This window comes from Litorivivens sp. (assembly GCF_041624475.1).
Classification (GTDB): Bacteria; Pseudomonadota; Gammaproteobacteria; order Pseudomonadales; family Spongiibacteraceae; genus Litorivivens.
Window position 1 is genome coordinate 56,173 of the sequence record NZ_JBFJUX010000006.1, and the last position, 57,671, is coordinate 113,843.

Below are 57,671 nucleotides of genomic sequence, written 5' to 3' on the forward strand. Positions count from 1 at the left end.
CGGCTGGAAAGCATGGTCAATCAACCGAACCGGACACCGCCGGGGCAGCGCCAGGCCGCTGCCATTCTCAAGTCGGTTACTGCAGACTGGTCGGAAGTGCTGTTGCAGGAGGTCTACCAGCGTGATCACCGGCTGGCTGCCCTCCTTCAGGAGCAGATGTTTACCATGGACGATCTGCTCGGTCTGACCAGTAGCGACTGGCAGAAAGTTGAACAACAACTGCCGGATGAATTGCTGGCGCGCGCCTTGCTCAGCTGTCGGCCCGATACCCGCGAGGGGTTTCTGCAGCGGCTGCCGCGTGGTCGCGCCCGCTCGCTTCGCCCGCTGCTTAAGCAATACGCGGGGCTGGGCGCGGAGTTGATTCAGCAGTCGGCCAATGACGTGCTGCTCATGGTGAGGCGTATGGCCGCCTCGGGCGACATCGTACTCAGTGGCGAATTGCGCCTGGCCAGTCCGGCAACGGCAGGTGAAGTATGAGCGATATGATGTCGCAGGAAGAAATTGACGCCCTGCTGGAGCAGGTGGCTTCGGAGGACGCCGAGGTAAAACCGATGGCGGCGGTCCCTGGCGTGCGCAGCTACGACCTGAGCGCCCAGCAGCACATTGTGCGCGGTCGTCTCAGCGGGCTGGATGCCCTGAATCAGCGTCTGGCAGCGCGTTTGCGCACCGCCATGACGCCGGTTGTGCGCCAGGATGTGGATGTGGAGCCGATGCCGGTGGCAGTGCGTAAGTACAGCGACTATGTGCACGGCCTTTATCTGCCGAGCAGCCTGAATCTGATAGAAATGAAACCGCTGGCCGGGACCGCGCTGGTGATGCTGGACGCGAGGCTGGTCTTTCGCGTGGTGGATTTCTTTTTTGGCGGCTCCGGGCGCCACACCAAGGTAGAAGGGCGAGAGTTTACCGACACCGAGCGGCAGGTTATCGACACGGTGCTACAGCGCTTTTACCGGGATATAGGCGATGTCTGGCGCAGTGTGGTCGACCTACAGTGCGAGCCGAGGGGCGTGGAATATAACCCCGCCTCGGCGGCTATAGCAGGTTTGAACGATAATGTGGTGATCTGCGGTTTTCGCGTGCAGATTGCCGGTGGCGGCGGGGAAGTGCATCTGGTCTTGCCTGAAGCGATGCTGGAGCCGGTGCGCGACAGCCTCGAGGCCGGTTCACGTCACCGCTCCCCCGAAGCTGAACGACAGTGGCGAGAATCGATAGAGCAACAGCTGAGCCGGGTGCTGGTCAGCGCCCGCTGCCGGGTTGCCGAGCTGGAGCTTAGCCTGCAGGAACTGGATGCCTTGCAGGTCGGTGATTTTCTGCCGCTGAATCTGCGGCGCGGATCGGAATTGACTGTGGGCGGGGTGCCCATCCACCGGGTACAGGCAGGCAGTTATGGCGCACACTGGGCGGTGAAGGTTATAAACCCGGAAACGGGAAAGTCAGGAGTCGACAATGAGTGAATTCAAAACCCTGGACGAGCAGCGTTCGGGTGCCGCAATACCGCGAGACACGGGCAATGAGGCTGAGCGCGCTCGCGATGTTCCGGTGGCCAGCAGTCGCGCCAGCCTTGATATGGTGATGGATATCCCCGTGCGAATCAGCATGGAGGTGGGCAGTGCTGAAATTTCCGTGCGCGACCTGCTGGATTTGCGCCAGGGCGCGGTGGTCGAGCTGGAGCGTCAGGCCGGCGAGCCGCTTGATGTTCTGGTCAATGGCTCGCTCGTGGCCCGGGGTGAAGTGGTTGTCGTCAACGATCAGCTCGGTATCAGGCTCACAGAGCTGGTGTCGCCGGCAGATCGTGCTCGCGCCCTGCGCAAGGACGAGTAATCGTATAAGTACCTTTTTTTTATGCTTAAACAATCTAGTGGCTGGTAATCCTCACACGGTCTTGCTGCCTGTCTGATCTATACTCATTGTATTACAGCGATCTACGATGCATTGCCGTCGGTGCTGCCTTCTGTATAAAAATCATGTTGGGGGAGGCACCTCATGAAGCGCTTGTTCTATCTGACTGAGTCAGCGGAATTTGCCGGTCAGGTAAACAAACAACTACTGCGTATACAGCATTTTGTCCGGCATTTTCATGTGCTGGGGCTAAATGAGGCCTCGGTACGCAAGCTGTTACCACATTTAACGATACAGCCCGTGAGTGAAACCCGCTCGCGAGTCCCGGTTTTTAACTGATTTAGTGAAGTAGTGGCCGCAGCTCTGCTGTTGTTGAGCAGGCGCTCCGTCCAGGTTGACGCCATTTGGCGTAGATGCACCAGCTGGACCGCTCCTTGTGAGCGGTCTTTTTTTCTCGATAAATCGAGCTGGCTAAGCACTCCATTTTATGGAAAAGTTACGCTTTCCCCGCTGTATTTGGGTAAGTAATGAAAATACTGGTTGTAGATGATTTTTCGACCATGCGCAGAATCATAAAAAACCTGCTGCGCAAGTTGGGTTATGAGCAGGTAGACGAAGCTGAAGACGGTGCCAAGGCGCTGCCCATGCTGCACGGCGGGGCTTACGACTTTCTGATTACGGACCTGAATATGCCCGGCATGTCGGGGCTGGAGTTGTTGCGTGCCGTACGCGACGACGCCAGTCTGAGCAAACTGCCGGTGCTGGTCGTTACCGCAGACGCCAATCGCGAACAGATTGTTGAAGCAGCTCAGGCCGGTGTGAACGGCTATGTGGTAAAACCTTTTACCGCTGCCGTATTGCAGGAAAAAATCGAGCAGATATTTGCCAACAGAACCAAACCGGCTCCGCGGGAGAGCGGTGGCTTGTGAGTCAGTCGTTTTTATCGGAAGAAGACGCGGAGCTTCGAGAGTTTTTCATCGAAGATGCAAGCGAGTTGCTGGCGGAGGTTCGCCAGGTCTTGGCCAACCTGCTGCGTGGCGAGGTGGCCGATGGCGGAATGCAGAGCGTGCGCCGTGCCTTTCATAACCTCAAAGGGGCATCGATGAGCCTGCCCGGCTGTGACAGTCTGGAGGGTTTTATCCGCCTTGCCGAATCGCTGGCGACCGCACTGGAGCAAGGGGTGATTGCCGCCAACCCCGAAGTTTTGACCCTCCTGGACGAAGCTGCATCGGCGATTCAAAGCATGCTCGCCGAGCATGGCAATGAGCCGCGTCTGCCCTTGCTGCCCAACCATCTGCTGAGGGCGCTGATGTACTGTCAGGATCGATTGGTTGGGATCGACGCCAGCCTGGACAGTGTCCAGACTCCCGTATCGCTGGATGAGCCCCTGCGCCAGTTTCGCGCTGCCAAGTGATCTCGGCGGCTTAAGTCGTTTATAATTCTCCGCTTTATCTTCAGCACACTTTCATACTGGCGAGGAGCAAGGCCCCTTGGTGCCACTGCTTGACATACAGGGCTTGAGCTTCGCCCGCGACCACCGCGCCCTGGCGAGCGATCTCGCGTTCAGTCTTTCGCCGGGCGACATCCTGCGGGTAGAAGGCCCGAATGGCTCGGGTAAAACCACTTTGCTGCGAATCCTGGCGGGGCTTTTCACGGATTACGAAGGCGAACTGTGCTATCGAGGACAGCCACTGCGCGGCAGCGGCCGTCACACAATGCGCAGTGAAAGTCACTTTCTCGGCCATCAGTCTGCGCTGAAGCTGAGCCTGACAGCGCTGGAAAACCTGCAATGGCTGGCCGCACTGAACGCCGTGCGGGTCTCTGCGAAGGAGATTGAGACAGCTCTAAATCGGGTCGGGCTGCGGGGCTATGAAGAGGTGCCCTGTCGGCAGTTGTCCGCCGGCCAGCAGCGCCGAGTGGCACTGGCCCGGCTGTTTTTGGTGCCGGCGAGCCTCTGGCTTCTGGATGAACCCTTTACCGCCTTGGATCGGCAGGCAGTTTCCGAACTGGAGGGCTGGATTGCAGCTTTTGCCGCCGAGGGCGGGGTGGTGGTGCTGACCACGCATCACGCCTTGCGCGATATGGATGGGCTGCGCTCGCTGAGTCTGGGGGCGCTATGAATCTGGGGCTGTGCTGGTTGCTGTTGCGCCGCGAATTGCTGGTCAGCCTCCGCAGGCGCAGTGACCTTGCCAACCCGCTGTTTTTTTTCCTGATCGTCTGCGCCCTGTTTCCATTGGGCTTAGGCCCTTCTCCTGTGCTGCTGGCGGGAATGGCTCCAGGGATTTTGTGGATCGTTGCGCTGCTGTCGGTGCTTATGGCCAGTGATGGGCTGTTTCGCGCGGACTTTGACGACGGCACGCTGGAACAAGTGCTGCTTAGCCCGGTGTCGCTTTATTTGACCAGTCTGCTGAAAGTGCTCGCCCACTGGTTGCTCAGCGGACTGCCACTGACCCTGTTGTCACCGGTATTGGCCTTGATGTTGCATATGCCATCTGCGGGTATACCGGCACTGTTGGCGAGTCTGGGCCTGGGGACCCTTGTGTTGAGCTTTATTGCCGCGATTGGTGCGGCTTTGACCGTAGGGCTCAAGCGCGGCGGTGTGTTGCTGTCATTGCTGGTGCTGCCCCTGTTTGTGCCGGTGTTGATTTTTGGCAGCGCGGCTGTGCAGCGCGCGGTACAGGGTATGGACAGCTCAGCGCCACTGGCCCTGTTGGGCGCCATGGCGGCGCTGTTTCTGGTGGTGGCACCCTTGGCCATCGCCGGGGCGATGCGGGTAAGCCACGATCAGTAACTAGAGCCAGTATGAACAGGTTTGGGTTCGGGTTTGCGGTGGCATTGCGGTTTGCAATGAATCTGCCGGAGCATGCGGTATACTAGCGCGCCATTTCGGGGCGTGAATGTGATGAGTAATTATGTGGGCCTGGTTTCATAAATGGAGTTCGCCGCGCTGGTTTTACCAGTTGAGCGGCAGTGTGTTGCCTTGGTTGGCCGCGCTGAGTTTGATAACACTAATCGTGGGTGTTATCTGGGGCCTGGCCTTTGTGCCGCCGGACTACAAGCAGGGCAACAGCTTCCGGATTATCTATATTCACGTGCCGGCGGCGGCGGTGGCTATGGCCGGTTATCTGATGATGGCGACCGCAGGGGGCATCAGCCTGATCTGGCGTATCAAACTGGCGGATATGGTTGTGAAATGCGCGGCGCCCATTGGTGCGGCCCTGACCTTTCTGGCTCTGGTGACCGGGGCTATCTGGGGAAAACCCACTTGGGGAACCTGGTGGGTGTGGGACGCACGAATCACCTCGGTGCTGGTTCTGTTTTTTCTGTATATAGGCATCATTGCCCTCTACGAAGCCTTCGATAACAAAGAGGCGGCCGGTCGCGCCAGTGCCATCCTCGCACTGGTGGGGGCGGTGAACATTCCCATTATTTACTGGTCAGTAGAGTGGTGGTACAGCCTGCACCAGCCTGCCAGTATCAGCTTTACCGGGGAATCGTCCATACATCCTGAGATGCTGCGGCCATTAATGCTGACTATCGCCGGGTTTTACTGTTTTTTCGGTTGGGTTCTGCTGCTGCAGGTGCGCAACGAAATTCTGCACCGCGAGCGCAATACGCGCTGGGTGCGCGATCTGATTCTACCGAGGTAGCATGTTTTTTGAGAGCTTTGCAGAGCTGATGGTGATGGATGGGCACGGACCCTATGTCTGGTCGGCATACGCTATCACCCTGGCGACATTGATTGTGCTGGTGGTGCAACCCCTGGCGGCGAAGCGGCGGCAGCTGCGTGAACTGCGCGGCTTCCTGCGTCGCACGGAGGAGCAGTAATGCATCCTGTGCGGCGACAGCGTCTGGCCATCGTGCTGTTAATTGTTGCAGGTACCGCAGTGGCGGCAGCGCTGCTGGGTTATGCCCTGCGCGAGAATATCAATCTGTTCTACCCACCCTCTGATATCGCGGCAGGCAAGGCGCCGGTTGGGCGCGATATCCGTGCCGGCGGAATGGTGCTGGAAGGCAGTATAAAGCGCGCTACAGACAGCCTGCAGGTCAGTTTCATCGTCACCGATTACCAGGCCAATGTACCGGTCACCTACACCGGCATCCTGCCTGACCTGTTCAGCGAAGGGGAAGGGGTGGTGGTCTCGGGCCAGCTGGATGAAGCCGGCCTGTTTCATGCGGATCAGGTGTTGGCCAAACACGACGAGAACTACATGCCACCCGAAGTCAGCGATGCGCTGGAAAAAGCCAAAGCGCAAGCGCCGGCTCAATCCGGCGTCCAATCCAAGTCACAATACTGATGTTAGGGGCTAGATCCCGAGAGGTATGCATTGATTCCTGAGATAGGTCACTTCGCGCTGGTGCTTGCGTTATGTGCGTCACTGCTGCTGGCGGGCGTGCCGGCGTTGGGCTACGCCCTCGGTCACCAGACACTGCTGGCCAGCGCCAATCGCCTGGCGCTGATCCAGATGGCTCTGGTAAGCGTCTCCTTTGCCTGTCTGGCGGCGGCTTTTTTGGGGGATGATTTCAGTGTTGCTATCGTGGCCCTGCAATCCAACACCCAATTGCCCACACACTATAAATTTACTGCCCTGTGGGGCGGCCACGAAGGGTCGCTGCTGCTCTGGGTACTGATTCTGGCGGGCTGGACTGCGGCGGTTGCACTGACCGGAAAGCATATACCCCTGTCAGTCAAGGCAGTTGTGCTGGCGACCATGGGCGCGATTGCCGTTGGCTTTATCAGCTTCATGCTGTTTACCTCCAACCCCTTTGATCGCGAGCTGATTGCGACCCCGGCAGATGGCCAGGACCTGAACCCTCTGCTGCAGGATCCGGGTATGGTGATTCACCCGCCCATGCTGTATTTCGGCTATGTGGGTTTTTCCGTCGCTTTTGCCTTTGCCATCGCCGCGCTGGTACGTGGGCGGCTGGACGCGAGCTGGGCGCGCTGGGCGCGGCCCTGGACCAATATCGCCTGGGCTTTCCTCACCGCCGGTATCACCCTGGGCAGCTGGTGGGCCTATTACGAACTTGGCTGGGGCGGCTGGTGGTTCTGGGATCCGGTGGAGAATGCCTCGTTCATGCCCTGGTTGGTGGGCACAGCCCTGGTACATTCGCTGGCGGTGACGGAGAAGCGGGGCGCCTTTAAAAACTGGACCCTGTTGCTGGCAATCTTTGCCTTTTCCCTGAGTCTGCTCGGCACCTTTCTGGTGCGCTCGGGTGTGCTGACCTCGGTGCATTCCTTTGCCTCGGACCCGACGCGCGGGCTGTATATCCTAGGCTTCTTGTTGGTGGTGGTCGGCGGTTCGCTGACACTCTATGCCCTGCGGGCGCCGGAGTCAGAGTTTCGACCGACCTTTGCCAAGATCTCCCGGGAATCGCTGCTGTTGGCTAACAATATCCTGCTGGTCTGCGCGGCACTGGTGGTCTTGCTCGGGACCCTTTTTCCCTTGGTGATGGATTACCTTGGGCTGGGCAAGTACTCGGTGGGGCCGCCGTATTTCAATGCCATGTTTGTGCCGCTCGCCTGCGCTCTGGCACTACTGACCGGCTTTGGCATGTTCAGTCAGTGGAAGCGAACACGAGGTCTTAAAGCGCTGGTACGCGAGCCCTTGGTGCTTGCTCTGCTGGTCGCGCTGTTGCTGCCCTTCGCTTGGGGTGAGTGGCAGTGGCTGGCGGCCTTCGGTCTGTTCTTTGGTTTGTGGCTGGTGTTTGCCAGTGTGCGCAGTGTGATCCAACAGACGCGCACCGCAGCAAGCTGGAGCAAAGGCTTCAAGCGATTAAAACGCTCTTATCTCGGGATGATTCTGGCCCACGTGGGTTTTGGCGTGGCGGTGATGGGCGTTACGGTGGTGAGCCTGTATTCCTCTGAGCGTGACCTGCGCATGGCCGCGGGGGATTCTCTGGAGGTGGGAAGCTACCGGGTGGAGTTTCGCGGCACCTCGCCGGTCACCGGGCCGAACTACGCGGGTACCCAGGGTGATATCCGGCTCTGGTCGGAGGGCCGCGAAATTGCGCGTCTGCTGCCGGAAAAGCGTCGCTACCATGCGCGCGGAGAGCAGGTGATGACCGAGGCCGGCATCGATGCAGGCCTGTTGCGGGATGTGTATGTGGCGCTGGGTGAGCCCCTGGGTGACGCGGCGTGGGCGGTGCGGGTGCACTACAAACCGCTGGTTCGCTGGATCTGGCTCGGCGGCGCCCTGGTTGCCCTGGGCGGGCTGCTGGCGGTGACCGACAAACGCTACCGTCTGCAGCGCTTGCGAGAGGAGGTTTGATGTGGGGCGTTTGAAACTGTTTATTCCGCTGCTGGTATTTCTGCTGCTGGCAGCCCTGTTTTTTGCCGTCGAAACCGAAGTCAGTGAAGGGGAGTACGATCCAAAGGCATTGCCCTCGGCCCTGATCGGTCAGCCCTTTCCAACATTTCGCTTGCCTGCCTTGCTCGGCGAGCGTGAGGTGGATGAAAGTCTGCTCAAGGGCAAAGTCAGCATCGTCAATGTCTGGGCGACCTGGTGCCCAACCTGCCTCTATGAACACCCTTTCCTGGTTGCGCTGGCAGAGCGCGGCGAGGTGGCGGTCTACGGCATAAATTACAAGGATGATGCCGACAAGGCCCGGCAATGGCTTGCCTCCAAAGGCAACCCCTTCGCGGTCAATATTGTGGACGCCAGCGGTAAACTGGGCCTGGACCTCGGTGTGACCGGCGCGCCGGAAACCTTTGTTGTGGATAGCGCAGGCAGGGTACGCATGCGCTATCAGGGCGGGCTTGATGAAAAAATCTGGCAGCGCCACTTTGTGCCCCTGTTGGAGCAGATTGCGGCAGAGGAGGCGCTCTGATGCCCCGTCTGTTACTGGTGCTCTGCTTTGGTCTGCTACCGCTGGTTGCTCTGGCGGTGGTTGAGGCCTATCCCTTTGAGTCCGATGCCGAGCGCCGCCGCTACAATGCCCTGATTGACGAGCTGCGCTGTCCCAAGTGTCAGAATCAGAATCTGGCGGGCTCTGATGCGCCCATAGCAAAAGATTTGCGCGCGGAGGTTTACCGTTTGATCCGAGATGGCAAAAGCGATCAGGAGATTCTGACCTTTATGCACAGCCGCTATGGGGATTTCGTGCTCTATCGGCCGCGCCTGACACTGGAAACCGTTGCCCTGTGGTTGGGACCGCTGCTGCTGGTGCTGATTGGTGCTTTAGTCTGGTGGCGACTGTCGCGCGGCGTGGCAAAGCCCAGTGATGACAATGAAAGCCTGAGTGAAGCCGAACAGGCCAGGCTCAAGGCGGTGCTGGAGAAGCGGGATGACTGAATTATACGTCCTTGTTGCCGTCTTTGGCGCCGGTTTTGTCGCTGCGATCTGGTGGGCCTTGTCTGTAAGCCCCTCACCTTCGGCGCAGGCGGTTGCCGGCAGTGATGTATTTCGCCAGCGCCTGCAGGAGCTGGATGCCGAGCGCGAGCGCGGGGCCCTTGATGAAGCCCTGTTTCAGCAGCTGAAGACCGACCTCGAGCGGCAATTGTTGGAGGAGAGCACGGCAGCGGAACAGGCGCCGCGTCGGGAAGGTTTGGGCTTGCCGACCGTGGCGGGGCTGGCGTTGTTGTCTCTGCTTGTCGGTCTCGGGGTTTACCGACAACTGGGCGCCTGGCCTGAGCTGGAAGTGCGGCAGTTGCAGCAGTCGCTGGAAGGAAAGCGCCGTTTCTCTCCTGAAGATATCACCGAACTGTCTGAGGCCATTGCAACCAGCCTCCATTTTCGCCCGGATAACCCCGAGTTGCGCTACTGGTATGCCCAGCTGGCGATTGAGCAGGGCGACTACAACACGGCGGTTGACAGTTATCGCGAGCTTTTGGCGCAGGCGCCGGACAACCCGGCCATCATGGCACAGCTGGCCCAGGCCCTGTTTCTGCAGGCAGAGCGCCGCCTCAGCCCCGAGGCGCGAGAGCTGATGGAGCGGGCGGTTGCGCTGCAGCCGAATCAGACCACCGCCCTCGGCATGCTGGGCATGGACGCCTTTGAGCGGGAGGATTACGCGGCGGCGGTTGGTTACTGGTCCACTTTGCTCAGTAATCTGCATCCTCAGGCGCCACAGGCCGAGATTATTCGTCAGGCCCAGACCCGGGCCAAGCAGCTCGCGCTGGCCAGCGGCGATCTGTCCGGTATCGAAGTGGTGGTTGAAGCACCGGCAAACATTCCTCAGCAGGGGGTGCTCTATGTCTTTGCGAAAGCGGCAGATGGGGGCGCACTGCCTCTGGCGGTTGTGCGCAGCAGTCCGGCGGGCGAATGGCCCAAGCGCGTGGTACTGACCCCGGCCGACGCCATGCGTGCGGATATTTCCCTGAGCCAACACGAGCAAATTCAACTCACCGCCCGTTTGTCACTCTCTGGTGCGGTCACCCCGGCTAGCGGCGATCTGCAGGGTGAATCTGGAGCGCTGCGCTGGCGCGAGCACGAAGGACCGGTGCGACTGGTTCTGGATACGCGCATTCCCTGACAGCGTCCACTTCACAGCGGGCCGAGCTGCGGGGGCGGGAAAAAAAACCGTCCCCGGCGTAGAGCCTCCCGACAATACTCGTTAAACTAGCGCAAACTTTGCACAGGGCCGCTCCGGGTTCCTGCCCTGTGACAGTTTCAAGCTATTTAAAGAATAAAATCAATTAGATACTCTAATTACTGGTAGTCAATTCTATGCGTTTGAAATGCATCAAGCTGGCGGGCTTCAAGTCCTTTGTCGATCCGACCACGGTCTCTTTTCCCAGTAATCTGGCGGCCGTTGTCGGGCCGAATGGCTGTGGCAAGTCCAATATCATCGACGCGGTGCGCTGGGTGATGGGGGAGAGCTCGGCCAAGAACCTGCGCGGCGAGTCGATGACGGACGTAATTTTTAACGGCTCCGTCAATCGCAAAGAGGTGGGGCAAGCTTCCATCGAGCTGGTTTTTGATAACAGCGAAGGCAAGCTCGGCGGCGAGTACGCGAGCTTCAGCGAAATAGCTATCAAGCGCAAGGTTACGCGGGAAGGCACCTCCGAGTATTTCCTCAATGGCACCAAATGCCGTCGTCGCGACATCACCGATATCTTTCTCGGCACCGGTCTGGGGCCGCGCAGCTATGCCATTATCGAGCAGGGCATGATTTCCCGGCTGATCGAGGCCAAGCCGGAAGACCTGCGGGTGTTTATTGAAGAGGCTGCGGGTATCTCCAAGTACAAGGAGCGTCGCCGCGAAACCGAAAACCGGATGCGTCGCACTCGTGAGAATCTGGAGCGCCTGACCGACCTGCGCGACGAAATGGAGCGTCAGCTTCAGCACCTTGAGCGTCAGGCAAAGTCGGCAGAAAAGTATAAAGAATTCAAGGCTGAAGAGCGTCAACTTAAAGCGCAGCTTCAGGCTCTGCAGTGGCGCGGCATCAACGACAAGGTCGAACAGCGCGGCGCCCATATTCGCGATCTGGAAGTGGAAGTCGAGTCGGTGGTCACAGAGCGCCAGTCGATTGAAACCAACAGCGAGAAGCAGCGCGACAACCTGACCCAGCTCAATGATGCCCTGAATCAGGTGCAGGGGCGCTACTACAGTCTCGGCGCAGAAGTCAGTCGCATAGAGCAGAGCATCAAACATCAGCAGGATCGCGGCCGGCAACTGGCCGACGATCTGGACCGCGTCAACCGCGACTATGAGGAAGCAAAGTCTCACCTGACCAGTGATAGCGAGAAAGTCGGCCGCTGGCAGGAAGAGCTGGAAGGCGTAAGCCCCGAACTGGAGTTGGCTCAGGCCCAGGAAGAAGAGTCGCTGACTGCCTTGACCGAAGCGGAAGAAGCCCACAGCGACTGGCAGCAGCGCTGGGACGAGTTCAACCAGACCGCCGCCGCGCCGCGACAACAGGCGGAAGTGCAGCAGTCACGCATCCAGCATCTGGAGCTGACCCTGCAGCGGTTGCAGGACAAAATCCAGAAAACCGAAGCCGAAGGTGAAAGCCTCGTCGCCAGTGATGACGACGGTGAATTGGACGTTCTTCGCGAGCAGCTGGCCGAGATGGAGATGCAGGGTGAGGAGCGCCAGCAGCAGCTCGATAAGGTGCTGCCCGATATCGCCGAGGCGCGCGACAGCCTGCAGGGTCTGAACGACGAACAGAATACTGTGCGCAGTGAGCTGCAGACAATGAAAGGCCGTCGCGCTTCACTGGAGGCGCTGCAGCAGGCTGCCATGGGCCAGGGCGAGTCGGTTGAAAGCTGGCTGGCCGGCAATGATCTGGGTGACGCGCCACGCGCTGCAGAACAACTGGACGTTGAAAGTGGCTGGGAACAGGCCGTTGAAACAGTACTGGGGGATCGGCTGCAGGCTGTGACGGTCAGCGCGATAGATCAGCTGGCGGAGTCGCTGTCGGCGCTTAATAAAGGTCAGCTGACGCTGGTAGATGGAGCCGCCGGTCCGACGCGTACTGACAGTCTGGCGGCCAAATTGCGCGGCAACCAGGCACTGGCGTCAATATTGAGCAGCGTGCTCACCGCCGACACTCTCAGCGAGGCACTGGCCCGGCGCAGTGATCTTCAGGCCGGTGAGTCCCTGATTACCCCAGAGGGTGTCTGGGTTGGCCCGAACTGGGTGCGGGTAGCGCGCCCGGACGACAACGAACAGGGTGTTATCAAACGCCAGCAGGAACTTCAGGAGCTGAGCGAACGCATTGCCGAGTTTGAGGAACGCCTGCAACACATTGATCGGGAGCTGCACGCCAAGCGCGACGCCATTGGCGATATGGAAGCCCAGCGTGACCAGTTGCAGCGCGAGATCCAGCAGCACAGCCGCCAGCACGGTGAACTGAATTCGCGCTTGAGCGCCCAACAGGCCCGTATTGAGCAGATTAACACCCGCCGGGAACGCCTGCGTACCGATCTGGAAGAGCAACGCGCTCAATACCGTCAGGAACAGGAATCCCTGAGCGAAGCCCGGGCGGTATTGTCGGAAGCGATCGAAGCCATGGAAATGGATTCGGGGCGTCGCGAGGAATTGATGCGCGAGCGCGACGAGCTGCGCGCGACCCTGGATTCAGCCCGTCAGAAAGCCCGTCACGATAAAGATCACGCGCATCAGCTGGCCATGCGTTCCCAGAGTTTGAACGCTCAGCTTGAGTCTGTCGCTCAGGCTATTGCCCGGGCCAATGATCAGGTGGCCTTGCTGGAAAAACGCCGAGAAGAGATCAAGGAAGCCCTGGCGCAGAGCGGTGATCCAATTGAAGAAATGCGCCTCGAACTGGAGGAGCGTCTGGAACAGCGCCTCACCGTAGAGGAAGAGCTGCAGGAAGCCCGGCGCAAGGTCGACAGCGTCGATCACATCATGCGCGAGCTGGATCGCAAGCGCACCGAGGTGGACAACCGCCTGCAGACTGCCCGGAGCAAGCTGGAACAGGCCCGGCTCGAAAACCAGGAGCTGCAGGTGCGCCGTCGCACCCTGCAGGAGCAGCTGGCCGAAGGGCAACACGATCTGGAAGAGGTGTTGCAAGGCCTGCCTGAAGAGGCGACCGAGAGCGAATGGCAGAGCCAGCTGGAACAGGTTGCCCGCCGGATTGAGCGCCTTGGTGCCATTAACCTGGCAGCCATCGACGAGTATCAGTCTCAGTCCGAGCGCAAGCGCTATCTCGATGCCCAGAATGACGATTTGATTGAGGCGCTGGAGACCCTGGAGGCTGCCATCCGTCGCATCGACCGTGAGACTCGCAACCGCTTCAAGGAAACCTTTGACCAGGTCAATACTGGCCTGCAGGAACTGTTCCCTAAAGTTTTTGGCGGTGGCAGTGCCTATCTGGAAATGACTGGCGACGACCTGCTGGATACCGGTATTGCCATCATGGCGCGCCCACCGGGCAAGAAAAACAGCACCATCCACCTGCTCTCCGGTGGTGAAAAGGCGCTGACGGCGATAGCGCTGGTCTTTTCCATATTCCGTCTGAACCCGGCTCCGTTCTGTATGCTGGATGAGGTGGATGCGCCGCTGGATGATGCCAACGTGGGTCGCTACGCGCGCATGGTTCAGGAAATGTCAGATCAGGTGCAATTCATCTTTATCACCCACAACAAGATCGCCATGGAAATGGCCGAGCAGCTGATGGGTGTGACGATGCACGAACCCGGGGTGTCGCGCTTGGTTTCCGTGGACCTGGAAGAGGCGGCCGAAATGGCGGCCATGTAGGCCGACCGGGTCTGGTAAATTGTCAGCTGGCATGTCAGCGCAAGCGGTGCCAGAATATCGCAATCTTGGTTATACGTCTGGCAGTCATAACACTTTCAGTCACTTAGGGGGGAGCGCGGGGAGTCGATGGAACTGAACGTCAGAGACTGGTTGATCATCCTGGGTGGTCTGGTTGCAGCGGGCTTTGTGCTCGATGCCTACCGCCGGGTGCGCGCAGGTTATAGCGACAAGCTCCGCATGTCGGCAAAGCAGCGCGATGAAGAAGACCTGGAGCTGAACAACCCCGAACTGCCTGGTGGTGGCGCGCGGGTAGTCTCGCGTTCCAAGGCTGTTCCCAGCTATGAGGTGCAGGACAGCGATGAGCGGGCTGATTCTGATGGCCCGGTTCCGGTGTTGATGGATTCTGTGGATTCTGAACCGGCAATCGCCGATCCCGCGCCGGCGGAGAAACCATCCGCTAAACAGTCGCTGGGTGAGCTGGCCGAAACACCGACCGCCGAAAACCTGAAAACGGCGCCCGCAGAACCCGAGTCATCCCCAGAGCCTGTCGCAAAAACCGCAAAGACAGAAAAGGCCGGGGCGGCTGCTCCGAAGACTGAACCTGAGTCGAATCCCGAACTTAAATCCCGGCCTAAAACTGAACCCGCTGTCTCGAAAAAGCATGTGCCTGAAAACAAGCGCAAGGTTGACGAGAAGAAGGCAGAAAAAACCGTTCCCGAAGAAATCATTGTGTTGCATGTGGTGGCACCTGAAGGCGGTTCGCTGGCGGGTGCGCCCTTGCTGCAGATTCTGCTCGCCTGCGATGTGCGCTTTGGCCGCATGAATATTTTTCATCGTTATGAAGAGGCCGGTGGTGAAGGGGCGGAGCAGTTCAGTGTAGTGAATATGGTGGCGCCCGGGACCTTTGATCTGGATGCCATGGAAAACTTTTCGACCCCGGGCATCAGCTTCTTTATGAGCCTGCCGGGGCCCAAAGACCCGATTAAAGCTTTCGACTGCATGGTGGAAACGGCACAGGTTGTGGTCAAAAATCTGCGCGGCGAATTGCACGATGAAGCGCACAGCGTGTGCACCACACAGACATTGGAGCATTTGCGCCAGCGCATCCGCGATTTCGAGCGCCGTCAGCTCACGCTGGTGTGACGCCCTCACTGAATAATTAGATACAACATGACTGACAACGATGTGCGCGCCCGGGCCGAGGCCCTGCGCGCAGCACTGACCGAGCACAATCACAACTACTATGTCCTCGACGCTCCCTCGATTCCTGACGTGGAGTACGATCGCCTGTTTCAGGAGCTGGTCGCAATTGAGGCCGACTATCCCGAACTGAAAACGCCGGATTCGCCCACGCAGCGAGTGGGCGGTGAGGTGCTGGGCGCCTTTGAAGAAGTCGAACACGTGGTGCCCATGCTCTCGCTCGACAACGTGTTTGACGAGCAGGGCTTGCGGGATTTCGAACAGCGTATCCACTCCCGTCTTGGCAGTGATGAACCACTGGTGTTCGCCTGTGAGCCGAAGCTCGACGGCATCGCGGTCAGCCTGCTCTACGAAAACGGCGTGCTGGTGCGCGCCGCCACGCGCGGCGATGGCAAGCGCGGTGAAAATATCACCAGCAATGTTAAAACCATCGCCTCTGTACCGTTGAAGCTGCGCGGCAAAGGGTGGCCAGACGAGCTAGAAGTGCGCGGCGAAATCTACATGCCCAGAGCCGGTTTTGAGAAAATGAATGAAGCCGCCCGAGAAAAGGGCGAAAAGGTTTTTGTGAACCCACGCAATGCCGCTGCCGGCAGCCTGCGTCAGCTGGACAGCAAAATCACCGCCAGCCGTCCGCTGGAGCTGGGTGTGTACAGCGTTGCCCTGCGCGATGACAAAAGCCCTTTCAACCATCACAGTGAAAATCTGAAAGCCTTGTCTGAATGGGGCTTTCGGGTCAGCGCAGAATTGCGGACTGTCGACGGTGCAGAGGGTTGTCTGGAGTACTACGAGTATCTGCTCGGTAAGCGCGACCAGTTGCCCTACGATATCGACGGTATTGTTTTCAAAATCGATGATATCAATCTGCAGCGCAAACTCGGTTTTGTGTCGCGGGCGCCGCGCTGGGCGATAGCCCATAAATTTCCGGCGCAGGAAGAAATTACCGTTTTGCGGGATGTCGAATTTCAGGTCGGTCGCACAGGAGCTATTACTCCGGTTGCGCGGCTGGAGCCGGTATTTGTGGGCGGTGTCACCGTCAGCAATGCGACCCTGCATAACTATGATGAAATTCAGCGGCTCGACGCGCGCATCGGCGACACGGTTATTGTGCGCCGCGCCGGCGATGTGATTCCGCAGGTTGTGCAGGTTGTAGTTGAGCGCCGGCCAGAGAATGCCCGTTTAATCGAAATGCCGAGCACCTGTCCGGTTTGCGGCAGCGAAGCTGAGCGGGTTGAAGGCGAAGCCGTGACCCGCTGCACCGGCGGACTGGTTTGCGGCGCCCAGCGCAGTCAGGCGATCAAACATTTCGCCTCGCGCAAGGCGATGGATATTGAAGGCCTCGGCGACAAGCTGGTGGATGCGCTGGTCGAAAAAGAGTTGGTCGAGCACCCGGGTGATCTTTATACACTCGATCTCGACACTCTGGCGGGGCTAGAGCGCATGGGGCAGAAGTCGGCGCAAAACCTGATCGATGCTCTGGAGAAAAGCAAAGCTACAAGCTTGCCGGCGTTTATCTACGCGCTGGGGATACGGGAAGTCGGGGAGGCCACCGCACTCAATCTCGCTCAGTACTTCGGAGACCTTGAACAAATCATGGCTGCCGATGAGGCGGCATTGGTTGAGGTGCCTGATGTAGGTCCGATCGTCGCCTCGCATATCGCAAACTTCTTTGCAGAAGACCACAACCGGGGCGTGATCAGCGCACTGCGAGCGGCCGGCGTGCACTGGCCCACGATTGAGGTAAAGAGCGTCGAGGAGCTACCTTTGGCGGGGCAGACCTGGGTGGTAACCGGCACGCTGGAGGCCATGACCCGCGACCAGGCCAAAGCTCGGTTGCAAGCGCTGGGCGCCAAGGTGGCGGGCAGTGTTTCGGCCAAAACCCAGTGTCTGATCGCGGGTCCCGGCGCCGGCTCAAAGCTCGCCAAGGCGGAGAAACTCGGCGTTGAGGTTATCGACGAAGCGGCCTTTCTGGTCAGGTTAGAGGAGTGGGAGACATGACGCGCTGGCTGGCGCTGCTGGCTTTGGCCTTGTTGACTGGTTGCGCCACGCCGCCGAGCAATGTCGATGATATCTGCGAGATCTTCCGGGAAAAAGACGACTGGTACGGCGATGCCCAGAAGGCCTCAGAACGCTGGGGCTCACCCATACCCACCATGATGGCAATTATGCATCAGGAGTCGCGTTTTCGCGCCAAGGCCAAACCGCCGCGTAAGTATTTTCTCTGGGTTATTCCTGCAGGGCGCATTTCCGATGCCTACGGCTTCCCCCAGGCTAAGGACGCTACTTGGGACTGGTACCGGGACAAGGCCGGGCGTTGGGGCGCTGATCGAGACGATTTTGGCGACGCCATCGACTTCATCGGCTGGTACAACAAACAGTCGGCAAAAATGTGCAAGATCAATCCTGCCGACACCTATCACCTCTACCTCGCTTATCACGAGGGCCATGGTGGCTTTAATCGCCGTACTTTCAGCAATAAAGCCTGGCTCAAGCGGGTGGCACACAAGGTGTCGGCACGCTCCCAGAACTATACCCGCCAGCTGGCAGGGTGTCGGGAGGAGCTGGAGCGGGGCGGCTGGTTTTTTGGCTGGTTCTGACTCCGTCAGGCGCCTATGAAGGAATTTTTCATCTGCGGCACCTTTGTGTTGTTTTTCTACAGATCGGCTGTTTCGTTATACCAATGATTTATTTCGGAATTTTCCGGTAGATCAGCACATTTATTTGCTGAATTTTGACTATCAGTATGATGTAATCTTTCTGTTTTATCGGTTGCGTGGGCGTGTAAGCCCCAGCAGTCGGTGGTGTAAATCCTTAAATACACGACGGAAAGAGCTTTGAAACCCACAGACGTTAAAGACCCGGAATACTTCCACAAGGTGGTCGATTGCCAGTACGCCTGCCCGGCCCACACTCCCGTTCCCGAATATATCCGCCTGATTGCTGCTCAGCGCTACACCGAGGCCTACATGATCAACTGGGAATCCAATGTGTTTCCCGGCGTGCTCGGTCGAACCTGTGACCGGCCCTGTGAGCCAGCCTGTCGGCGGGGGCGCATCGAAGAAGAGCCGGTGGCGATCTGTCGCCTGAAGCGGGTAGCGGCTGACAACAAATCCAATATCGCTGAGCTTCTGCCTAAGATTCCCAAGGAAAAGAACGGCAAGAAAGTGGCTTTGCTGGGTGGTGGCCCTGCCTCCCTGACAGTGGCGCGCGATCTGATGCCCCTGGGTTACAGCATCGATCTCTACGATGACCAGCCTGCGGGTGGCGGTTTCATGCGCAGCCAGATTCCGGCCTTCCGTTTGCCGGAAGAGGTGCTGAACGAAGAGGTCAACATGATCCTCGATATGGGCGTGCTGACCCAGTTCAACACCTACGTCGACAGCCTGAAAAGCATTCTGGATAAAGATTACGACGCGGTTTTCGTCGGCACCGGCGCGCCTCGTGGCCGCGACCTGGATTTGCCGGGCCGTGAAGAGGCGGGTGCCAATATCCATATTGGTATTGACTGGCTGTCCAGCGTCGCCTTTGGTCATGTGTCTTCCGTGGGTAAACGGGTCGTCGTGATGGGCGGCGGGAATACCGCTATGGACTGCTGCCGCACCGCACGTCGCTTGGGTGGCGAGGATGTGAAGGTTGTGGTCCGCAGCCCCTTCGCTGATATGAAAGCCTCGCCCTGGGAAAAAGAAGATGCCATGCACGAGGGCATTCCGATTCTAGACAACCACGTGCCCCAGGAATTTCTGGTGGAAGACGGCAAGCTGGTGGGCGTCAAATTTGAAAAGGTAGAAGCCCAGTACGACGACAAGGGCAAGCGCTCGCTCGTGCCGACCGGCGAAGAGCCGGTCATCATCGAGTGCGATGATGTGCTGATGGCCATCGGGCAGGAGAACGCCTTCCCCTGGATTGAGCGGGATGTTGGGGTCGAGTTTGGCAAATGGGATATGCCGGTTGTCAACGAAGTGACTTTCCAGTCCACCAACCCGAAAGTCTTTTTCGGTGGCGACGCTGCATTCGGCCCCGAGAATGTGATTACCGCCGTGGCGCACGGCCATCAGGCCGCGATCTCGATTGATCTGTTCTGTCGCGGCGAGAGCGTGGATACGCGCCCGGCGCCCGGCGTTACCCTGGTCAGCCAGAAAATGGGTATTCACGAGTGGAGTTACGACAACGCGGTTGAAGACGACAAGCGCTATGTCGTTCCTCAAGCCGAGTTGAAGCGCACCCTGTCCGATCGCAAGCTCGAAGTTGAGCTGGGCTTTGACGCCGAAACAGCGCTGCGTGAGGCGCAGCGCTGTCTGAACTGCGATGTGCAGACGGTGTTTGCTGAAGACCGCTGCATCGAGTGCGATGCCTGTATCGACATCTGTCCGACCGATTGTCTGACCTTTGAAGTCAACGATGGCGAAGAAGAAGAGATCCGTCAGAAGTTGAAAATGCCTGCCAGCAATCTGGCGCAGGACATCTATGTATCAGAAGCGCTGCCAACCGGGCGGGCGATGATCAAGGATGAGAATGTCTGCCTGCACTGTGGATTGTGCGCCGAGCGCTGCCCAACCGCGGCCTGGGATATGCAGAAGTTTTACTACTCCGTGACCAAGGCGGGGCAATAGGGCAGATCAATGAATAGAATTCAAGCAGTCAACGATTTCGTTATCAAATTCGCAAACGTCAACGGTACCGGTTCGGCCAGCGCTAACAACATGTTTGCCAAGGCCCTGTTCCGTATGGGCCTGCCAGTCAGCCCCAAAAACATCTTCCCTTCCAATATTCAGGGGCTGCCGACCTGGTTTGAAGTGCGGGTCAGCGACAAGGGCTACCTGGGTCGCCGCGGCGGTGTGGATATCATGGTCTGCGTTAACCCGCAGAGCATGGCGAAAGATATTCGTGAGGTAGAGTCCGGTGGTTACTTCCTCTATGACTCGAGCAAGCCGATGGACCTGCGCATGGTGCGCAATGACATTAACATCATCGGCGTGCCGCTGACCGACATCTGTACTCGTGAGTACGCCGACCCGAGGCAGCGCCAGCTGTTTCGCAATATCATCTATGTAGGAGCTCTGGCAGCGCTGCTCGATATCGAATTCGACGTTCTGACCGGTATTGTCTCCGATCAGTTTCGCGGCAAGGAGAAACTGGTTGTACCTAATGTGCATGCCCTGGAGCTGGGTTATCACTATGCCCGCGAAAACTACGAGTGCCCTATTGGTATTCGCGTGGAGCGCCGCGATGCGGTGGGCGACAAGATCCTGATCGATGGCAATACCGCTGCCTCGCTGGGTGCCATTTACGGCGGTGCCACGGTGGCGGCCTGGTACCCGATTACGCCCTCAACGTCGGTGGTCGATGGTTTTGACAAGTACTGCAAGCGTCTGCGGATTGATCCGGGCAGTGGCGATAAAAACTACGCCATTGTGCAGGCAGAAGACGAACTGGCGGCCATCGGCATGGTTATCGGCGCAAGCTGGAACGGGGCGCGTGCCTTTACCGCTACCAGCGGTCCGGGCATTTCCCTGATGAGCGAGTTTCTCGGGCTGGCCTATTTTGCAGAGATCCCCACCGTGCTGATCGACGTGCAGCGGGCCGGCCCATCAACTGGCATGCCGACCCGAACACAGCAGTCGGATGTGCTGGCCTGTGCCTACGCCTCTCACGGTGATACAAAGCAGGTGCTGCTGTTCCCGTCGACACCGAAAGAGTGTTTTGACATGACTGCGGAAGCTTTCGATCTCGCCGAAACCCTACAGACGCCGGTGATTATGCTCACCGATCTGGATCTGGGCATGAATGACAATATGTCGGAGCCCTTGAGCTGGGAAGACGGTCGCCAGTACAAGCGCGGCAAGGTGCTCAGCGAAGAACAGCTGGAAAACATGGGTGAGCGCTTTGGTCGCTACCTGGATGTGGACGGCGACGGCATCCCTTATCGTACCTATCCCGGAACCCACCCGACCAAAGGCGCTTTCTTTACCCGCGGTACCTCGCGCGATGAGTATGCGGTGTATACCGAAGACGGTTCCGAATATGAAAGGAATATGCAGCGCCTGCTGAAAAAATGGGAAACAGCGAAAGACGCAGTACCCGCGCCGGAGCAGATAGGCAGTGGTAACGCGGTGGGTGTGATTCATTTTGGCACCAGCGCCGACTCCACCATGGAAGCCATCGATTATCTGGCGGAAGAGGGCATCAAGGTCGACAGCCTGCGTGTCAGGGCGTTTCCCTTTAACAAGGATGTTGAAGACTTTATCGAAAATCACGACACCGTATTTGTTATTGAGCAGAACCGCGATGCGCAGATGAAAACGCTGCTGGTTAACGAGTGCGAAGTATCGCCCAAGGATCTGATCTCGATTCTGAACTACGACGGCATGCCGATCACCGCACGCAAGATTCGCGAGCGTATCAATGCCGTTGTGCGTGGTGACAACGTCACCCCGTTGCACAAAAAAGCCGGTAGCAAGGAGTAATACGATGACCTACCAACGTCCCAACTTTCGTCATCCCGAACTGCCGGTCAACGAACTGGGTTATACCCGCAAAGACTACGAGGGTGCGCTGTCGACCCTGTGTGCCGGTTGCGGCCACGACTCGATCAGCGCTGCGATCGTGCAGGCCTGTTTTGAAATGTCGATTGAACCGCACAAGGTCGCGAAGCTGTCAGGCATAGGCTGTTCCTCAAAAACACCCACGTATTTTCTGGGTAATTCCCACGGTTTCAACTCCGTCCACGGCCGCATGCCGTCGGTTGCGACCGGCGCCAATCTGGCCAACCGCGACATGATCTATGTGGGGGTGTCCGGTGACGGCGATACGGCATCTATCGGCATGGGGCAGTTTACTCACGCCGTGCGCCGTAACCTGAACATGATGTATGTGGTGGAAAACAATGGTTGCTATGGCCTGACCAAGGGGCAGGATTCGGCGACGGCCGATGTCGGCTCGGCGAGCAAGAAAGGCGAGCCGAACCCCTTTGAGCCCATCGATCTGGTCAGTGTTGCGCTGCAGCTGGGTGCGACGTTTGTGGCGCGCAGCTTTTCCGGTGACCGGGCTCAGCTGGTACCGCTGATCAAGGCCGCTATCTCCCATCGCGGCTTCGCCTTTATCGATGTGGTTTCGCCTTGTGTAACTTTCAACAATAACCCGGCATCAACCAAGGGTTACGAGCACGTGCGTGAACATCTCGCTGCCACGGGGACAGTGGATTTTGTGCCGGTTAAACAGGAGATCACCACCAACTATCCGCCGGGTGAAGCCCAGGAAGTGACCTTGCACGATGGCTCTGTTGTGCATCTGCAGAAGGCTGATCCGGGGCTGGATATCAGCAGCCGTCGCTCAGCGCTGGGGCTGATCAAGGATTACAAAGCCAAAGATCAGATTCTTACCGGCTTGTTGTTTATGGACGAGGATTCCCGTGACCTGCACGAAATCATCGGCACCAGCAACAAACCGCTGCGTTCACTGGTGGAGAGTGATCTCTGTCCGGGGCAGAAAGTGCTCGACAACCTGAACGAAAGTTTGCGTTAAACCGTCCAGACCATCGCCTGCAGCAGCGGGCGATGGTCCCTTCTATCGCTTTTCAATCAGAACAGACTCTTCTTGAAGCTCAGGCTGCTGATACTTTAACCGGCACGCAGCTCATGCGCGGTATGCCCGAATAACGGTCGTAGGAGTCTTCGGTGCTGACCAGCAGCGAGGTGCTGCTGCCAATGGCTGCAATGTCACTGTTTTCGTCCGGCAGGCCACCGTAAGCATGGGCCATGGAAACCAGCCCATCGCGCAGTGAGGGGTCGCTGGCGACAATGCCGCTGACTTTGCCATGGGGTGATTCCAGCACAATCCGGTCGCCCTCACTCAGCCCCAGTTGGGTAATATCGTCCGGGTGGAGAAAGGCCGGATTGTAGGGCGGCGCGCCTTTGCTCAACGACGGAATATCGCGCAGCGACGAGTTGTAGGCATTCTTCATACGCCGGCAGATCAAGCGGAAGGGGTAGCCCTCGTGTTCGTGAACCTCCTCGAAAACCTCTTCCAGCTCGCTCATCATATCGCTGTTGCCGATATCCAGCCGTCCTGCCGTTTCCGGATTTTTCGGGGCGGCGGGAATGTCCTCGGGAAACAGGGCACCATCCGGGTGCTTTTTAACGTCCTCCAGGCTGATACGGGCATTGCTGGTGTAAAGGGCAAACAGTTCTTCCGTGGTCGGCTTGTTTTCCATATCGATCATTAGAAAGTCCTGCGGTTCGCGCAGGGGGGCTGTGGTCGAAGCGATGGGCACAGTGAACAGGCCGATGCCCAGTCGCTGTGCCAGGCCGTAGTAGAGCTCCCATTCTTCGATAAGATCCGAGCCTTCCGGCACGTCGGTCAGGGCTGGCGCGTACATGCCAAAGGGTTCGGTAAAACCCCAGTGGTAGCTGAAGGATTCCAAACGCTCGGCGGTCAAGGAAATGGAGGGCACCTCAAAAGACACCTTCGGCGCTATCACATAGTCTGCCAGCCGTGCCGTCGCAGACATTTTGATATCGATATGCACCAGCAGCTCAAGTTTTTTCAGGGCTTCAGCAGCTTTTTTCTGGTCGGGCCAGGCGGCGGCGGGATTACCGCCACAGGTAAACAAGGCTTTAACCTGGCCCTCGCCGTCCATCAGGATCTCATCGGCCAATGCAGCAGTTGGCATGCCGCAGGCTGACTGAGCCAGCCCCCGCACTCTAAGCTTCTCGCCCACGTCTTTGTAAGGTGTGGGGTTGGCCGCCTGGGCCACCGGTGTAGCGCGGGGCAGAAAAACCCCGGGATTGGCGACGGTTTCCCCTTCACGCAAAAAGCGACCGCAAAGGGTGTTCAGGCATTGCAGCAGGTATTCGACCAGTGAGCTGTGGCCCGACATGTTGGCGCCGGTGGCCCCTGCCGCGCAGCCGCGTTTGGCGCGGGCAAACACCCGGGCCGCTTCCGCAATTTGCTCAGCCGGGACATCGGCACGCTGGGCAGCGTAGGCAGGGGTATAGGCCTGGGTCGCGTTTTTAAGCTCGGCAAGCCCCCGCACGTTTTCGCTGACAAACTCGCTGTCATATAGCTCTTCATTGATGATGGTGTGAATCATCGCCGCGAGAATGGAGGCGTCTTCACCGGGCTTGGCTTGCAGGTGAATATGGGCACGTTTGGCGGTTTCGGTTCGGCGCGGGTCGATCACAATCAGCTTCATGCCGGCCTTGATTTCGTCGGTCAGCCGACGGGCCGGGTTCTGGCTGGGAATGCCTCCGGCCATGGTGACAATCGGGTTTCCGCCAACCATCAGCCAGGTGTCCGCTCCGGCGAAGGGCTGCGGGCCTGCCTGCCAGTGGCCCAGCATGGCAGCGGCAATATCCTTGCCCGGCTGGTCGATGGTGGCGCTGGCAAAGATCATGGGTGAGCCCAGTGCAGCGGTGAATACGCCCGCCATCTGGCCGGACAGCAGGTAGGGCGCTGAGTAAGTGCCGATATAAGTTGCCACCGAGCGGGGGCTGTTTTCGTCGAGGATCTTTTTCAGACGCTCGGCGATTTCGTCCATCGCCTGTTCCACCGGAATGGGGGCATAGCTGCCGTCACTCTGACGTTTCATGGAATGCAGGAGGCGGTCCGGGTGATTGATATGATCGGTCATGACCTGACCGCGGCGACAGCAGAAATTGTAAAAGGTGGGGCTATTGCGATTGCCGCTGATTTTAACCGGGCTTGCGCCGTCCATCTCTACGGTGACGGGGCAGCCGGCATGGCAGCTGCGACAGAGCGAGGGGGCGGTTGTGGTCATGGGTACATCCTGAAAGCAAAAGAGCGATATTGTAGTGTAGCGCTCAGGGTAGGGGTTTAACATTCTTTAACCTGATAAGTGGCTGCGAGTGGCTGTGCGAGTCTGAAAATTAAGGTTCTGTCACCCGGCCACAGCGGCAAGCGAGCTAGATTCAGGATACTTTTGAAAAAATGGTACAAGGCATGGCCGATTACAATAAGACTCTGCGCCAGGGCTGGAATGCATTCTGCGACGAGCTGAAAACTATCGGGGATATCGTTTTTGCCGACAATGTTCCTGCGGATGAAACGACTCGCAGCACCGGGATGCGGCTGTTGGCGCGCAATATCGCCTTGGCCCTGCAGTTTGAAGCCGAGAACACTGATCCCGAGCATCCGGAATTGCTGCATTATTTTGATCCCCTGCGAAAGCAGGGCGGCGACAATACCGATGCCCTGTATCTCGGAGCACCGGTCAACGGTAAGCACCGCTATCGGCTCAGCGGCAGACTTGGCTCCGCGCGATTTCTGGCAATTACCGTGCTGGAGGATGGTGATACGCCCTGGGGCGGCAAAGTGATTGCCAGCCTGTTTCGTGAGGATATCCACTGTGATGCAGAAGGACATTTCGAGCTGCATCTGAGCCCTGAGCCGCCACCTGAAAAAGCACGGCTTAATTGGGTTCAAACCACACCGCAGACCTACCGCATCACCATTCGCCAGTTCTTTGCCGACTGGCTCAACGAAGAACCAATGGCGGCGATGATTGAATGCCTGACCGCTGATGGACCGCCCGCACCGCCAAACAGTCTGGACGTCAGCAGAAAATTGCAGCGCAGCGCGGAATGGCTGCGCTGGTCGGTGTCGTACTGGGTGGAGCAGATCAACAAATGGCGCGCGCAGCCGAATGTTTTTTTTGCTTACAACGAGCTGGATGAGAATACCATCGACGCGACGCCGGGCGGCTTGCCGCTGATTGCCAACTGGTGCATGGGCGATGATGAGGCCGCCGTCGTGCGGGTTACTCCTCCCAGAGCAGCCTACTGGGCGGTGGAGTTCGGAAACTTCTGGTGGGAGAGCATGGACTACCGCTATCGATTGTGCAGCACCAATTGCCATCACGCAGTACTGGAAGCCTCTGGTGAGCTTTTACTGGTCATTGCCGCGAATGATCCCGGTGTCCCGAACTGGCTTGATAGCAGCGGTTATCCAGAGGGCTATATCACCTTTCGCTGGGTCGGTGCAGACAGCTATCCCCGCCCAACGTTTGAGGTCGTGCCGATAAAAGATTTGTACGGAGCGCTGCCGGAAAACGTAAAAACGCTGTCGCCTGAAGAAAGAAAACAGCAGTTGCGTGAGCGCAGGCTCGGCGTTATTCGCCGTTTTGGGTATTGACGTGAAGACTTCAAAGAGAAGGGTAGCCCCATGACCAATACGCCAAGCTGGACACCTCCGCCGCATCCCGATTGGGTCAGTCAGGTCAATCGGGAGGGGAGTTATTTCAATCTTTCGGCAGTGGTGCCGCTGGACGAAGAGTCTTTGCTCTTGCAGGCACAAACACTGACTGGACTTTCGGATTTCGGTGACACCGGCTGGCAAGAACCATTTCGCGTGCTTATTCAGGCGCTGGAAACAGAAGCTGAGTTAACTCTGATGGGTCGGCTGATGGCGCGCAGCGATATTCTCCACTGGCTGTCGTCCAGACTGAAAGTGGTTGATACGCTCAAACAAACCCCGGCCATTCTCGAAGAAAAAATCAGCGAACCACTGTTCATTGTAGGACTGCCGCGCTCGGGTACCTCGATACTGTTTGAATTGCTGTCGCAGGATCCCGATGTGGGTGTGCCGCTTATCTGGGAAGCTTTGCAGCCCTGTCCACCGCCGGAACCAGAGAGTTACCACTGTGATCCGCGCATTGAAATTGCTGACAGTCTGGTGACTCAATGGGGCAGGGTGGCGCCGGAGTTCAATACCATGCACGAGATGCGCGGAGATATTCCTGCCGAGTGCGGACTGATTATGGCAGGTACCTTTATCAGCGATCATATCGCGTCACTGCATCAGACGCCGTCCTATACGGCCTGGTGCGCAGAGGCGGATATGGAGCCAGTGTACCGCTACCACAAAACCGTACTGCAGATTCTCCAATACAGAAATCCGCGGCGGCGCTGGTTGCTGAAGGCTCCTGAACATCAAGTGCATCTGGAGACGCTGCTCAAGGTCTATCCCGATGCGCGCATCGTGCAAACCCATCGCGACCCGATCAAATGTATGGCGTCAACCACCAGCCTGATGGGCACCCTGTATTACATGCGCAGCGATCAGCCGTTTAATGCCACACTGTTCGAAGATATTATTATGGGCGAAGCGACTGCCCGCCGGCTGGAGAGAGTGATGGAACAGCGGGACAAGGGGGTGGTACCAGAGGCTAATATCACGGATTCGCGCTATCAGGACCTGATGGACACGCCGATGGACTGTATACGCGGCATTTACCGGCACTTTGGTTTGTCATTGAGTGCCGACGCAGAACAAAAGATGCTGGACTATCTGGCCAATAAACCGAAGGGTAAATTTGGGGCTCACAGCTATAAGGTTGATGCGCAGCGCAGCAATGAGCGGGCGCTGTTTCGTCGCTACCAGACGCACTATGGCGTGCCCGACGAGGTCTAGCGTTTAGTAAACGTCTGCCGGTAATTGCGTTGAAATCGTCCCTTATTGAGAGGTGCTTGTAATATGAAATTGGGTTCAGCGCTATTGGTCACTGCGCTGATAATATGCGCTTTCGCGGTCTTGTCCTTTTACAAACAGGGCGAGGTTGTCGACAGTATGGTTGGCAGCGTGGAGCGCTGCGAGCGCCTGGGTGGTGCGGCCGAGTCGCTGTTCCATGCAACGATCAAGACGGACAGTGGAAGCTACATCATTGCCAAGCTGCCGGGCTGTGAAATCGGCGCCGACGTCACCATTCTGGTTAAACGCGGCGCGCTGTTTTTCAATACCGTATTTGCGGCTCAGCCGAAATAGGGCTCTACCCAGCTCAGGCCTTCACGTTCTCGGGGCCCCAGAATGCCCGCATGGAACATACTTTGCCGTCGGCGTTGAATTCAAAGACATCGATGACGTCAATCGTCATGCCGGGGACATTAACTTGAAAGGGGAAGGCGACTTCGTTGCCAGCCCCGCGTGGTTCGCCAGTCAGGGTCAGTTTGGCACCGCTGTTGAGACTGGCTTCGTAGAAGGCAACGATGGCTTCAATGCCGGTATGAATGGCGGTTCCTACGGGGTCTTCAACAGTGGCATCATCGGCGTAAAGTTCGCGGATGATAGCGATATCAGCGGTTTCAAAGGCCTCCAAATAGCGGTGGACGGCAGCGACTTTGTCTGAGTATTCCATTTTTTCTGCTCCTGAAGTTTGCATCAGTATAGGCACTTGTTTGATGGCGGCGAATGACGAAAGCGGCCAAGCCGATTGCATGCCGCCCGCGAGTGGTTTTAACTATTCGGCGACACAAGCTAGCTGACTGCAAATGCGTCGCAATAGCACCCTGTAAAGAAAGGAGCTGACATGCATCCCGAATCCGGGCTTGCCAAGCTGATCGATACGCTGCCACAAGCCGGTGCCATCGAATGGATTGGCGTGCGCCCGGCACGGGGCGAGCCGATGATCGCCGTCGAGTCCGCCCAGTTGTTTGCGGGTAAAGGCCTGGTGGGCGATCGTTTCAAGGGGCGGTTCGGGTCTGCGAGGCAGATAACGCTGATTCAGCAGGAACATCTCGTGGCGATCGCAGGTTTTTTGCATTGCGGCACCGTCGCGCCTGAAACGGTGCGACGCAATATTGTGGTATCGGGCCTGAACCTGCTTGCCTTGAAAAACAAACGCTTTGCTATCGGAGAGACTCTTCTCGAATACAGTGGACTGGCGCATCCCTGCAGCAAGATGGAAGCAGCCCTCGGTCCCGGCGGCTACAATGCCATGCGTGGCCATGGAGGTATAACGGCAAGGGTGATAGAAGGCGGGGTGATGAACGTAGGCGACAGCCTGGTTTGGCAGGGTCACTAGGCCTAGAAGTGAAGCGTTCCTGCTACAGCGTAGTGCGTAATACCCGTCGATGGATTCCGGCGGCGATACATTTTGGGGGTTCACGGTGAGGGCAGTTCTATGCTGGCGGATCTAATTGATGACTGGGACTACGTGCTCCAGTTCTGGTTTGGTGATTCACCCTATGATGGTGAGGTGGCGGCCAAATACAGTGCGTTGTGGTGGGGTAAATCAGCGGATAACGATCAGCTTATCTGGGCCAAGTTTTCGCATCGGGTCGAACAGGCCAGCGCCGGCATTCTGACGCCTTGGCTGGAGCACCCGCCAGGGCGGCTTGCGGCGATTATTCTTATCGACCAGTTCCGACGCAATATCTATCGCGATAAACCTGAAGCCTTTGCCGAGGATGAGCTCGCGCGTCGCTGGTGCCGCGAGGGCCTGGGGGATAATGTGGACACAGAACTGCGGCCCATTGAGCGAGTGTTTTTTTACCTGCCGCTGGAGCACTCCGAAAACCTGGAGGACCAGGAAGATTCCATGCGCCTGTTTACCCAGTTGCGCGACGAAGCCACGGCCGAGATGCGCCCGCTGTTCAATTCCTTCTACGACTTTGCCCGACGCCACTACGACATCATCAAACGCTTTGGTCGCTTTCCTCACCGCAACGCCATTCTCGGCCGGGAGTCGAGCGTGGAAGAGATCCGGTTTTTACGTGAGCCGGGCTCTTCCTTCTAACAAGTCAGTTATGCTGCCAAACGCCCGAGCTGGCGCAGGATGACAGAGAGGCTCATATAGTCCGCCTGTTGGGTGCTGCGCACTTCGGCTATCAGGTCGCGCAGGTAGTCGGTTTGAACACTTTGCTGTTGCACCCAAGCCTGAATCTCCTTGATCGGGTCGGCCTTGCGTTTGATTTCTCCGGCAACCTTGGCACAAAGGTCCCGATGGCGTTGATAAAGGTCGTCGCGCAGGGCATTGCGCGCCAGAGCGTGCCATCGGGTTTCTGCTTCCAGCTGTTCGATCTGGCGTCGCACCCAGGTTATTTCCAGTGTGTCGGCAAGCTGGAAGTAGAGTGTGGCGGCAAGCTCGGCATCGGCGCGGGTCTGTTCCTTCAGCCAGGTGATGTCAGGAGCGGCATAGAGCGCCTTGAGAGTGACCACTCGGCGCGCCAGCGCTTCGGGCACGCCCTCACTTTGGTAGTGTTGCAGTTTGTCATTGAGCAGGGTTAATTCCCCCTGACTCAAGTAACGGTCGATGTTTTCGCTCAACATCCGGACTTCCGGCTGGTAGCGGTCTATCAGCGAGCGAATGTCGGTAAGGGGCAGTTTGCTATTCAGCAGCCACAGGGTGACATGTTTAATCAGGCGGCGGATTTCCAGCATCATTTTCAGTTGCAGGCCGGCATCAATTTTATTGTCGAGGGTTTCCAGTTCCTTCCAGAGGTCACGCAGCCCGAACAGATCCCGGGCAACAGTATAGGCCCGGGCCATATCTTCAAAGCTGTTGCCCAGTTCATCGTTGAGCCGATGAGCAAAGGCGTTACCCATGCGGTTGACCAGGCTGTTGGTGACGACTGTGCAAATAATCTCGCGCCACAGACGGTGATTGGGTATCTGCTTTTCAAAACGCTCAACCAGTTTGGCGGGGAAGTAGCGCACCAGCTCCTGGGCGAGATAGGGGTCTTCAGGAACGCAGGATTCAATCAGCAGCTTGTTGATATGGATCTTGGCATAGGACATCAGGCAGGCCAGTTCCGGTCGGGTAAGGCCCTCTCCGGTCGTGCGGCGCGCCTGCAGCCCTTTTTCGTCGGGCAGGTTCTCCAGTTTGCGGTCTAGACCCGCATCGCGTTCAAGAATACGAATCAGCTCGGCCTGTTCCCCAAGCCGTTCAGGGGCCTGCATCGACAGCATACTGATTGCCTGAGTCTGCAGGTAGTTATTGCGCAGCACATTGTATTCAACCGCCGAGGTCATCTGGCGCAGCAGGCGGTTGCGATCGGCCTGCTTGAGTTCGCCCTCGGCAACCATCTGGTTGAGGAGGATTTTGATATTGACCTCGTTGTCCGACGAGTCGACTCCCGCCGAATTGTCGATAAAATCAGAATTACATCGGCCGCCGTGACGGCAGTATTCGATGCGTCCAGCCTGAGTAAGACCGAGATTGCCTCCCTCGCCGACTACCGCGCAGCGCAGCTCACTGCCGTTGACACGAATGGCATCGTTGGCGCGATCGCCCACTTGCTGGGGCGTTTCGTGCTCGGCTTTGACGTAGGTGCCGATCCCGCCGTTCCACAACAGGTCAACCGGCGCTTTCAGCAGGGCGTGAATCAACTCATCGGGCGTGTAGTCGCCCGGTTCCAGGCCAAGAGCTTCGCAGGCCTCGGTGCTGGGGCTGATGCGTTTGTCTTTTCGTGAGTAGAGTGCGCCGCCCTTGGACAGAAGGCGTTTGTCATAATCCTCCCAGTTTGAGCGCGGCAGCTTGAACAGGCGCTGACGTTCCTTCCAGGTAGTCGCCGGGTTGGGATTTGGATCGATAAAAATATGCTGGTGGTTGAAGGCCGCCTTCAGGCAAATGTGTTTGGACAGCAGCATGCCGTTACCGAATACGTCACCGGCCATATCGCCTATACCCAGTACGCTGAAGTCCTCGCGTTGTATGTCTTTGCCCATTTCCCGGAAATGGCGTTTTACCGCCTCCCAGGCCCCTTTGGCTGTAATTCCCATTTTTTTGTGATCGTAGCCGTTGGAACCCCCGGAGGCGAAGGCGTCACCAATCCAGAAGTTGAATTCCTCTGAAATACTGTTGGCAATGTCTGAAAAGGTGGCCGTGCCCTTGTCTGCAGCGACTACCAAATAGGGGTCATCGTCGTCGTGACAGACCAGGCGATCAGGGCGAGTGATGCGGTTTTTAACCAGGTTATCGGTGATCGACAGCATCGCCCTGATAAAAGTCTTGTAACAGTTGATTACCTCATCCTGAACGGCCTGTCGATCGCCCTGCGTGGGCAGCGCCCGACAGACAAAACCACCTTTGGCGCCAACCGGAACGATGACAGCATTCTTGACCATCTGTGATTTAACCAGACCGAGTACTTCGGTACGGAAATCTTCAGGCCGGTCAGACCAGCGCAGCCCGCCGCGGGCGACCTTGTCACCGCGCAGATGAACGGCTTCCACCCAGGGGGCATGTACCCAGATTTCGTAGCGCGGCCGCGGTGCGGGGGCCTCCGGTATATCGCGCGGCGAAAACTTCAGCGCGTATACTGCCTGCTGATCGTCGAGGTAATAGTTGCTGCGCAGCGTTGCCTGTATCAGGTGTTTGATAGAACGGATCAGGCGGTCAGCGTCGAGGCTCTGCACATCTTCCAGCCCGAACTGCAATTGCTCTTCAATTTTTTTGCAGCGCGTTTCCCGATCACTGATATCCGGTGAAAACCGGGCGTGAAACTGGTCGATCAGCAGTCTGGCCAAGCTGCCGTGTTCTACCAGCAAGCGGCTCAGGTATTGCTGCTCAAAATTGCTCCCCAATTGCTTGAGATAGCGACAGTAGGCTCGCAGCAAAGCTGCTTCGCGCCAGTTTACGTCGGCACTGACCAGCAGTCGGTTAAATTCGTCGTCGTCGCAAAGGCCCTGATGAATGGCAACAAAGGCCCGTTCAAAATTGCTGGAGTCGCTCCAGAAAAGCTGATTGACGTCGACCGCCACTTGGGCGCGAAAATCCTGCACCCAGTAGCAGGTGCCGTCAGCGGCGGCAACCGGGTAGAGGTCCTCCAGCAACAGGCGCAGACCGAGATTGTTCAGGCGCGGCTGGATATCTGACAGGGGTAGGGGCTGTGTTTTGAAATAACAGCGCAGTTCCACCCTGTTTTCCAGTCGCGATATATCCCGGTACAGGCGCACTGATATGGGCTCTTCAGCGCTGTGCAGTTTCTCCAGATGTTCAATATCCGAGAGTGCCTTTTCTGGCGATGTTTTCGCGGTGTAGGCCGCGCTGAAGCCGTCCACATAGTAGCGGTAGATGGCCTGGGCCTGTTTGCGTTCGTAACGCTCATAGATCAGGTCTTTCAAGCGGCCCTGCCAGCTTTCGGTAATGCCGGCGACCAGGGCTTCCAGGGATTCGCTGTCTACCCGCAGTGGCGAGTCGGGTTGCAGTCGAGCGATCAGCTGCAGCCGGGCCATGCGCGAGTCGGTGAAAAAGATATTGAATTCGCAGCTCGCGGCGTTGAGGGCGGTGGCGACGACCTTCTGAATACGTTCGCGTACCTGTTGGCTGTAATTTTCGCGGGGAATATAGACCAGGATCGAATAATAGCGGTGAAAGGGGTCGGCGCGACTGAACACCCGGACTCGGTTGTGCTCTTCAATGGCCAGCACGCCCATGGATATTTTGTAGAGCCCTTTGGTGCTGCTTTGGAACAGTTCGTCGCGGGGGAAGGTCTCCAGAATCTGCAACAGCATTTTGGCGTTGTGGCTTCCGGCCGGGAAGTGGGCCATATCCATGACCGCGCGAATGCGATCAGCCAACAGTGGGATATCCAGCGCTCGACTGTTGTAGGCCGCCCGGGTCATTAATCCGAAGAAGCGGTGTTCTCCGGTCAGCTTGCCGTCTTCGTCAAAGTCCTTGATTGCGATGTAGTCCATGGGTACGAAGCGGCGCACGGGTGAAACGTCAGTCGACTTGGTAATGGTCAGCACCCGGCGGCTGTCCAGGTAGTTTTCCAGCGTTCTTTGACGTTCGGCCGGATCGCTGATGTGCTCCCAGGGTGCAGATTCCAGTTTCAGCCCTAGCCGGGTGTGAGGCGCGACTTGAAGCGATCGCTTGCCATCTCTTTCGGTCAGGTTGAGCTTCACATAGCCGATAAAAGTGAGGTTGTTTTCGGCAATCCAGCCCAGAAAGTTGGTGATCTGGCGGCGCGCCCGAGGTTTCAGCGGCGCCGGACTGTTCTGGTAATGCTCGCGCAGGGACACGGCTTTTGCCCGCATGGCTTTCCAGTCTTTGACTACCACTTCTATATTGGCCAGGGTTTCATGCACCCGTTTTTTCAGCTGGCTGATGGGCAGGGCGTTGATCGTGGGTTCCAGCTCATAGCGGACGAAAGACTCAGCCTGATAATCGGTGGTTTCCTGCTCTTTCCGATCCAGTGCGGTAATGCTTTGTAGCCGTCCGCGCCCGTCCCGTTTCACCCAGAGAATCGGGTGGTTGGATTGCAGTAGGTTGTAGCCACTGTCGTAGAGCAGGTTGGAGAGGGAGTCGAAAATAAAGGGCCGGTCAGCGGTGACCATCTCAAACAGCACGGTACCGCGCTCTTCATCTTCGTGGATATTGAGTTTAACGCTGTTTCCGCGGCGGGTGTTTGCGAGCTCGAGATGGTGGCGGGTGATATTGAACAGCTCGGCGCCGCTGCGACGTTTCAGCTCGTGCTGGTCGATAACATCCCAGTAACGGTCGGCGATCCGAATGAGCTGTTGCTGCTCTTCCTTTGCGGCAACGGACTTGCGAATGTAGGTGTGGAGTTTGCTCAGATTTGATTTCATTGCGAATCCAAAAATGTCTTCTACAGCATGAGCTTAGTAGAAGACGTCGCGAATTCAACCTGAGGATTACCGATCGCGCCCGCGATTACGCGCGCGATCGCTCGGATATTGGCAAGAGGGCTTAAACGGGTTCGGGATCAAACTCGATATGCAAGGTCTTCATGCTGTTCAGAAAGCTGGAGCGCATGTAGTTCGGCTTGTCGGCAAAGCGGGGGTTGCGCAGCCGTGGGATGATTTCGGCGAACATCACCTGCAGCTCAAGGCGGGCCAAGTGGGAGCCCAGGCAAAAGTGCTCGCCGATCCCGAATGAGCGGTGCTCTTTGGCGTTGTTGCGGTGGATATCGAAGCGATCCGGATCGCTAAAGTGATCTTCATCGCGATTGGCAGAGGTGTAGTACATGATGACCTTGTCGCCCTTGCGAATCTGCTGGCCGCCGAGTTCTACATCTGCCATGGCGGTGCGGCGAAACTGCATGACCGCGGGCTCGTAGCGCAGGAATTCCTCCACTGCATTGGGTATCAGTGAGGGGTCATCAATTAGCTCTTGGTGTTGATCCGGGTGCTCAATCAGCAGTTTCATGCCATTGGCGGTCACCGTGCGGGTGGTTTCATTGCCGGCGACCAGCAGCAGGAGGAAGAACTGGGCGAATTCATCGTCGCTCAGTTGCTCGCCGTCGACAGTGCCGGTAACCAGCATATCGATAAGGTTGTCACCGGGGTTAGTGCGGTGGTTTTCCAGGATTTTGTAGCCATAGGTATAGATTTCGGCGGCGGCCATCATGCCTTCTTCGGCCGTGGTTGACAGCTCGGGGTCGTCGGCGCCAATCATGACGTTGGTGTTGTGGAAGATCATATGGCGGTCTTCGTGGGCCACACCCATCAGTTCACAGATCACCTGTAGCGGCAGTTCGGCAGCGACTTCAGAAACAAACTCACATTCGCCGCGCGGCGCCACCTTGTCGACAATGTCTTTGGCCATGTCGCGGATATGGGCGAGTTTTGCCTCGACCACTTTCGGAATAAACGCCTTGTTGACGATGCGGCGATACTTCAGGTGATCCGGCGGGTCCATGTTGAGCATCATCATGCGCTGCATGGCCACTTCTTCTTCGCTCATTTCCGACGACAGCGCCGTGCGCGCAGCCGAGGAGAACAGCTCAGGGTGTTTGGAGATGTACTGCAGGTCGTCGTATTTGCTGACTACCCAGTAGCCCACGTCGGTCAGTGGGTCTTCCTGCCAGTAGACCGGGCGCTCTTCGCGCAGGCGAGCGAAGTGCTCGTGCGGGATACCATTCTGGTAGGCGTCGGGGTCCAGCAAGTTCAGATGGGGGCAGCTCATGGCGGCGTCTCCGTGCAGCAATTGTTATAGGTTTAAAGGCCGCCTTGATGGTGACTAATACCCGTTAGTTTTGCAATGCCGCCGGTCTAGGCTTTTAGTCCAGCGGCATTTTTACCGATCACGGTTAGTAAAGTGGGTGTCACCACTCGCCGGTATTGGCCATGGATTGCCAGGGTTCCTGTGGTGCGAGAGCGTCGCCTTTCTGCAGCAGCTCGACAGAGATATTGTCGGGGGAGCGAACAAAGGCCATATGACCGTCGCGCGGCGGACGATTAATGGTGACACCGCCGTCCTGCAATCGCTGGCAGAGGGCGTAAATGTCGTCGACCAGAAAAGCCAGGTGGCCAAAATTGCGGCCGCCGGAATAGCTTTCCGGGTCCCAGTTGTAGGTCAGTTCCAGGGTGGGGCGTTTTTCTTCTTTGGCCTGGGCTTCGTCATCCGCGGCGGCCAGAAAAATCAGGGTGAAGCGGCCCTTGTCGTTATCGTAGCGGGAGATTTCCTTCATCCCGAGCAGATTGCAGTAAAAGTTGAGGCTCGCGTCGATATCGCTGACGCGAACCATGGTGTGAAGGTATTTCATGCCGAACTCGCCAGTGGTTAAAAGCGAGCACGCTAGAGGGCGGCGCCGACCTTGTCAAACCGGGTCGGCGAGTTTCAGCAGTTGCTTGCCCTGATTGCGGCCTTCAAAAAGCCGATTGAGAGTGGCGGGAATATTCTCAAAGCCTTCCTGAATATCTTCCCGGGTCTTGATCTTGCCCTCCAGTACCCAGGTGCCGAATTCGGCCTGAAATTCCTCGATACGGTGTAAATAGTCGAGCATGATAAAACCCTGCATACGAATACGCCGGGCGATCAGGGTCATCATATTGCGCGGTCCGGGGGGTGGTTCGCTGGCGTTATAACCCGCAATGGCCCCGCACAGCACAATGCGGCCGTGGTCGGCCATCTGTTCTATAGCCGCTTCCAGCATATCGCCGCCAACGTTGTCAAAGAACAGGTCGATGCTCATCGGCGCGATGGCTGCCAGTCGCTCATTAAGGTCTTCATTGCGGTAGTCGATCACCTCATCGACACCGCATTCGGTTTTGAGCCAGTCACATTTTTCCGGGCCGCCAGCAATACCGATAACGCGGCAGCCTTTGAGTTTGGCAAGCTGGCAAACCACCGAGCCGGTTGCACCGGCCGCGCCTGAGACCAGTACCGTTTCGCCGGCCTTGGGTTGGCCCACATCGAACAGGCCGAAATAAGCCGTCATGCTGGTGCCACCAAAGGCCGACAGGGCCATATCAGGTGGTGTGCCGGCGGGCAGGGCATTCAAGCTGCCCGCGCTGTTACTGTCGAACACAGCATAGTCCTGCCAGTTGAGGAAGCCCATGACCAGTGTGCCGACGGGCAGGTCCTCGCGCTCGGACGCGACTACCTGACCAATGCCGGAGGCGCGCATCGGCGTGCCCAGCTCAACCGGCGGCAGGTAACTGGGTTTGTCGTCCATCCAGCCGCGCATGGCGGGGTCAAAACTAAGATAGAGGGTTTTGACCAGAACTTCCCCGGCCTCGAGATCGGGTGTTGGCAAGGGAACCTCGCGATAGCTAAAGGTATTGCTGTCGACAAAGCCTTGGGGGCGCTCAGTAAAAATCCACTGTCGGTTTATTTCGCTCATCATTTTTATTCCGTATGCTTTTTCAATAACACTATACTGGTGACTCGCACTTACTGAACGCGACACTAGCACGGTCATTATTTGAATAACATTTCCGTCAGGTAAGGTGGTTGCATCCTTGCTCGCGGGACGTATCAGGTAACAGGAGCCTCGTTGAATGGGACCACTCTCAGGAATCCGCATTATTGAAATTGCAGGGATCGGCCCCGGCCCCTTTGCCGCCATGTTGCTGGCGGATATGGGGGCTGATGTTATTAGGATTGATCGCCCCGAGGTTTCCATGTTCGCCAACCAGACCGAGCTGGATTTTCTCAATCGCGGCAAGCGCAGCATTTGTATTGATTTGAAAAAAGACGGTGCGGTAGCGCTGGTGGAAAAACTGGTGCGCAGCGCCGACGGCTTTCTGGAAGGCTTTCGCCCTGGCGTGCTGGAAAAGTACGGGCTCGGCCCCGATGACTGTCTGGGCCTCAACGAGCGTCTGGTTTATGGCCGCATGACCGGCTGGGGGCAGGAAGGACCCCTGGCCAACCGCGCTGGCCACGATATCAATTACATAGCACTCGCTGGTGCTCTTGAGCCGATGGGGCGAGCCGGTGAAAAGCCCGCCGTACCGCTCAACCTCGTCGGTGATTTTGGTGGTGGCGGTATGTTGCTGGCCTTCGGCATGGTGTGCGCTCTGCTTGAGGCGAAAAACTCCGGCAAGGGGCAGGTGGTGGATGCGGCGATGGTGGACGGTGCCTCGCTGCTGATGACCAGTATTTTCTCAGCCTTCCAGACCGGTTACTGGGGTGAGCGGGGCACCAACATGATTGATGGCGGTGCGCCGTTTTACGAGGTTTACGAAACCGCTGACGGAAAATATGTCGCCGTCGGTGCACTGGAATCCCAGTTTTACCAGGTGTTGGTGGAACGGCTGGGGCTTGCGGATTCGCTGCCGAATCAATACGACATGGAGCAGTGGCCGGCGATGAAAGAGCGCTTTGCCGAGGTGTTTGCTAGTCGAACCCGGGATGAGTGGACGCAGCTATTTGCCGATACGGATGCCTGCGTCACCCCGGTGCTGGCGCCCAACGAGCTCAAGGATCACCCACACCATAAGGCTCGCAATTCCATCGTTGAGCGCGATGGCGTATGGCAACCGCGAACGGCACCACGCTTCAGTCGCACCGACGGCGGCTCTCCCGCGGATGCAGTAGCGCTGGGCCACAACAGCCACGAAATACTGACGGAGCTGGGTATCAGTGACGCAGACCAGCGGGAGCTGATCGCCAATGGCGTGGTAAGCGCTGCCGGACAGCGAATCGGTGATTAAACAACTCAGCCATTAAAAAAGCTGAATAGGTAAGCGGTGTCGAAATACTCCCAGACTTCGATAATCTTGCCATCTGCGAAACGGAACAGGCTCTGGTAATCGTTGTAATAATCCTCGCCTGTGGCGGTTTTGGCTTCCAGGCTGAAGTGCAGATGAACGCGATCGTCTTCTGCGGTCATTGAGTGGTAGTGAAAAGTCATGCTGTCCTGCTGATAGAACTGCCCGACATCATCACCGAACATTGCCATAACCGCGTCAATGCCGTAGTGATCGCTGCCGCTGGCCGCTTCCGCCGTCGATTTCGGGAAATGCCAGGCGATGTCCTTGTGGAAAAAAGCCCCTATGTCGGCGTTTTCGCCGCGCAGGCGCTTGGCCAGCGTTTTCTGAAACGCCAGTAGCAGGGTTTTGTTCTGTTGCGGATCGGAGCTTGAAGACATCGGGTTACCTTTGGTTTGCCTGAAGTTGATGTGTTGTTATGGGTTGGCGGAGTATACGAGTCTGCCTGCCCGCTGTGAACGCAGGCTCTTACATCTCAGGAGCGTTGGCTTGAAAGAATTGCTTATTGTTTATCACACTCAGTCTGGCAGCTCCCAGCGGCTGGCCGAGGCTGCCTATGCCGGGGCGGTGGCTGAGAAAGAAATCAATGTCCGCTTGCTGCGTGCGATGGAGGCGGGCTCTTCCGACTTGCAGGCGTGTGATGGCGTGCTGTTTGTGACGCCGGAAAATTTCGGCTATCTCTCCGGCGGTATGAAGGACTTTTTCGATCGCACCTACTACCCCTGCGAACCCGGCAGCCTGGCGCGACCCTATATGCTTATCGTCAGTTGCGGGAATGATGGGAGCGGCGCTGTCAGGCAGCTCGAACGTATCGTTAAAGGCTATCCCCTGAAAGCTGTGGCTGAGCCCTTGATCGTGCGAGGTGAGCCGCAGGCAGAGAATCTGGAGGATGCCAGCGAGCTGGGATTGAGCTTTGCCGCGGGTTTGGGGATGGGGATTTTCTGATCAGTCTGCCATTCCGACCGTTAATGCTTGAACTCGCTTCAAAAAAAACGCATTATTCCGATGTTTTCGGCGTCCACATGGGCGGTTACAGTGGTTCTGGTTGCCAATAGATTGCAGCCGATAATAATAAGGATTCAGCATGCGGAAACTGCGCCGTTTTACGCCAACCTGTTCTTTGGCGATCGCGCCAATCAAGTCAAAATTCCTTGTTTTTATGGGCGCTCTGGCGCCGATTGTGACGGCTAATGCGGCGGCCGTGCTCGAGGAAGTGGTGGTTACCGCCCAGCTTCGCGTGCAGAGTCTGCAGGACGTGCCTGTGTCTGTCAGCGCCATCAGTGGTGACAAAATGATGGAGGCGGGGCTGTCTCGCATTGAAGACCTTCAGGCCTACGTCCCGAATTTCACCATGTCGGAATCCGGTATTGGCACCGATATCTATATTCGCGGTATTGGCTCAGGTGAAAACCAAGGCTTCGAGCAGTCGGTGGGCATGTATGTCGATGGCATTTCCTACGGTCGGGCACAGCTGGCTCGCGCGCCGTTTCTGGATCTATCCCGAGTCGAAGTGCTGCGGGGCCCGCAGAATATCCTGTTGGGTAAGAACAGTATCGCCGGGGCGATCAATATTTCGACGGCCAAGCCCACTCAGGAATTTGAAGGCTATGTTCAGGCTACCTGGGAAGGTCAGGTAGGCGAGCGGATCTTTGATGGCGTTCTGTCCGGACCGATTTCCGATACGCTGGCATACCGATTTGCCACCCGTATCCGCGATTACGATGGTCATATTGAAAATCTGGTGCAGGGTCGGGATGAGCCAAACCGCGAAGAGCGCACCTATCGCTTCAAATTGCTGTGGGATGCCAGTGACGATGTGGTCGCCTCGTTAAAACTGGAGCACGGCAGTTTTGATGTGATAGGGCGTCATTCTGAAATTATCTTTGATTCGCCTTCGGTATCTGACGTGCCGTTTTTTGCCGGCCGCACATACGCTGAAATACTGGATGAGACCCAGTTTCCCACGGCCGCAGCGCCGGTTGTTGTCGATATTGACTCCCACCCCGGTGTGCTCAACAACGAAGCCGATTACAAACGCCACTCCAATGGTGACAGCAGCGATAACAGCACCCAGAACCTAACGGTTAATGTCGACTGGTATCGCGATGGGCATCAATACTCCTTTATCACCGGCTACATGGCCTATGACTATGAAGAGGACTGTGACTGCGACTTCACCGGCGGTGAGCTGTTCCAGCTTGACCTGGTTGAAGACTACAAACAGTTCAGTCAGGAGTTTCGCTGGATCTCTCCCGTCGGAGAGTCTTGGGAGTTTATTGCCGGGGCCTATCTGCACTACAGCGAGCTGTATTTCTACGACTCTATTCGTGTTGATTCCGACATCATTCCCGATCTGGTCAATGCCGCCGACGCAACCGAAGGCGGCGCACGCGGCGATTTTGACCCGGGCCAGGTGGGTGGGCCGGAAGAAGTGGCTGGTATCGGTGACGCCGGGAACGCCATTCGCAACTTCCGCTCACCGCGCGACTTTAACAGTGATTCCACCATGGCGTCTGCGTTTATGCAGGCAACCTGGAACGTCATTGATCATGTGCGTTTGACCTTTGGTGGCCGCCTTACCTGGGAGAAGAAAGAGGGCAGTAGAAAGCTGGAATTTGCCTTCCCGGACTTCAGTATCCGTCCCATTGGCGAGTCTGATACCGCTGCCGCGGTCAGTTTTGCGGCCGAGCGTCACGATCTGGAAGGCAAGCGGGTGGAATCCCAGTTTGCGCCATTGTTGAACGTTCAATGGGATTTTTCAGAAGACGCCATGGCCTACTTCACGGCCAGCCGTGGTTTTAAATCCGGCGGTTTTGATGCGCGCTCCAACGCCTCGCCGAGCGCCGAGCCCACGCCGCGTAACCCGAACGCTGCGGTGCCCAATCAGGTGGTACTGATCGGTACTTTCGAATATGAAGAGGAAGAGGCGACCAGTTATGAACTGGGCGTTAAATCGACTTTGTTCGGAGGTGTTGCAGAATTAAATGCGGCCTTGTTCCGAACCGAATTCGACGACCTGCAGGTGAGTGTTTTCGACGGCACGCTGGGCTTCAATGTGGGCAACGCCGCGAGTGCGATTTCTCAAGGCCTCGAACTGGACGGGCGGGTTGGTCTGACGGAAAACCTGATGCTGATGGCCGGTCTGGCTTTCCTGGATTTTGAATTTGTCGATCACCTTGCCGGTACCTGTATACAGGGGCAGACGCCCAACAGCCCCAATGGCATAAACTGTGATTACAGCGGCAAAACCAATCAATATGTGGCGGATTATTCGGGCAACCTGCTGCTGGCCTATGAGCGCCCCATTCTGGACAGTCTGATGTTGCGGGCCAATGTCGACGCTATCTTTACCGATGATTATCATCCATCGCCTAATTTGGATGATCGCATCAAACAGGATGGCTATGTGGTGTACAACGCGCGTTTGTCGCTGGCGGATATTGCCGGTGACTGGGAAGTTGCCTTGCTGGGCAAGAACCTGACGGACGAGCTGATCATTGTCTATGGGGTGGATGCGCCAACGGCTTATACCATTACCGAGGCTGCGACCCATCACGGTTTTGTCAATCCGCCGCGCACGGTTGCGCTGCAGTTGAGCTATCGCTGGTAAAGGGTCGCGAACCCTATTATTGTTTCACACTGTCAACGAACTCCAGACAATAACCAAAAGCTACGGAGAGACGGCATGAAAAAATGGCTTTGGGCGGCGCTGCTGATGCCGGTGGCTGCGGCTGCCCTTGCACAGGAGCGGCGCGCAGTGCTGGAGGAAGTGATTGTCACGGCCCAGCTGCGTGAACAGTCCCTGCAGGACGTGCCCGTGTCGGTTAGCGCGATTTCCGGGGAAAAACTCCTGTCGGCGGGCCTGAACAAGATTGAAGATCTGCAGGCTTATATTCCCAACCTGACCATGACCGAAAATGGTATTGGCACCTCCATTTATATTCGCGGCATCGGTTCGGGCATCAATCAGGGCTTTGAACAATCCGTCGGTATGTATGTCGACGGCATTTACTACGGTCGCGCTCAATTGGCACGAGCACCGTTTTTGGATCTGGAACGGGTCGAGGTACTGCGCGGCCCGCAGAATATTCTTTACGGCAAAAATAGCATTGCCGGCGCCATCAGTATTGTCACTTCGCGGCCGAGTGAAGAGTTTGAGGGTGCGGTTTCGGCCACCTACGAGCCCCGCTTTGAGGAAGAAGTTCTCGACCTGATTTTGTCAGGCCCCATCAGTGATACCCTCGGTTACCGTTTTTCGGCGCGCTTGCGCAATTACGGTGGCTTTATGGAGAACCTGACCCTTGACCGCGATGAGCCCGCCTTCGACGAAGCGACTTATCGCCTCAAATTACGCTGGGATGCGAGCGACGCAGTCACGGTCAGTGTAAAAGGTGAGCTGGGCAGTTTTGATGTGACCGGCCGCCAGGCCGAAATTATTAATGATTCACCGTCGGTGAGCACGAACCCTTTATTTGCCGGTCGCACCCATGGACAGATCCTGAACGAAACCCGTGATCCCACTGGTCTGGTGCTAGATATCGATTCGGATTCTTCGGTACTTAATAATTTTCAGGATTTTAAACGCTCGTCTAATGGCGATTTCAGTTTGAATAACACGGAAAACCTCACTATTAACGCCGACTGGATTCGAGGTGACCACACCTTTACCTCGATAACCGGTTACATGGCCTATGACTATGATGATCTGTGTGATTGCGATTTTACCGGTGCTGAAGGTTTCAAAGTGTCGCTGGTGGAAGACTATCAGCAGATAAGTCAGGAACTGCGTTGGATTTCACCGGCGGGTGAAAACTTTGAATTTATCGGTGGGTTTTATTATCAAAAAAGCGAGTTGGAGTTTTTCGACAGCATTATCGTTGACTCCGATCTGATTGTGCAGTTGCTGAATGCGGCCGATGCCACTGAAGGCGGCGCCCGTGGTGATAACGATCCCAACCCCTTGGGCGGTTCGCCGGAGGAAATCGCCGGCATAGGTGACGCCGGTAATGCTATTGCCAATCTGACGTCGCCGCGGACCTTTACCAGCGACTCAGAGCTGTACTCTGTATTTCTGCAATCGACCTGGAATGCAACGGATACCATCCGCGTGACCCTGGGCGGGCGCTATTCGATGGAGAGTAAGGAAGGCTCCCGTCACTTTGAGTTTGGCGATCTGAATTACAACGTGCGACCCTTCAGTGAAACCGATACTGTCGCTGCAGTAAGTTTCGCCGCTGAGAGGCATAATCTGAAAGGCAGCCGAGACGAGTCCCAGTTTTCCCCCCTGCTGAACCTGCAGTGGGATGCGACAGACGACATGATGATCTATACCACGCTGAGTCGGGGCTATAAGTCCGGCGGGTTTGACGCGCGTTCCAATGCGTCGCCTTCGGCAGAGCCGGTGCCGCTGCCTCCGGGTGCGGCTCCTAACCCGGCCAGACCGGAAGGGCGGCCGGTGCTGATCGGTACGTTCGAATATGAGGAAGAGGAGGCCACCAGCCTGGAAATCGGTTTCAAGTCGACGCTGCTGGACGGCGCAGCTGAACTGAATGCGGCATTGTTTCGTACTGAGTTTGATAATCTGCAGGTGAGTATTTTTGACGGCACACTCGGTTTTAATGTGGGCAACGCCGCCAGTGCGACCACGCAGGGGCTTGAGCTGGACGGTCGTATCCAGCTTAGCGAATACCTGATGCTGGCGGGTGCTTTGGCATTTCTCGATTTTGAATTTGATGATTTTCAGAATGGGCAGTGTCTGGCAGGGCAGGAACCTACGGCGCCCGACGGAATTAACTGTGATTACACCGGCAAGACCAATCAGTACGTGGCTGACTTTGCGGGTAATCTGGTGCTGACCTATATTCGGCCTATCAGCCCGGAAGTGGGTATCGGGCTATCTCTGGATGCGATCTTTACGGATGATTACAACCCGGCCCAAAACCTTGACCCTGCGGTGCAGCAGGATGGTTACGTCAAATTTAATGGCAGGGCAGGGATTGCGGCGCTTGATCGCACCTGGGAGCTTGCTTTGGTAGGCAAGAACCTGACTGACGAGGTTATCGTGATGTATGCCAGCGACACGCCGACGGCTTTCACCATATTTGGCAATAAAGGGCATTATGGCTTTCTGGAAGCCCCTCGCAGTGTCGCGCTGCAGTTCTCCTACCGCTGGTAGTAAAAAATGAGACTTAGTACGTAATAACACCTATTTGTGAGCGCAATACTCCACATAAATATTGCATATTGGCTTTATGTGCATGAAAACTGTAAAAAATTGACTAAACTGAGCGCATGCTTTAATAAACACGAGTACGCTCCTTTAAGTTCGACATAAGAACCATCGAATTACAAAGTAACACTCAATAAAACTGCTCATATCGAGTGAGTCTGGGAGGAAGCAATGAAAAATAAGTCGAGATTTCGGCACGGCGCCGCGCTGTTGCCGCTGGTCGCGGGTATTGCCGCTGGCAGCGCACAGGCGGCGGTAGTGCTGGAAGAGGTAATCGTCACGGCCACCCTGCGCGCTGAAAGCCTGCAGGATGTTCCGGTGTCGGTCAATGCCGTTTCCGGTGAGAAAATGATGGAGGCCGGCATCGACAAGATCGAAGATCTGCAGGCCTATGTTCCTAACCTGACCATGTCGGAAACCGGTATCGGTACCAATATCTATGTGCGTGGTATCGGCTCCGGTATCAACCAGGGCTTCGAGCAGTCAGTGGGTATGTATTTTGACGGTATCAGCTATGGTCGTGCCCAGCTGTCCCGTGCGCCGTTTCTTGATCTGGCCCGTGTAGAGGTGCTGCGTGGTCCGCAGAACATCCTGTTCGGTAAGAACTCGGTGGCTGGTGCCCTGAGTCTGCATTCTCAACGTCCGGGTATGGAATTCGAGGGTATGGTCTCTGGCCTCTATGAGCCCACTCACGGCGAGCGCACGATTGATGTTGTCCTGTCTGGTCCTCTTACCGATCGGCTGGGTGCGCGTCTGGCGATTCGTAAGCGTGATATGGATGGCTATATCGAAAACCTGACTTTGGATCAGGACGAGCCGGAACGCGATGAAGGTACTGCGCGTTTGATCCTCGACTGGGCGGCAACCGATGACCTGCAGGCCATGTTCAAGTTTGAGGTGGGCAAGTTTGACGTTACCGGTCGTCAGATAGAAATCATTAACGACCAGAACTCTACCAGCCCAGTATTCGGTAACACTGCAACAGGTGCTGATGTTAACGGCGACGGTCAGCGTAACTACAGTGAAATTCTGTTTAATACCAACGTGCCGCCCTTTGTATCGATTAACTCTGATGCGTCAGTGCTTAACAACGAGCTGGATTACAAACGCTCTTCAAACGGTGACTTCAGTAACAACGACACCCAGAACTTCACCATGAACCTCGATTATGCCTGGGGCGAGCATACGCTGACGTCTATCACTGGCATTATGTCCTACGAGTATGAAGAACTGTGTGACTGCGACTTTACCGGTTCCGAGCTGTTCAAGGTCGAGTTCGAGGAAGAGTACAAGCAGTACAGTCAGGAATTCCGTATCTCCTCACCGGTGGGTGGGTTCATCGAATATATCGGGGGCTTGTATCTTCACAAGAGCGAACTGGAATTCTACGATTCCATTCTGGTGACCAGTAACGTTCTGCCCGATTTGATCAACTTGGCTGACTTTGCGGCAGGCGGTACTCGCGGGCGGCCGCAGGATGGCCCTGGCGATGCCGGTGATGAAATTCGCGATCTTGGAACTCCCCGTGACTTTGAAACGGATACCGAGCTTTGGTCAACCTTCCTTCAGCTAACCTTTAACCTCAGTGATACTTTGCGCCTGAATGTGGGTGGCCGTTATTCCAGCGAAACCAAAGATGGCGCTCGTAAACTGGACTTCGAAAATAACCGGACCGGTGAGCGTATTCCTGAGGGTGAAGTTGATAGTACCGTTGCCATCAACTTTTCCGCAGAGCGCCATGACCTGGAAGGCAGCCGTGACGAGAGTAATTTCTCACCTTCTGTGAACCTGCAGTGGGATTTTTCTGACTGGGGCATGAGCTACTTTACTTGGAGTAAAGGCTTCAAGTCGGGTGGCTTTGACGCACGGTCGAACGCCTCTCCGGCAGCCAATGCGCCGGATCCTCAGAATCCGGTGGATGATACAATCCTGATCGGTAGCTTTGAGTTTGAAGAGGAAAAGTCGACCAGCTATGAAATCGGTGCGAAGACCACGTTGCTGGATGGCGCTGCCGAACTGAATGTCGCCATGTTCTTCACCGAGTTCGATGATCTGCAGATCAGTATCTTCGACGGTACGCTGGGCTTTAACGTGGGTAACGCCGGTGCGGCGGAAACCATGGGTCTGGAACTGGACGGCCGTCTGGCGATCACCGAGAAGCTGATGATGACCGGTGCGCTGGCCTTCCTGGACTTCGAATTCACCGACTTCAAAAACGGTCAGTGTAACCACGTACAGGTTCGCAACGGCGAAGATCCCGATGGCGATGGCCTGTGTGATTTCACCGGTGAGACAAACCAGTACGTTGCAGATTTCTCGGGTAACATCGGACTGGTTTATACCACGCCGATTGCCGACACTCTTGAGTTCCGCGGTGGTCTGGACATCGTCTTCACCGACGACTACAACCCCACCCAGAACCTTGACCCGACTCAGGAGCAGGATGGTTACGCGATGATCAATGGTCGTCTGGCGCTGTCTGATTTCGAAGACGGTTGGGAGATTGCTCTGGTAGGTAAAAACCTGACCGATGAGGAAGTTGTTAACTACGCCAACGACACCCCGCTGGCTAACAGCATCTTTGGTGCGGTCAACCACTACGGTTTTATCGCCCGTCCACGCAGCATTGGCCTGCAGGCGGTTTACCGCTGGTACTAAGTTCTCCGCTACACTATAACGCCGCTTAACGCGGCGTTTTTTTTGCCTGTTGAAAAGGTAGTTGTGTGAAAACCGTAGACGAAATTGTATTCAGCGCGGTGCTGGATTGGCTGGATGCTGGCGAAACCTGTTGGCTGTGCACCATTGTGAAGACTATGGGTGCCTCGCCGCGGCCGTTGGGTTCGCTGATGGGGGTGTCGCAGCAAGGTGAATTGATTGGCTCACTCTCCGGCGGCTGTATAGAGGATGACCTGCTGGAACGGGTGAGAGCCGGTGAGTTGGCGCCTGATAAAGTGGTTGTGCACCCCTATGGGGTCACGGCTGAAGAAAACGAACGCCTTGGGTTGCCCTGCGGTGGGCGGCTAGAGGTGCTTATCGAGCCGCTTTCCCCGGGGCATCGCGAAGCTATCGCTGAAATAGTCGACGCACTGCAAAACAGGCGCTGTATTCGCAGGCAGGTGAATCTTGCGAGCGGAGCCTGGCAGCTATCTCCGCTGCCACGAATCGAGTCGCTGCACCTTGACGACAAGATGCTGTTGCAGGACTTTGGCCCGCGTCTGCACCTGCTCCTGGTGGGCGCCAATGAGCTGGCGCGCTGTATTTCCGAGCTGGCAACGGCCATGGATTATGCGGTGACAGTGTGTGACCCGAGAAGGGATCGCATCGATCAGTTTCCGGTGTCGGCTGTCGATACGGTCTGTGCCATGCCTGACGATGTGGTGCGGGAGCGGGCCAGTGATTCTCACAGTCTGGTGATAACCCTGACCCACGACCCGCGAATTGACGACATGGCCCTGATGGAGGCTCTGCAATCTGAGGCCTGCTACGTCGGCGCGCTGGGTTCTGAGCGGACTTCCGCCAAACGTCGGGAGCGTCTGCTTCTGTTGGATCTTTCAGAGGCTGAGATCGGGCGCCTGCACGCGCCGGTTGGTTTGCCCATTGGCAGCAAGTCGGCCATGGAAATTGCGGTGGCAATTATGGCCGAGCTGGTTCAGCTCAAGGCTCAGCGGAAAATATGAGTCGGCCCGTCGGCGTGTTGTTGCTCGCCTCCGGTGCCAGTCGCCGGTTTGGCTCGGACAAGCGTCTCGCGCAGCTGCCTTCCGGTCTGACCTTGCTTGAGCACATGCTGGCGATAATAGACAGCGCCGGCTTGCCCTGTCGCGTGACTGTGCGGCACGGAGACTCACTGGGTATTCCGCATAAGCTCGAGCTGATGCGTGCGAATGAAGGCATGGGCAGCAGTATTGCCGGGGCGGTGGCTTTGCTCAGCGATGATTTTGATGCGCTGATGATACTGCCGGTAGACCTGCCCGCGTTGCGCAGTGACACGCTAACGCGGCTGGCGCGCGGCGTCGGGAAGGACACCTTGCGCCGCCCTGTATTCGACGGCAATCCAGGTCACCCGGTGGTGTTTGGAAAAGCCTACTACGGCGACTTGGGGGCGCTGGCGGGTGAGGGGGGCGCCCAGTCCGTGCTCGATACGCACTTACAGAGCCTTGAGCAGATAGTGGTCGATGATTGCGGTGTCTGTTGTGATATCGACACGCCCGACGCGCTCAGGGAGTTGATCGCTCAGGGTGTTCTTTAAGAACCTTGATGAACGCCTCTGCCGCGTTTGAGAGGCTGCGGTTGCGGTGGTGAACGCAGCCTAGGGTGCGGCTCAATTGGTGCCCTTTCAGAGTTAGTGCCTCTACGCTGTCATCTATCAGGGTGGCGGGCAGAATACTCCAGCCAAGCCCGATTGAGACCATGACCTTGATGGTTTCCATGTAGTTGGTCGACATGGCGATATCCATTTTCAGGCCCGCTTCGTCAAACAGGCGTTTGATAATCTGGCCGGTATAGGTATTCAGGCCCGGCGGTATGGCGGTGTGCTGCTGCAGTTCACGCAGGGTGACTGCTTTGCGGCTGGCCAGTGGGTGGTCCAAGGCGGTGGCGACGGTCAGCGGGTCTTCCCAGACAGCAAAAGATTCCAGGTTGGGTTCCTGTTCCGGTGACAGGGTGATAACCGCCAGATCCAGCTCACCGTGGAGAATCATGTCGTGAGCCTGTTCGGAATCCATAAAGTCGATATCCAGCCGCACCTCCGGGTAGGTTCGGGTGAAGTAGCGCAGCACCGGCGGCAGGCGGTGCAGCCCGATATGGTGAGAAATACCCATGGACAGCTTGCCACCGACGCTGCCGTCCAGGTCGCGGACGCTGCGCTCGGCATTGGCCATCGCCAGCAAAATGGCCCGGGCCTGTGGCAGTAATGCCTCGCCGGCTTCGGTGAGGCTTACTTTGCGACCGATGCGGTCAAACAGTCGATGTTCAAGCTGTTGCTCCAGATTACTCAAGCGTTTGCTGATCGCCGGCTGGGTGAGGTGCATCAGCTCGGCAGCTTCAGTAAAGGACTGGCATTCGGCAACGGTAAGAAATGCGCGCAGAGTCTGAGTGTCCATAGCGGGGCTTGCTCTTTTTGGATGAAAATATGTTATCAGAAATATGAAAAATATGAATTTGTTTTATTGTTAATCCCTGCGTAGACTGGTCAGCGTTGAATAATCAGCCCTTTGGCAAGCCAGTTAGCGGAGCAGACCATGGCCGGAAAAACCCTTTACGACAAACTCTGGGACGATCATCTCGTCGCTATTACCGATGACGGCGACGCCTTGCTGTATATCGATCGCCATCTGGTGCATGAAGTGACCTCGCCACAGGCTTTTGAAGGGCTGCGTCTGGCCAGTCGCAAGCCCTGGCGGATTGACGCCAACCTGGCGACGCCGGATCACAATGTGCCGTCCTCTGTGGAAGAGCGGGTAGCCGGTGTCGATGGCATTGTTGACCCGGTCTCCAAGTTGCAGGTGGTTACGCTGGATGACAATTGCGAAGAGTTCGGCATTGAAGAATTCAAGATCAATGATGCGCGCCAGGGCATTGTGCATGTGGTCGGCCCGGAGCAGGGCGCCACACTGCCAGGCATGACCGTGGTCTGTGGTGACTCCCACACCGCAACCCATGGCGCCCTCGGTGCTATTGCCCACGGTATTGGCACCTCGGAAGTGGAGCATGTGCTGGCCACCCAGTGTCTGCGCCAGCGCAAAATGAAAAACATGCTGGTCAAGGTCGACGGTGAACTGCGCCCGGGTGTTACCGCAAAAGACATCGTGCTGGCGGTGATCGGCAAAATTGGCACCGCCGGCGGTAATGGCTGTGCGATTGAGTTCGGCGGCAGCACCATCCGCAATCTCTCGATGGAAGGTCGTATGACCATCTGCAATATGGCCATCGAAGCCGGTGCTCGCGTGGGCATGGTGGCGGTGGACGAAACTACCCTCAAGTACGTGGAAGGGCGCCCCTACGCGCCGACTGGTGAAAACTGGGACAAGGCGGTGGCCTACTGGAAGACACTGCGCAGCGATGATGACGCGGTGTTCGATAAAGTGGTTGAGTTGAATGCACAGGACATTCTGCCACAAGTGACCTGGGGCACCTCACCGGAGATGGTGGCCAGCATTGATGACACCGTACCCGGCCCTGATGATTTCGCCGAGCCGGTGCGCAAGGCCGCCTGTGAGCGGGCTCTGCAATACATGGGCTTGAAGGCCGGGCAGAGAATTCGCGATATCCAGCTGGATCGCGTCTTTATTGGTTCGTGCACTAACTCGCGCATTGAGGATCTGCGCGCCGCGGCCGATGTGGTCAAGGGCCGCAAGATTGCCAGTACCATAAAAGAGGCTTTGGTTGTTCCGGGCTCCGGCCTGGTCAAGCGTCAGGCGGAAGCCGAGGGGCTGGACAAGATCTTTATTGAGGCTGGTATGAAATGGCGCGAGCCGAGCTGTTCCATGTGTCTGGCCATGAACTCCGACAAGCTCGGCGCCGGCGAGCACTGCGCGTCCACCTCGAACCGCAACTTTGAGGGGCGCCAGGGTTTTGGCGGGCGCACCCACTTGGTCAGCCCGGCAATGGCTGCGGCCGCTGCGGTAGCAGGTCATTTTGTTGATGTGAATGAACTCGTGGGAGGAGCGCAATAATGAAGCCCTTTACGCAAATGAAAGGCCTGGTGGCGCCAATGGATCGCGCCAATGTCGATACCGACATGATCATTCCCAAGCAGTTTCTGAAATCCATCAAGCGCAGCGGCTTTGGTCCCAACCTGTTTGACGAGCTGCGTTACCTCGACGAGGGGCAGCCGGGGCAGGATTGCAGCAATCGCCCTTTAAATAAGGATTTCCCGCTGAATTTCCCCCGTTATCAGGGTGCATCGGTGCTGTTGGCGCGGGAGAATTTTGGCTGTGGTTCCAGTCGCGAGCACGCCCCCTGGGCACTGGAAGATTACGGTTTTCGCTGCATTATTGCGCCGAGCTATGCCGATATTTTCTTCAACAACTGTTTCAAGAACGGGGTACTGCCGATCGCACTGGATGCCGACATTGTCGATCGCCTGTTTCAGGAGATGTATGCCACCGAAGGCTATCAGCTGGAAATTGACCTCGAGGCGCAAACCATTACCACGCCGTCGGCTGAGGTAATTACCTTTGAGGTGGAGAGCGGTCGCAAGCATTGCCTGCTGAATGGTCTAGACGATATTGGTATTACCCTGCAGCAGGCCGATGCGATTCGCGCCTATGAAGAAAGACGCCGCAAGGAAGCGCCCTGGCTGTTTTCCCGTTCGGCCTGACGGTAAATATTGGAGAGGCGAGTACGCGCAATTGCGCGCGTGCTTTGCTAGAATCCGCCGCCAGCCCCGTATCAGTCGGGGCTCGTTGTTTCTGGAATGAAGTTCCGGAAAGAGTTTCTGGAGTAAAGAGAACGTGACAAAGAATATTCTGGTGTTGCCCGGCGACGGTATCGGCACGGAAATCATGGCTGAAGCCGTGAAAGTACTGAACTTTCTGAATGACAAATACAGCCTCGGGCTGGCATTGGAAGAAGCCCTCTTGGGTGGTGCTGCCATAGACGCCACCGGCAACGCGCTGCCGGACAATACCTTTGAGCTGGCCAAAGCCTCGGACGCCATTTTGCTTGGCGCGGTCGGTGGCCCCAAATGGGACAAATTGCCGCCGGCAGACCGCCCGGAAAAGGGCGGCTTGCTTCGCTTGCGCAGCGAACTGGAGCTGTTTGGCAATTTGCGTCCGGCTATTCTTTATCCGCAACTGGCGGGTGCGTCGAGCCTGAAGCCCGAAGTGGTTTCCGGGCTGGATATTCTGATCGTGCGCGAACTGACCGGCGGTATTTATTTTGGCGAGCCGCGCGGCATTCGCGAGTTGGAAAATGGCGAGCGTCAGGGCTACAACACCTACGTATATTCGGAGTCGGAAATCCGCCGTATCGCCAAGGTGGCCTTTGAAGCCGCCATGAAACGCGGCAAGCGACTGTGCTCGGTCGACAAGGCCAACGTGCTGGAAGTGACCATGCTGTGGCGTGAGGTGGTCGAGTCCATGGCCGCAGACTACCCGGAAGTGGAGTTGAGCCATATGTATGTCGACAACGCCGCGATGCAGCTGGTGCGTGCGCCGAAACAGTTTGATGTGATGGTGACCGGCAATATGTTTGGCGATATTCTTTCCGATGCCGCCGCCATGCTGACCGGCTCCATTGGCATGTTGCCCTCGGCTTCGCTGGATGTGAACAATCGCGGCATGTACGAGCCCTGTCATGGTTCAGCACCGGATATCGCCGGGCAGGACAAGGCCAACCCGCTGGCCACCATCATGTCGGTGGCGATGATGCTGCGCTACTCGCTGGGCCTCGAAGGCCCCGCTGACGATATCGATAAAGCGGTCAGCAGCGTATTGGATAAGGGAATAAGAACCGGTGATATCTACTCGGAAGGCTGCAAGCTGGTAGGTACAGCCGGAATGGGTGACGCGGTAGTCGCGGCCCTGCGGGCGCAATAAAGCGCCTGAACAACAACGTTTTGCAGTCAGAATTTGACAGCGAAGGATTAAGATTATGTTGAAGACAGGATTGGTTGGATGGCGCGGCATGGTCGGCTCGGTGCTGATGGGCCGCATGCGCGACGAGAATGATTTCGCCAACATTGAACCCACTTTTTACAGCACCTCCAATGCCGGCGGCGAAGCCCCGGATGTGGGCAAAGGCGCGGGCGTATTGCAGGACGCCGAAAACATCGACTCGCTGAAGGAAATGGATGTCATCATTTCCTGCCAGGGCGGCGACTACACCAAAGCCGTATTCCCGAAGCTGCGCGATGCGGGGTGGGACGGTTATTGGATTGACGCGGCTTCTGCCCTGCGGATGAGCGACGACGCCGTCATTATCCTCGACCCGGTTAACGGCGACGTGATCAACCAGGCGCTCGACAAAGGCGTCAAAAATTTCATTGGCGGTAACTGTACTGTCAGCCTGATGCTGATGGGCATTGGCGGTCTGCTCCGCGAAGGCCTGGTGGAGTGGGTGAGTGCCCAAACCTATCAGGCGGCCAGCGGTGCTGGCGCCCAGAATATGCGCGAGCTGATTGCCCAGATGGGTACCATAAACAGCAGCGTCAGCGAGCTGCTGGCTGACCCGCGCTCCAATATTCTGGATATCGACAGCGCGGTGGCCAAGGCCATGCGCAGCGGTGATTTCCCCACCGATAACTTTGGTCATCCGCTGGCGGGCAGCCTGTTGCCGTGGATCGATACCCAACTGGAAAACGGCCAGAGCCGCGAAGAGTGGAAGGCTCAGGCTGAAACCAACAAGATTCTCGGTCGCAGCGGCGCGCCCATTCCGGTTGACGGCACCTGTGTGCGCATTGGTGCCATGCGCTGTCACAGCCAGGCGCTGACCATCAAACTCAATAAGGATGTGGCAATCGGCGACGTTGAATCCATTATTGGCAGTGCCAATGACTGGGTGAAACTGGTGCCGAACGAGCGCGAAGTCACGTTGAAAGAGCTGACTCCAACTGCCGTGACCGGCTCTCTGCATATTCCGGTGGGCCGAGTGCGCAAGCTGAACATGGGGCCGCAATACCTGTCGGCCTTTACCGTTGGTGACCAGCTTCTGTGGGGCGCTGCAGAACCCCTGCGCCGCATGCTGCGCATAATTCAGGAGCGCTGATCAGTGAGACTGGGGCTTTGTGGTGTTGATGGTCCAATCGCAACAGGTTTGCGGGAGCAGTTGGCCGAGCTGGAACTCGGCCTCAGTTCGCTGAGCGTTTTTTCACTGGCACCGATAGAAGAGGGTGCCAGTGTTCGTTTTGAAGGCCGAACTGTACCGGTAATGGCGCTGAGTGACCTGGACTTTTCAGAGCTCGATCTGCTCGTCATGCTTGAACCTCACCCGGAGATGGCAGAGTTGGCAGACAATGCCAACGCCATGGGCTGTCACGTTATCGACGCCTCAATGGCGCCGGCCGGTGGTCGCTGGGTGGTGCCGGAGCTGATGCTTGATGAACGGGTAGACTATCCCGTTTACTGGGCTTTGCCGTACGCAGCACTCAGCGCATTGGCGCCCGTGCTCGAGGGCTTGCTGGCCGGGAATGAATTATTGACCGTTGACGCACTGATCTGTGAATCGGCCTCTGCCTATGGCGATAAAGGCACCCGCCAGCTGGCGGCGGAAACAGCGCGTTTGCTGAATGGTCAGGGCATTGAAGGCGACGGCCCCCAGCTGGCCTTTAATTTACTGCCGGATTCCCTGGAAAATGCCGAGGTTATGGAGCAGGGGCTGCAGGATCTACTCGGTGTGCGACTTTCGGCCTGCCGTCTTGATCGCGCGCAAATGCCTCTGTTTTATGGTCAGGCCACGCACCTGACCGCCACCCTTGCGCAGCCGCTTATGCTCGACAGCTGCATTGCCGCATGGCGCGAGAGCGGTATTCATGTCTTTGAAAGTAAAGAGGGTTTTTCCACGGTGGCGCTGGCGGAGGACGACCGGATTCATCTCGGTGGCCTGCAGCCGGGGCGATCGGATGATCATACCCTGAGAGCCTGGATTATCGCCGATAATATCCGAAAGGGTGCGGTTGTTAACATAACAAGATTGATTGAAATCTTGATAAAAAGTTCCATATAGCTAATATTTACGGCAAGGTGTGGAGAGTTTTTCTAGCTTCAGGCTAGGTTCTAGCTTCACAACACGTAACTGCCCCGTGAAAACGGAAAAATAGCAGGGCATTAGAGAATAACAGGAAGTCCTTATGTTGAAGAGATCGCTGGCTGGCGTAGCGCTGATTGTTGGCCTTGGAGCTACCTCACTGAGCCACGCGCTGAGTATGGGTGAGTTACGCCTGAATTCGGCACTCAATCAGCCCCTGGAAGCTCGCATTACGCTGCGTGACACCGGAAATCTGAGCAGTGACCAGATAACCGTCAAGCTGGCCTCAGCCGAGGACTTTGAGAAATCCGGGATCGACTTCAACTACCTGCTGTCCAAACTGCAGTTTGAAGTGAGCGTGGGTGACGACGGCAAGGGCGTGGTGGTGATCAAGTCCCGCGAGCCCATCGTTGAACCCTATCTCAACTTTTTGGTAGAGGCTCGCTGGCCCGCTGGCCGTATGCTGCGGGAGTACACTGTGCTGCTGGACCTGCCGGTCGTCAGTGATGCGCGCACTTCGGCGGTACAAACAGCTGCGGGCGGGGCTGTTAGTCAGGCAGCGCAGGCAACCCCGGCGACCCGCGAAGAAGTGGTGATGCTGGAAGAAACCCAGGGTCAGCAGGAAACACAAAGCGGACCGAAACCCCGAGAGGGTGAGGATCGCACCGCGCTGCCGCGCGCTGAGCGACCCACCGAGTATCGGGTACAGCACAATGACATGTTGTGGGACATTGCCACGACCTATAAACCCGAAGGCGTCAGCGTCCAGCAAACCATGCTGGCTTTGCTGCGCAAGAATCCCCGCGCCTTTATCGGTGACAATATCAACCGCCTGAAATCCGGCTACGTGCTGCGTCTGCCGACAGCCGAAGAGGCGCGCGAGCTGTCGCAGGATTCAGCGGTAAAGGAAATTCGCCGTCAGAACGCCGTTTGGCGAGGTGAAGCGCTCCCTTCTGACGGCGATCTGGATGCGGCGCCCCAACTTGATGCTACAGCGCGCGAAGACGCGGCTGTTGACGATGCAGCCAAACCCCGCACCGAAGCGCGACTGTCTATTGCAACGCCCGGTGAATCTGCCAGCGAAGGCAGCGACGGTGAAGTTCAACAGTTGCGCGACGAGCTTGCCGCCAATCAGGAAAATCTCGACAAGGTCGAGCGGGAAAATGCCGAGCTGAATTCCCGTCTGGGTGATCTGGAGCGCCAGCTGGCAACCCTGCAACGACTGCTAGAACTGAAAGACGACCAGTTGGCGACCCTGCAACAGCAGATGGGTGCCGAGCCCGAAACGGTTGAAGCTCCAGCTTCACCGGAAACAGCCGAATCAGCTTCCGATGCAGGTGATACTGCAACCGAGCAGGCAAAGCCTGAGCCTGCGCCCGCAGCTCCTCAGCCACAGCCTGAGGCCGAGCAAAGCCTGCTGGATAATCCGCTGCTTCGCTACGGTGCGCTGGGTATTTTGCTGCTGCTTTTGATTGTTGCCCTGCTGCGTCGATTCAGCCAAAAGAAAACGGAAGCTCCCTTTGATAGCCGCGACTCGCTTGACGAAGAGGATGACGGCATACCGCCCATGAGCGACGACTTTGATGCATCGGCGACCGGCAGTCATCAGGATATGGATGACGACGAAGACGATGCGGGCAATACCACGCTCATTATTGAGCCAAACCGCGAGGCCGATAGCGCGGAGGACACTTCTGATAGTTTTGACGATTTCGATGACTTGTTGAGTGATGACAGCGATGCCGGCCGTGATGAGGCAGATGCTGATACCGGCCAGACTGCAGCAGCGCCGTCACAGCAGGTTGAAGCGGAAACCGATGATGCGCTGGCTGAAGCTGAAATCTATGTGGCTTATGGTCGCTATGATCAGG

At 57.1% G+C, this 57,671-nt stretch carries 48 protein-coding genes (2 of these 48 only partly in view); 40 read left to right on the forward strand and 8 right to left on the reverse strand.

Going from position 1 to position 57,671, the window contains the following annotated elements; translation table 11 throughout:
- From ABY734_RS08705 to ABY734_RS08810, 22 genes are all read left to right on the forward strand, one after another.
- Positions 1-477 carry the 3' portion of a FliG C-terminal domain-containing protein gene (locus ABY734_RS08705; RefSeq protein WP_372778596.1) on the forward strand. Its footprint begins 1,149 nt before the window's first position, so only the last 477 of its 1,626 coding nucleotides appear in the window; its start codon lies beyond the left edge, outside the window; the stop codon is at positions 475-477.
- Entirely contained in the window at positions 474-1,454 is a 981-nt protein-coding gene (gene fliM, locus ABY734_RS08710) for a flagellar motor switch protein FliM (protein WP_372778597.1), read from the forward strand. The genes ABY734_RS08705 and fliM overlap by 4 nt, the downstream gene beginning before the upstream one ends.
- On the forward strand, positions 1,447-1,821 hold the full coding sequence (fliN, locus tag ABY734_RS08715; RefSeq protein WP_372778598.1) for a flagellar motor switch protein FliN: 375 nt from the start codon (positions 1,447-1,449) through the stop codon (positions 1,819-1,821). The genes fliM and fliN overlap by 8 nt, the downstream gene beginning before the upstream one ends.
- 162 nt (positions 1,822-1,983) lie before the next feature.
- Positions 1,984-2,178 (forward strand): hypothetical protein, encoded by a 195-nt coding sequence (locus ABY734_RS08720; protein ID WP_372778599.1) that lies wholly within the window; start codon positions 1,984-1,986, stop codon positions 2,176-2,178.
- Between the two features lie 188 nt (positions 2,179-2,366).
- Positions 2,367-2,768, forward strand: coding sequence for a chemotaxis response regulator CheY (locus tag ABY734_RS08725; RefSeq protein WP_372778600.1), 402 nt, complete (start codon positions 2,367-2,369; stop codon positions 2,766-2,768).
- Positions 2,765-3,253, forward strand: a complete 489-nt coding sequence (locus ABY734_RS08730) for an Hpt domain-containing protein (protein WP_372778601.1) — start codon at positions 2,765-2,767, stop codon at positions 3,251-3,253. Before ABY734_RS08725 ends, ABY734_RS08730 begins: the two co-directional genes overlap by 4 nt.
- A 76-nt stretch (positions 3,254-3,329) precedes the next feature.
- Positions 3,330-3,959 carry a cytochrome c biogenesis heme-transporting ATPase CcmA gene (gene ccmA / locus ABY734_RS08735; protein WP_372778602.1) on the forward strand — a complete coding sequence of 210 codons (630 nt, stop codon included), beginning with the start codon at positions 3,330-3,332 and terminating at the stop codon, positions 3,957-3,959.
- Positions 3,956-4,630 (forward strand): heme exporter protein CcmB, encoded by a 675-nt coding sequence (gene ccmB, locus ABY734_RS08740; RefSeq protein WP_372778603.1) that lies wholly within the window; start codon positions 3,956-3,958, stop codon positions 4,628-4,630. Before ccmA ends, ccmB begins: the two co-directional genes overlap by 4 nt.
- A 121-nt stretch (positions 4,631-4,751) precedes the next feature.
- On the forward strand, positions 4,752-5,489 hold the full coding sequence (locus tag ABY734_RS08745; RefSeq protein ID WP_372778604.1) for a heme ABC transporter permease: 738 nt from the start codon (positions 4,752-4,754) through the stop codon (positions 5,487-5,489).
- Position 5,490: 1 nt separating this feature from the next.
- Positions 5,491-5,667, forward strand: coding sequence for a heme exporter protein CcmD (gene ccmD, locus ABY734_RS08750; RefSeq protein WP_372778605.1), 177 nt, complete (start codon positions 5,491-5,493; stop codon positions 5,665-5,667).
- The gene (gene ccmE, locus ABY734_RS08755; RefSeq protein WP_372778606.1) at positions 5,667-6,137 is read left to right on the forward strand and encodes a cytochrome c maturation protein CcmE; all 471 of its coding nucleotides are present in this window, start codon (positions 5,667-5,669) and stop codon (positions 6,135-6,137) included. Before ccmD ends, ccmE begins: the two co-directional genes overlap by 1 nt.
- Before the next feature lie 30 nt (positions 6,138-6,167).
- The gene (locus tag ABY734_RS08760; RefSeq protein WP_372778607.1) at positions 6,168-8,111 is read left to right on the forward strand and encodes a heme lyase CcmF/NrfE family subunit; all 1,944 of its coding nucleotides are present in this window, start codon (positions 6,168-6,170) and stop codon (positions 8,109-8,111) included.
- Between the two features lies 1 nt (position 8,112).
- Positions 8,113-8,670: a DsbE family thiol:disulfide interchange protein gene (locus ABY734_RS08765; protein WP_372778608.1), complete on the forward strand. Its 558-nt coding sequence runs from the start codon at positions 8,113-8,115 to the stop codon at positions 8,668-8,670.
- Positions 8,670-9,134 carry a cytochrome c-type biogenesis protein gene (locus ABY734_RS08770; protein WP_372778609.1) on the forward strand — a complete coding sequence of 155 codons (465 nt, stop codon included), beginning with the start codon at positions 8,670-8,672 and terminating at the stop codon, positions 9,132-9,134. The genes ABY734_RS08765 and ABY734_RS08770 overlap by 1 nt, the downstream gene beginning before the upstream one ends.
- Positions 9,127-10,314 carry a c-type cytochrome biogenesis protein CcmI gene (gene ccmI / locus ABY734_RS08775; RefSeq protein WP_372778610.1) on the forward strand — a complete coding sequence of 396 codons (1,188 nt, stop codon included), beginning with the start codon at positions 9,127-9,129 and terminating at the stop codon, positions 10,312-10,314. The genes ABY734_RS08770 and ccmI overlap by 8 nt, the downstream gene beginning before the upstream one ends.
- 194 nt (positions 10,315-10,508) lie before the next feature.
- Entirely contained in the window at positions 10,509-14,000 is a 3,492-nt protein-coding gene (smc, locus tag ABY734_RS08780; protein WP_372778612.1) for a chromosome segregation protein SMC, read from the forward strand.
- 126 nt (positions 14,001-14,126) lie between these two features.
- Positions 14,127-15,143 (forward strand): cell division protein ZipA, encoded by a 1,017-nt coding sequence (zipA, locus tag ABY734_RS08785; RefSeq protein ID WP_372778613.1) that lies wholly within the window; start codon positions 14,127-14,129, stop codon positions 15,141-15,143.
- A 27-nt stretch (positions 15,144-15,170) separates the two neighbouring features.
- On the forward strand, positions 15,171-17,195 hold the full coding sequence (gene ligA, locus ABY734_RS08790; protein ID WP_372778614.1) for an NAD-dependent DNA ligase LigA: 2,025 nt from the start codon (positions 15,171-15,173) through the stop codon (positions 17,193-17,195).
- Positions 17,192-17,794, forward strand: coding sequence for a transglycosylase SLT domain-containing protein (locus tag ABY734_RS08795; RefSeq protein ID WP_372778615.1), 603 nt, complete (start codon positions 17,192-17,194; stop codon positions 17,792-17,794). The genes ligA and ABY734_RS08795 overlap by 4 nt, the downstream gene beginning before the upstream one ends.
- A gap of 237 nt (positions 17,795-18,031) precedes the next feature.
- Entirely contained in the window at positions 18,032-19,807 is a 1,776-nt protein-coding gene (locus tag ABY734_RS08800; protein ID WP_372778616.1) for an FAD-dependent oxidoreductase, read from the forward strand.
- 9 nt (positions 19,808-19,816) lie between these two features.
- On the forward strand, positions 19,817-21,661 hold the full coding sequence (locus tag ABY734_RS08805; RefSeq protein WP_372778617.1) for a 2-oxoacid:acceptor oxidoreductase subunit alpha: 1,845 nt from the start codon (positions 19,817-19,819) through the stop codon (positions 21,659-21,661).
- A gap of 4 nt (positions 21,662-21,665) precedes the next feature.
- Entirely contained in the window at positions 21,666-22,718 is a 1,053-nt protein-coding gene (locus ABY734_RS08810; RefSeq protein WP_372778618.1) for a 2-oxoacid:ferredoxin oxidoreductase subunit beta, read from the forward strand.
- A gap of 79 nt (positions 22,719-22,797) precedes the next feature.
- On the opposite strand, the gene ABY734_RS08815 is transcribed toward ABY734_RS08810, so the two are convergent.
- Complete coding sequence (locus tag ABY734_RS08815) at positions 22,798-24,972, reverse strand: molybdopterin-dependent oxidoreductase (RefSeq protein ID WP_372778619.1); 2,175 nt, start codon at positions 24,970-24,972, stop codon at positions 22,798-22,800.
- 182 nt (positions 24,973-25,154) lie between these two features.
- On the opposite strand from ABY734_RS08815, the gene ABY734_RS08820 reads away from it, so the two are divergent.
- From ABY734_RS08820 to ABY734_RS08830, 3 genes are all read left to right on the forward strand, one after another.
- On the forward strand, positions 25,155-26,345 hold the full coding sequence (locus ABY734_RS08820) for a DUF1214 domain-containing protein (protein WP_372778620.1): 1,191 nt from the start codon (positions 25,155-25,157) through the stop codon (positions 26,343-26,345).
- Between the two features lie 30 nt (positions 26,346-26,375).
- Positions 26,376-27,623, forward strand: a complete 1,248-nt coding sequence (locus tag ABY734_RS08825; RefSeq protein WP_372778621.1) for a sulfotransferase — start codon at positions 26,376-26,378, stop codon at positions 27,621-27,623.
- 63 nt (positions 27,624-27,686) lie between these two features.
- Positions 27,687-27,974, forward strand: a complete 288-nt coding sequence (locus tag ABY734_RS08830; protein WP_372778622.1) for a hypothetical protein — start codon at positions 27,687-27,689, stop codon at positions 27,972-27,974.
- Between the two features lie 13 nt (positions 27,975-27,987).
- On the opposite strand, the gene ABY734_RS08835 is transcribed toward ABY734_RS08830, so the two are convergent.
- A complete protein-coding gene (locus tag ABY734_RS08835; protein ID WP_372778623.1) occupies positions 27,988-28,344 on the reverse strand; it encodes a nuclear transport factor 2 family protein in 357 nt (118 codons plus the stop codon).
- A 171-nt stretch (positions 28,345-28,515) separates the two neighbouring features.
- Here ABY734_RS08835 and ABY734_RS08840 point away from each other — a divergent pair, with 171 nt between their 5' ends.
- On the forward strand, positions 28,516-29,010 hold the full coding sequence (locus tag ABY734_RS08840; protein WP_372778624.1) for an MOSC domain-containing protein: 495 nt from the start codon (positions 28,516-28,518) through the stop codon (positions 29,008-29,010).
- A 99-nt stretch (positions 29,011-29,109) separates the two neighbouring features.
- Positions 29,110-29,724: a DUF924 family protein gene (locus ABY734_RS08845; RefSeq protein ID WP_372778625.1), complete on the forward strand. Its 615-nt coding sequence runs from the start codon at positions 29,110-29,112 to the stop codon at positions 29,722-29,724.
- A gap of 8 nt (positions 29,725-29,732) precedes the next feature.
- On the opposite strand, the gene ABY734_RS08850 is transcribed toward ABY734_RS08845, so the two are convergent.
- From ABY734_RS08850 to ABY734_RS08865, 4 genes are all read right to left on the reverse strand, one after another.
- The gene (locus ABY734_RS08850) at positions 29,733-34,520 is read right to left on the reverse strand and encodes an NAD-glutamate dehydrogenase (protein WP_372778626.1); all 4,788 of its coding nucleotides are present in this window, start codon (positions 34,518-34,520) and stop codon (positions 29,733-29,735) included.
- A 121-nt stretch (positions 34,521-34,641) separates the two neighbouring features.
- The gene (locus ABY734_RS08855) at positions 34,642-35,859 is read right to left on the reverse strand and encodes a cytochrome P450 (protein ID WP_372778627.1); all 1,218 of its coding nucleotides are present in this window, start codon (positions 35,857-35,859) and stop codon (positions 34,642-34,644) included.
- 139 nt (positions 35,860-35,998) lie between these two features.
- On the reverse strand, positions 35,999-36,439 hold the full coding sequence (gene gloA / locus ABY734_RS08860) for a lactoylglutathione lyase (RefSeq protein WP_372778628.1): 441 nt from the start codon (positions 36,437-36,439) through the stop codon (positions 35,999-36,001).
- 54 nt (positions 36,440-36,493) lie between these two features.
- Positions 36,494-37,522, reverse strand: coding sequence for an NADP-dependent oxidoreductase (locus ABY734_RS08865; RefSeq protein ID WP_372778629.1), 1,029 nt, complete (start codon positions 37,520-37,522; stop codon positions 36,494-36,496).
- 154 nt (positions 37,523-37,676) lie between these two features.
- On the opposite strand from ABY734_RS08865, the gene ABY734_RS08870 reads away from it, so the two are divergent.
- On the forward strand, positions 37,677-38,831 hold the full coding sequence (locus ABY734_RS08870) for a CaiB/BaiF CoA transferase family protein (protein WP_372778630.1): 1,155 nt from the start codon (positions 37,677-37,679) through the stop codon (positions 38,829-38,831).
- Between the two features lie 5 nt (positions 38,832-38,836).
- Here ABY734_RS08870 and ABY734_RS08875 read toward each other — a convergent pair whose 3' ends face one another.
- On the reverse strand, positions 38,837-39,268 hold the full coding sequence (locus tag ABY734_RS08875; RefSeq protein ID WP_372778631.1) for a nuclear transport factor 2 family protein: 432 nt from the start codon (positions 39,266-39,268) through the stop codon (positions 38,837-38,839).
- A 109-nt stretch (positions 39,269-39,377) separates the two neighbouring features.
- Here ABY734_RS08875 and ABY734_RS08880 point away from each other — a divergent pair, with 109 nt between their 5' ends.
- From ABY734_RS08880 to ABY734_RS08905, 6 genes are all read left to right on the forward strand, one after another.
- Positions 39,378-39,833 carry a flavodoxin family protein gene (locus ABY734_RS08880; protein ID WP_372778632.1) on the forward strand — a complete coding sequence of 152 codons (456 nt, stop codon included), beginning with the start codon at positions 39,378-39,380 and terminating at the stop codon, positions 39,831-39,833.
- Positions 39,834-39,972: 139 nt separating this feature from the next.
- Complete coding sequence (locus ABY734_RS08885; protein WP_372778633.1) at positions 39,973-42,498, forward strand: TonB-dependent receptor; 2,526 nt, start codon at positions 39,973-39,975, stop codon at positions 42,496-42,498.
- 75 nt (positions 42,499-42,573) lie between these two features.
- Positions 42,574-45,063: a TonB-dependent receptor gene (locus ABY734_RS08890; RefSeq protein ID WP_372778634.1), complete on the forward strand. Its 2,490-nt coding sequence runs from the start codon at positions 42,574-42,576 to the stop codon at positions 45,061-45,063.
- Positions 45,064-45,288: 225 nt separating this feature from the next.
- A complete protein-coding gene (locus ABY734_RS08895; protein WP_372778635.1) occupies positions 45,289-47,775 on the forward strand; it encodes a TonB-dependent receptor in 2,487 nt (828 codons plus the stop codon).
- Between the two features lie 65 nt (positions 47,776-47,840).
- Positions 47,841-48,794: an XdhC family protein gene (locus ABY734_RS08900; RefSeq protein WP_372778636.1), complete on the forward strand. Its 954-nt coding sequence runs from the start codon at positions 47,841-47,843 to the stop codon at positions 48,792-48,794.
- Positions 48,791-49,363: an NTP transferase domain-containing protein gene (locus ABY734_RS08905; protein WP_372778637.1), complete on the forward strand. Its 573-nt coding sequence runs from the start codon at positions 48,791-48,793 to the stop codon at positions 49,361-49,363. Before ABY734_RS08900 ends, ABY734_RS08905 begins: the two co-directional genes overlap by 4 nt.
- Here ABY734_RS08905 and ABY734_RS08910 read toward each other — a convergent pair.
- On the reverse strand, positions 49,332-50,216 hold the full coding sequence (locus ABY734_RS08910) for a LysR family transcriptional regulator (RefSeq protein ID WP_372778638.1): 885 nt from the start codon (positions 50,214-50,216) through the stop codon (positions 49,332-49,334). The two genes, ABY734_RS08905 and ABY734_RS08910, sit on opposite strands and share 32 nt — an antisense overlap.
- Before the next feature lie 138 nt (positions 50,217-50,354).
- On the opposite strand from ABY734_RS08910, the gene leuC reads away from it, so the two are divergent.
- The 6 genes from leuC to ABY734_RS08940 form a co-directional block, all read left to right on the forward strand.
- Positions 50,355-51,788, forward strand: coding sequence for a 3-isopropylmalate dehydratase large subunit (gene leuC / locus ABY734_RS08915; protein ID WP_372778639.1), 1,434 nt, complete (start codon positions 50,355-50,357; stop codon positions 51,786-51,788).
- The gene (leuD, locus tag ABY734_RS08920) at positions 51,788-52,435 is read left to right on the forward strand and encodes a 3-isopropylmalate dehydratase small subunit (protein ID WP_372778640.1); all 648 of its coding nucleotides are present in this window, start codon (positions 51,788-51,790) and stop codon (positions 52,433-52,435) included. Before leuC ends, leuD begins: the two co-directional genes overlap by 1 nt.
- 133 nt (positions 52,436-52,568) lie before the next feature.
- Complete coding sequence (gene leuB / locus ABY734_RS08925) at positions 52,569-53,654, forward strand: 3-isopropylmalate dehydrogenase (protein ID WP_372778641.1); 1,086 nt, start codon at positions 52,569-52,571, stop codon at positions 53,652-53,654.
- A 55-nt stretch (positions 53,655-53,709) separates the two neighbouring features.
- Positions 53,710-54,822 (forward strand): aspartate-semialdehyde dehydrogenase, encoded by a 1,113-nt coding sequence (gene asd / locus ABY734_RS08930; RefSeq protein WP_372778642.1) that lies wholly within the window; start codon positions 53,710-53,712, stop codon positions 54,820-54,822.
- Between the two features lie 3 nt (positions 54,823-54,825).
- Complete coding sequence (locus ABY734_RS08935) at positions 54,826-55,779, forward strand: Asd/ArgC dimerization domain-containing protein (protein WP_372778643.1); 954 nt, start codon at positions 54,826-54,828, stop codon at positions 55,777-55,779.
- A gap of 124 nt (positions 55,780-55,903) precedes the next feature.
- Positions 55,904-57,671, forward strand: the 5' portion of a protein-coding gene (locus tag ABY734_RS08940; RefSeq protein WP_372778644.1) for a FimV/HubP family polar landmark protein. Its footprint extends 1,088 nt past the window's final position; the window shows 1,768 of its 2,856 coding nt (coding positions 1-1,768); the start codon lies at positions 55,904-55,906; its stop codon lies beyond the right edge, outside the window.

Coding starts and splice junctions, on each gene's coding strand:
- fliM (WP_372778597.1), top strand. CDS start 474: ATGAGCGATATGATGTCGCAGGAAGAAATTGACGCCCTGCTGGAGCAG.
- fliN (WP_372778598.1), top strand. CDS start 1,447: ATGAGTGAATTCAAAACCCTGGACGAGCAGCGTTCGGGTGCCGCAATA.
- ABY734_RS08720 (WP_372778599.1), top strand. CDS start 1,984: ATGAAGCGCTTGTTCTATCTGACTGAGTCAGCGGAATTTGCCGGTCAG.
- ABY734_RS08725 (WP_372778600.1), top strand. CDS start 2,367: ATGAAAATACTGGTTGTAGATGATTTTTCGACCATGCGCAGAATCATA.
- ccmB (WP_372778603.1), top strand. CDS start 3,956: ATGAATCTGGGGCTGTGCTGGTTGCTGTTGCGCCGCGAATTGCTGGTC.
- ABY734_RS08745 (WP_372778604.1), top strand. CDS start 4,752: ATGTGGGCCTGGTTTCATAAATGGAGTTCGCCGCGCTGGTTTTACCAG.
- ccmD (WP_372778605.1), top strand. CDS start 5,491: ATGTTTTTTGAGAGCTTTGCAGAGCTGATGGTGATGGATGGGCACGGA.
- ccmE (WP_372778606.1), top strand. CDS start 5,667: ATGCATCCTGTGCGGCGACAGCGTCTGGCCATCGTGCTGTTAATTGTT.
- ABY734_RS08770 (WP_372778609.1), top strand. CDS start 8,670: ATGCCCCGTCTGTTACTGGTGCTCTGCTTTGGTCTGCTACCGCTGGTT.
- ccmI (WP_372778610.1), top strand. CDS start 9,127: ATGACTGAATTATACGTCCTTGTTGCCGTCTTTGGCGCCGGTTTTGTC.
- smc (WP_372778612.1), top strand. CDS start 10,509: ATGCGTTTGAAATGCATCAAGCTGGCGGGCTTCAAGTCCTTTGTCGAT.
- zipA (WP_372778613.1), top strand. CDS start 14,127: ATGGAACTGAACGTCAGAGACTGGTTGATCATCCTGGGTGGTCTGGTT.
- ligA (WP_372778614.1), top strand. CDS start 15,171: ATGACTGACAACGATGTGCGCGCCCGGGCCGAGGCCCTGCGCGCAGCA.
- ABY734_RS08795 (WP_372778615.1), top strand. CDS start 17,192: ATGACGCGCTGGCTGGCGCTGCTGGCTTTGGCCTTGTTGACTGGTTGC.
- ABY734_RS08805 (WP_372778617.1), top strand. CDS start 19,817: ATGAATAGAATTCAAGCAGTCAACGATTTCGTTATCAAATTCGCAAAC.
- ABY734_RS08810 (WP_372778618.1), top strand. CDS start 21,666: ATGACCTACCAACGTCCCAACTTTCGTCATCCCGAACTGCCGGTCAAC.
- ABY734_RS08815 (WP_372778619.1), bottom strand. CDS start 24,972: ATGACCACAACCGCCCCCTCGCTCTGTCGCAGCTGCCATGCCGGCTGC.
- ABY734_RS08820 (WP_372778620.1), top strand. CDS start 25,155: ATGGCCGATTACAATAAGACTCTGCGCCAGGGCTGGAATGCATTCTGC.
- ABY734_RS08825 (WP_372778621.1), top strand. CDS start 26,376: ATGACCAATACGCCAAGCTGGACACCTCCGCCGCATCCCGATTGGGTC.
- ABY734_RS08830 (WP_372778622.1), top strand. CDS start 27,687: ATGAAATTGGGTTCAGCGCTATTGGTCACTGCGCTGATAATATGCGCT.
- ABY734_RS08835 (WP_372778623.1), bottom strand. CDS start 28,344: ATGGAATACTCAGACAAAGTCGCTGCCGTCCACCGCTATTTGGAGGCC.
- ABY734_RS08840 (WP_372778624.1), top strand. CDS start 28,516: ATGCATCCCGAATCCGGGCTTGCCAAGCTGATCGATACGCTGCCACAA.
- ABY734_RS08845 (WP_372778625.1), top strand. CDS start 29,110: ATGCTGGCGGATCTAATTGATGACTGGGACTACGTGCTCCAGTTCTGG.
- ABY734_RS08850 (WP_372778626.1), bottom strand. CDS start 34,520: ATGAAATCAAATCTGAGCAAACTCCACACCTACATTCGCAAGTCCGTT.
- ABY734_RS08855 (WP_372778627.1), bottom strand. CDS start 35,859: ATGAGCTGCCCCCATCTGAACTTGCTGGACCCCGACGCCTACCAGAAT.
- gloA (WP_372778628.1), bottom strand. CDS start 36,439: ATGAAATACCTTCACACCATGGTTCGCGTCAGCGATATCGACGCGAGC.
- ABY734_RS08865 (WP_372778629.1), bottom strand. CDS start 37,522: ATGATGAGCGAAATAAACCGACAGTGGATTTTTACTGAGCGCCCCCAA.
- ABY734_RS08870 (WP_372778630.1), top strand. CDS start 37,677: ATGGGACCACTCTCAGGAATCCGCATTATTGAAATTGCAGGGATCGGC.
- ABY734_RS08875 (WP_372778631.1), bottom strand. CDS start 39,268: ATGTCTTCAAGCTCCGATCCGCAACAGAACAAAACCCTGCTACTGGCG.
- ABY734_RS08885 (WP_372778633.1), top strand. CDS start 39,973: ATGCGGAAACTGCGCCGTTTTACGCCAACCTGTTCTTTGGCGATCGCG.
- ABY734_RS08890 (WP_372778634.1), top strand. CDS start 42,574: ATGAAAAAATGGCTTTGGGCGGCGCTGCTGATGCCGGTGGCTGCGGCT.
- ABY734_RS08895 (WP_372778635.1), top strand. CDS start 45,289: ATGAAAAATAAGTCGAGATTTCGGCACGGCGCCGCGCTGTTGCCGCTG.
- ABY734_RS08905 (WP_372778637.1), top strand. CDS start 48,791: ATGAGTCGGCCCGTCGGCGTGTTGTTGCTCGCCTCCGGTGCCAGTCGC.
- ABY734_RS08910 (WP_372778638.1), bottom strand. CDS start 50,216: ATGGACACTCAGACTCTGCGCGCATTTCTTACCGTTGCCGAATGCCAG.
- leuC (WP_372778639.1), top strand. CDS start 50,355: ATGGCCGGAAAAACCCTTTACGACAAACTCTGGGACGATCATCTCGTC.
- leuD (WP_372778640.1), top strand. CDS start 51,788: ATGAAGCCCTTTACGCAAATGAAAGGCCTGGTGGCGCCAATGGATCGC.
- asd (WP_372778642.1), top strand. CDS start 53,710: ATGTTGAAGACAGGATTGGTTGGATGGCGCGGCATGGTCGGCTCGGTG.